Origin of the sequence: Portibacter marinus, from assembly GCF_021533195.1 — a bacterium.
GTDB lineage: Bacteria > Bacteroidota > Bacteroidia > Chitinophagales > Saprospiraceae > Portibacter > Portibacter marinus.
In genome coordinates this window covers 1-57,671 of record NZ_JAJNKB010000008.1, presented here as the reverse complement: position 1 = coordinate 57,671, position 57,671 = coordinate 1, and the positions used below count along the sequence as shown (strand labels likewise).

General features: G+C 38.2%; 48 protein-coding genes and 1 tRNA gene (1 of these 49 running past the window's edge). 25 read left to right on the top strand and 24 right to left on the bottom strand.

Annotated elements, in window-relative coordinates:
• From L2567_RS16360 to L2567_RS16350, 3 genes are all read right to left on the bottom strand, one after another.
• Window positions 1–2,233, bottom strand: partial view of a TonB-dependent receptor domain-containing protein gene (locus tag L2567_RS16360; RefSeq protein WP_235298885.1) — the 5' portion only. The gene continues 254 nt to the left of window position 1, outside the view; only the first 2,233 of its 2,487 coding nucleotides appear in the window; its start codon is at window positions 2,231–2,233; its stop codon lies off the left edge, out of view.
• 51 nt (window positions 2,234–2,284) lie between these two features.
• Entirely contained in the window at window positions 2,285–2,524 is a 240-nt protein-coding gene (locus L2567_RS16355; protein WP_235298884.1) for a hypothetical protein, read from the bottom strand.
• A 101-nt stretch (window positions 2,525–2,625) separates the two neighbouring features.
• Window positions 2,626–4,131 carry an ABC transporter ATP-binding protein gene (locus L2567_RS16350; RefSeq protein WP_235298883.1) on the bottom strand — a complete coding sequence of 502 codons (1,506 nt, stop codon included), beginning with the start codon at window positions 4,129–4,131 and terminating at the stop codon, window positions 2,626–2,628.
• Between the two features lie 72 nt (window positions 4,132–4,203).
• On the opposite strand from L2567_RS16350, the gene L2567_RS16345 reads away from it, so the two are divergent.
• A complete protein-coding gene (locus tag L2567_RS16345; protein WP_235298882.1) occupies window positions 4,204–5,097 on the top strand; it encodes an ABC transporter ATP-binding protein in 894 nt (297 codons plus the stop codon).
• Window positions 5,098–5,904, top strand: a complete 807-nt coding sequence (locus tag L2567_RS16340) for a histidine kinase (RefSeq protein WP_235298881.1) — start codon at window positions 5,098–5,100, stop codon at window positions 5,902–5,904.
• A 3-nt stretch (window positions 5,905–5,907) separates the two neighbouring features.
• Here L2567_RS16340 and L2567_RS16335 read toward each other — a convergent pair whose 3' ends face one another.
• Window positions 5,908–11,577, bottom strand: coding sequence for an alpha-2-macroglobulin family protein (locus tag L2567_RS16335; protein WP_235298880.1), 5,670 nt, complete (start codon window positions 11,575–11,577; stop codon window positions 5,908–5,910).
• Between the two features lie 177 nt (window positions 11,578–11,754).
• Here L2567_RS16335 and lgt point away from each other — a divergent pair, with 177 nt between their 5' ends.
• Complete coding sequence (lgt, locus tag L2567_RS16330; RefSeq protein ID WP_235298879.1) at window positions 11,755–12,567, top strand: prolipoprotein diacylglyceryl transferase; 813 nt, start codon at window positions 11,755–11,757, stop codon at window positions 12,565–12,567.
• Window positions 12,568–12,623: 56 nt separating this feature from the next.
• On the top strand, window positions 12,624–14,117 hold the full coding sequence (locus L2567_RS16325) for a TlpA disulfide reductase family protein (protein ID WP_235298878.1): 1,494 nt from the start codon (window positions 12,624–12,626) through the stop codon (window positions 14,115–14,117).
• A gap of 1 nt (window position 14,118) precedes the next feature.
• Here the strand turns inward: L2567_RS16325 and L2567_RS16320 are convergent, their stop codons facing one another.
• A complete protein-coding gene (locus L2567_RS16320) occupies window positions 14,119–15,846 on the bottom strand; it encodes an arylsulfatase (protein WP_235298877.1) in 1,728 nt (575 codons plus the stop codon).
• Window positions 15,830–16,060 carry a DUF3820 family protein gene (locus tag L2567_RS16315; RefSeq protein ID WP_235298876.1) on the bottom strand — a complete coding sequence of 77 codons (231 nt, stop codon included), beginning with the start codon at window positions 16,058–16,060 and terminating at the stop codon, window positions 15,830–15,832. Before L2567_RS16315 ends, L2567_RS16320 begins: the two co-directional genes overlap by 17 nt.
• Window positions 16,061–16,183: 123 nt before the next feature.
• On the opposite strand from L2567_RS16315, the gene L2567_RS16310 reads away from it, so the two are divergent.
• The 6 genes from L2567_RS16310 to L2567_RS16285 all read left to right on the top strand — a co-directional run bounded on the left by L2567_RS16310 (window position 16,184) and on the right by L2567_RS16285 (window position 21,067).
• Window positions 16,184–17,683 (top strand): CotH kinase family protein, encoded by a 1,500-nt coding sequence (locus tag L2567_RS16310; RefSeq protein ID WP_235298875.1) that lies wholly within the window; start codon window positions 16,184–16,186, stop codon window positions 17,681–17,683.
• A gap of 1 nt (window position 17,684) precedes the next feature.
• Window positions 17,685–17,939, top strand: a complete 255-nt coding sequence (locus L2567_RS16305) for a SemiSWEET transporter (protein WP_235298874.1) — start codon at window positions 17,685–17,687, stop codon at window positions 17,937–17,939.
• Window positions 17,939–18,364, top strand: a complete 426-nt coding sequence (locus L2567_RS16300) for a hypothetical protein (protein WP_235298873.1) — start codon at window positions 17,939–17,941, stop codon at window positions 18,362–18,364. Before L2567_RS16305 ends, L2567_RS16300 begins: the two co-directional genes overlap by 1 nt.
• 216 nt (window positions 18,365–18,580) lie before the next feature.
• Entirely contained in the window at window positions 18,581–18,979 is a 399-nt protein-coding gene (locus L2567_RS16295) for a hypothetical protein (protein ID WP_235298872.1), read from the top strand.
• A gap of 157 nt (window positions 18,980–19,136) precedes the next feature.
• The gene (locus L2567_RS16290; RefSeq protein WP_235298871.1) at window positions 19,137–19,916 is read left to right on the top strand and encodes an alpha/beta fold hydrolase; all 780 of its coding nucleotides are present in this window, start codon (window positions 19,137–19,139) and stop codon (window positions 19,914–19,916) included.
• Window positions 19,917–19,966: 50 nt separating this feature from the next.
• Complete coding sequence (locus tag L2567_RS16285; RefSeq protein WP_235298870.1) at window positions 19,967–21,067, top strand: pyridoxal phosphate-dependent aminotransferase; 1,101 nt, start codon at window positions 19,967–19,969, stop codon at window positions 21,065–21,067.
• Between the two features lie 16 nt (window positions 21,068–21,083).
• Here the strand turns inward: L2567_RS16285 and L2567_RS16280 are convergent, their stop codons facing one another.
• Together L2567_RS16280 and L2567_RS16275 are read right to left on the bottom strand one after the other, a co-directional pair.
• Complete coding sequence (locus L2567_RS16280) at window positions 21,084–21,785, bottom strand: SIMPL domain-containing protein (protein WP_235298869.1); 702 nt, start codon at window positions 21,783–21,785, stop codon at window positions 21,084–21,086.
• Window positions 21,786–21,791: 6 nt separating this feature from the next.
• The gene (locus tag L2567_RS16275) at window positions 21,792–22,958 is read right to left on the bottom strand and encodes a M50 family metallopeptidase (protein ID WP_235298868.1); all 1,167 of its coding nucleotides are present in this window, start codon (window positions 22,956–22,958) and stop codon (window positions 21,792–21,794) included.
• Between the two features lie 42 nt (window positions 22,959–23,000).
• On the opposite strand from L2567_RS16275, the gene purB reads away from it, so the two are divergent.
• Window positions 23,001–24,332 (top strand): adenylosuccinate lyase, encoded by a 1,332-nt coding sequence (gene purB, locus L2567_RS16270; RefSeq protein ID WP_235298867.1) that lies wholly within the window; start codon window positions 23,001–23,003, stop codon window positions 24,330–24,332.
• Between the two features lie 12 nt (window positions 24,333–24,344).
• Window positions 24,345–25,085 carry a hypothetical protein gene (locus tag L2567_RS16265; protein WP_235298866.1) on the top strand — a complete coding sequence of 247 codons (741 nt, stop codon included), beginning with the start codon at window positions 24,345–24,347 and terminating at the stop codon, window positions 25,083–25,085.
• A 9-nt stretch (window positions 25,086–25,094) separates the two neighbouring features.
• Here L2567_RS16265 and L2567_RS16260 read toward each other — a convergent pair whose 3' ends face one another.
• Window positions 25,095–26,267, bottom strand: a complete 1,173-nt coding sequence (locus L2567_RS16260; protein WP_235298865.1) for an AIR synthase related protein — start codon at window positions 26,265–26,267, stop codon at window positions 25,095–25,097.
• 143 nt (window positions 26,268–26,410) lie between these two features.
• Here L2567_RS16260 and L2567_RS16255 point away from each other — a divergent pair, with 143 nt between their 5' ends.
• Window positions 26,411–27,025, top strand: coding sequence for an SRPBCC family protein (locus tag L2567_RS16255; RefSeq protein WP_235298864.1), 615 nt, complete (start codon window positions 26,411–26,413; stop codon window positions 27,023–27,025).
• Window positions 27,026–27,037: 12 nt separating this feature from the next.
• On the opposite strand, the gene L2567_RS16250 is transcribed toward L2567_RS16255, so the two are convergent.
• Window positions 27,038–27,580 carry an NADPH-dependent FMN reductase gene (locus tag L2567_RS16250; RefSeq protein ID WP_235298863.1) on the bottom strand — a complete coding sequence of 181 codons (543 nt, stop codon included), beginning with the start codon at window positions 27,578–27,580 and terminating at the stop codon, window positions 27,038–27,040.
• Between the two features lie 121 nt (window positions 27,581–27,701).
• Here L2567_RS16250 and L2567_RS16245 point away from each other — a divergent pair, with 121 nt between their 5' ends.
• Genes L2567_RS16245 through L2567_RS16235 form a run of 3 tightly spaced genes read left to right on the top strand, consistent with a single transcriptional unit; the run spans window position 27,702 to window position 30,065 of the window.
• Window positions 27,702–28,529, top strand: coding sequence for a ParA family protein (locus tag L2567_RS16245; protein ID WP_235298862.1), 828 nt, complete (start codon window positions 27,702–27,704; stop codon window positions 28,527–28,529).
• Window positions 28,530–29,420, top strand: a complete 891-nt coding sequence (locus tag L2567_RS16240; protein ID WP_235298861.1) for a ParB/RepB/Spo0J family partition protein — start codon at window positions 28,530–28,532, stop codon at window positions 29,418–29,420.
• A 39-nt stretch (window positions 29,421–29,459) separates the two neighbouring features.
• Complete coding sequence (locus tag L2567_RS16235; RefSeq protein ID WP_235298860.1) at window positions 29,460–30,065, top strand: DUF5683 domain-containing protein; 606 nt, start codon at window positions 29,460–29,462, stop codon at window positions 30,063–30,065.
• Between the two features lie 4 nt (window positions 30,066–30,069).
• Here L2567_RS16235 and L2567_RS16230 read toward each other — a convergent pair whose 3' ends face one another.
• Window positions 30,070–30,741, bottom strand: coding sequence for an RluA family pseudouridine synthase (locus L2567_RS16230; RefSeq protein ID WP_235298859.1), 672 nt, complete (start codon window positions 30,739–30,741; stop codon window positions 30,070–30,072).
• A 550-nt stretch (window positions 30,742–31,291) separates the two neighbouring features.
• Between L2567_RS16230 and ald the strand changes: the two genes are divergently transcribed.
• Window positions 31,292–32,404 (top strand): alanine dehydrogenase, encoded by a 1,113-nt coding sequence (gene ald / locus L2567_RS16225; protein WP_235298858.1) that lies wholly within the window; start codon window positions 31,292–31,294, stop codon window positions 32,402–32,404.
• A 134-nt stretch (window positions 32,405–32,538) separates the two neighbouring features.
• Window positions 32,539–32,790 (top strand): DNA-binding protein, encoded by a 252-nt coding sequence (locus L2567_RS16220; protein WP_235298857.1) that lies wholly within the window; start codon window positions 32,539–32,541, stop codon window positions 32,788–32,790.
• Window positions 32,791–32,834: 44 nt separating this feature from the next.
• Here L2567_RS16220 and L2567_RS16215 read toward each other — a convergent pair whose 3' ends face one another.
• Window positions 32,835–34,199 (bottom strand): 3-keto-disaccharide hydrolase, encoded by a 1,365-nt coding sequence (locus tag L2567_RS16215; protein ID WP_235298856.1) that lies wholly within the window; start codon window positions 34,197–34,199, stop codon window positions 32,835–32,837.
• Window positions 34,200–34,301: 102 nt separating this feature from the next.
• On the opposite strand from L2567_RS16215, the gene L2567_RS16210 reads away from it, so the two are divergent.
• Complete coding sequence (locus tag L2567_RS16210; protein WP_235298855.1) at window positions 34,302–35,627, top strand: Gfo/Idh/MocA family oxidoreductase; 1,326 nt, start codon at window positions 34,302–34,304, stop codon at window positions 35,625–35,627.
• 58 nt (window positions 35,628–35,685) lie between these two features.
• Here L2567_RS16210 and L2567_RS16205 read toward each other — a convergent pair whose 3' ends face one another.
• Together L2567_RS16205 and L2567_RS16200 are read right to left on the bottom strand one after the other, a co-directional pair.
• Window positions 35,686–36,066: a hypothetical protein gene (locus L2567_RS16205; protein ID WP_235298854.1), complete on the bottom strand. Its 381-nt coding sequence runs from the start codon at window positions 36,064–36,066 to the stop codon at window positions 35,686–35,688.
• Window positions 36,067–37,659 carry a solute:sodium symporter family transporter gene (locus L2567_RS16200; protein ID WP_235298853.1) on the bottom strand — a complete coding sequence of 531 codons (1,593 nt, stop codon included), beginning with the start codon at window positions 37,657–37,659 and terminating at the stop codon, window positions 36,067–36,069.
• 116 nt (window positions 37,660–37,775) lie between these two features.
• Between L2567_RS16200 and L2567_RS16195 the strand changes: the two genes are divergently transcribed.
• The gene (locus tag L2567_RS16195) at window positions 37,776–38,633 is read left to right on the top strand and encodes a fumarylacetoacetate hydrolase family protein (RefSeq protein ID WP_235298852.1); all 858 of its coding nucleotides are present in this window, start codon (window positions 37,776–37,778) and stop codon (window positions 38,631–38,633) included.
• Between the two features lie 302 nt (window positions 38,634–38,935).
• Here L2567_RS16195 and L2567_RS16190 read toward each other — a convergent pair whose 3' ends face one another.
• The 9 genes from L2567_RS16190 to L2567_RS16150 all read right to left on the bottom strand — a co-directional run bounded on the left by L2567_RS16190 (window position 38,936) and on the right by L2567_RS16150 (window position 50,655).
• Window positions 38,936–40,690, bottom strand: coding sequence for an aromatic amino acid hydroxylase (locus tag L2567_RS16190; protein WP_235298851.1), 1,755 nt, complete (start codon window positions 40,688–40,690; stop codon window positions 38,936–38,938).
• 65 nt (window positions 40,691–40,755) lie between these two features.
• Window positions 40,756–42,408 (bottom strand): UxaA family hydrolase, encoded by a 1,653-nt coding sequence (locus L2567_RS16185; RefSeq protein ID WP_235298850.1) that lies wholly within the window; start codon window positions 42,406–42,408, stop codon window positions 40,756–40,758.
• Window positions 42,401–43,072, bottom strand: a complete 672-nt coding sequence (locus tag L2567_RS16180; protein WP_235298849.1) for a bifunctional 4-hydroxy-2-oxoglutarate aldolase/2-dehydro-3-deoxy-phosphogluconate aldolase — start codon at window positions 43,070–43,072, stop codon at window positions 42,401–42,403. Before L2567_RS16180 ends, L2567_RS16185 begins: the two co-directional genes overlap by 8 nt.
• A gap of 11 nt (window positions 43,073–43,083) precedes the next feature.
• A complete protein-coding gene (locus tag L2567_RS16175; protein ID WP_235298848.1) occupies window positions 43,084–44,121 on the bottom strand; it encodes a sugar kinase in 1,038 nt (345 codons plus the stop codon).
• Between the two features lie 155 nt (window positions 44,122–44,276).
• On the bottom strand, window positions 44,277–45,482 hold the full coding sequence (locus L2567_RS16170; protein WP_235298847.1) for a phosphoglycerate kinase: 1,206 nt from the start codon (window positions 45,480–45,482) through the stop codon (window positions 44,277–44,279).
• Window positions 45,483–45,556: 74 nt separating this feature from the next.
• A complete protein-coding gene (gap, locus tag L2567_RS16165) occupies window positions 45,557–46,546 on the bottom strand; it encodes a type I glyceraldehyde-3-phosphate dehydrogenase (protein WP_235298846.1) in 990 nt (329 codons plus the stop codon).
• A 252-nt stretch (window positions 46,547–46,798) separates the two neighbouring features.
• A tRNA-Glu gene (locus L2567_RS16160) sits at window positions 46,799–46,870 on the bottom strand.
• Window positions 46,871–47,027: 157 nt separating this feature from the next.
• Window positions 47,028–49,706, bottom strand: a complete 2,679-nt coding sequence (locus L2567_RS16155) for an SLBB domain-containing protein (RefSeq protein ID WP_235298845.1) — start codon at window positions 49,704–49,706, stop codon at window positions 47,028–47,030.
• 10 nt (window positions 49,707–49,716) lie between these two features.
• The gene (locus tag L2567_RS16150) at window positions 49,717–50,655 is read right to left on the bottom strand and encodes a UDP-glucuronic acid decarboxylase family protein (protein ID WP_235298844.1); all 939 of its coding nucleotides are present in this window, start codon (window positions 50,653–50,655) and stop codon (window positions 49,717–49,719) included.
• 64 nt (window positions 50,656–50,719) lie between these two features.
• Between L2567_RS16150 and L2567_RS16145 the strand changes: the two genes are divergently transcribed.
• Complete coding sequence (locus L2567_RS16145; RefSeq protein ID WP_235298843.1) at window positions 50,720–51,433, top strand: hypothetical protein; 714 nt, start codon at window positions 50,720–50,722, stop codon at window positions 51,431–51,433.
• Window positions 51,434–51,719: 286 nt separating this feature from the next.
• Complete coding sequence (locus L2567_RS16140) at window positions 51,720–52,694, top strand: GNAT family N-acetyltransferase (protein WP_235298842.1); 975 nt, start codon at window positions 51,720–51,722, stop codon at window positions 52,692–52,694.
• On the opposite strand, the gene lysA is transcribed toward L2567_RS16140, so the two are convergent.
• Window positions 52,689–53,921 carry a diaminopimelate decarboxylase gene (gene lysA, locus L2567_RS16135; RefSeq protein ID WP_235298841.1) on the bottom strand — a complete coding sequence of 411 codons (1,233 nt, stop codon included), beginning with the start codon at window positions 53,919–53,921 and terminating at the stop codon, window positions 52,689–52,691. The genes L2567_RS16140 and lysA overlap by 6 nt on opposite strands.
• Window positions 53,922–54,055: 134 nt before the next feature.
• Between lysA and L2567_RS16130 the strand changes: the two genes are divergently transcribed.
• From L2567_RS16130 to L2567_RS21160, 3 genes are all read left to right on the top strand, one after another.
• Complete coding sequence (locus tag L2567_RS16130; RefSeq protein WP_235298840.1) at window positions 54,056–54,604, top strand: RNA polymerase sigma factor; 549 nt, start codon at window positions 54,056–54,058, stop codon at window positions 54,602–54,604.
• Window positions 54,588–55,181 carry a hypothetical protein gene (locus tag L2567_RS16125; RefSeq protein WP_235298839.1) on the top strand — a complete coding sequence of 198 codons (594 nt, stop codon included), beginning with the start codon at window positions 54,588–54,590 and terminating at the stop codon, window positions 55,179–55,181. The genes L2567_RS16130 and L2567_RS16125 overlap by 17 nt, the downstream gene beginning before the upstream one ends.
• Before the next feature lie 384 nt (window positions 55,182–55,565).
• A partial coding sequence (locus tag L2567_RS21160) for a PKD domain-containing protein (protein WP_319942135.1) occupies window positions 55,566–57,671 on the top strand: 2,106 nt, incomplete at its 3' end.

Here is a 57,671-nt window from a genome sequence, read left to right as displayed (position 1 = left end):
GAAATTCTTTGCCAAAGCCTAAATCTATACTGGTGATACCCCTATTAAATCCTTGTGGTGTTCTTCTTGCACCTCTATGACCAACTCGTACCTGACTCTCAAAAGTCTTTGAAAACTTCAGTTTATTATTGAGTCTGGTAAACCACGTATATGCGTCTGCAGTAAAGTCATCTTGGATATTGGCACCATCGGTAATGGATCTGAAGGCATTTAAATTTCCACTCAGATCCCACCATTTTAAGATTTTATAATTTCCGGTAAATTCAAAACCAATGTCATCTTGCGTGAGCAGATTTTCAGGTCTCAGGATCGTTACCCCTTCATTGGTGACGGTCTGGACTCTATCAATTACATCTGTTGTATGACGATAATAAATAGAGGACGTCAGTGATCCTTTGCCAAAGTAATTAACGTACCCTAATTCATATGAATCTGTAAATTCAGGATTTAGATCTGGATTACCACTGAACTGATTTCTAGGATCACTGAAAGTAAAAAAGGGGTTTAAATCCCAAAACCTAGGTCTTCTGATTCTCCTGCTATAGCTAATTTGTAGTGAATTTTCTTCATTAACTTTATAGGATAGAAAAGCACTTGGAAAGAAATTAAAGTAATTCCTGGCGTTAGCGTCCTCATCTGAATCTAACAATTGGGTCTGAATGAAAGAGTATTCTGTTCGCAATCCTACCTGATAAGACCATCTTAGATATTCTTTTCCATAAATACCATAGGCTCCATTAATAAATTCATCATAATTGAAGTCATTCGATAAATTCGCTAATCTGACCCACTCATTCTCTATCTGCTCTTCGACTAAATAGCGATTAGAGATCAAGCGATAGGATGATTGTAATCCTACCTCAAACTTCCCATCATTCGGTAAAGGTCGGAGATAATCAGCTTTCAAATTTATTCTACGCTCAGTTTCATTGTTCGCAGATCGCTGAAAAAGATCATCATCACCACTGGGTTCCCCATTTGCATCAAAGAATTCCTGGACAAAATCTGAAGACTCAACTTCAGTATTATCCTGAAAGCGAAGATCGGCGATAAATTTATGATCTTTTCCGGCCAATTTCTTTTCATAAGTCAGCGCATATTCCGTATCATACTCATTTTCAGACTCATCATCACTTCTTTCAGAAATTCCTACAAGATTAGCTCTGGAATTCATAAAATCTTCATAGATCACACTGTTGTTGTTTCCTTCTCTTGATCTTCTGAAAGAAAAAGAGGAAGTAAGTATATTATTGGAATTAATAAAATAATCCATTCCGAGATTGAGGTTTCCTGAAATACCAGAACGGTTAATGGATCTGGTTGCATTGAATATTTCAGATGCTCGTCCATCATTATAAATTCTTTCCTGAAAGGTAAAACCACCCCCAGGACCAGTTCTGTATCTTGTTCCTAGAGAGGAAAACAGATTGATTTTATCTCTTCTGTAGTTTAAATTGAAAGCTGTACCTGCTGTGGCCGGATAGCCTCCGGTTACATCAATAGAACCGTTGAAACCCTTCTTCCTATCTTTTTTCAAGACGATATTAATGATTCCAGCCATACCCTCAGCTTCATATCTTGCGCTGGGGTTGGTGATGACCTCGATGGATTCAATCATGTTGGCTGGCAGGTTTCTAAGACCGTTACTATTGCCATCTCCCACCATCATACTAGGTTTTCCATCAACTAAAATTCTCACTCCACCACTACCTCGCAAAGATACATTGCCTTCAAGATCGACAGCAACCGACGGAACATTGTCCAGAATATCTTCAGCTGTTCCTCCTTTGTTGGTTAAATCTTTTCCCACATTGAAAACCTTTTTATCCAGGCTGAGTGAAACTTGTGAACGTTCTTCTGTGATGACAACTTCATCGAGTTGCTCGGAATCCAAACTGAGATTTATCGTGGGCACAATCACTACTTCCTCTGATGCAGAGACCTTAATGTCGTCCACGCGCCTTGGAGCGTAAGAGATAAATTCAATTTCTAAATAGTATTGGCCCGGAGGTGCTTCTATTTCAAATTTTCCATTAGAGTTGGTAATTGTACCTCCAGCTAATTCATCACTTTCTGCTTTGAAAAGGGAAAGTGTGGCAAATTCCAAAGGTATGTTGGATTCAGCATCGATAATCTTACCAGTAATTAATCCTGGTTCCTGAGTGCGACCACGTTGAGCATGAATGCTTAAACAAACAAAACTTAAAAGGAAAAATAATAAATATTTCTTCATTGGGTATATAGTATATGTCCATTAAGACACACCATACTCCAAATGGTTTAATTAAGTTCTTGCAAAAATTAATTCGACGATTCTCTGGAAACTATTTTCGAAGAAATGCAAGTCAGGTAAAACGATTTGTTCCAGTCTAAAATCTGCATAGCTAATATCCCCCATGTACTGTGAAATCATTATGGTGTTCTCTTCGCATAAGTTTAGATAGGTAAATGAGAAAACACTGATGATAGCAACTACTATAAACAGTACTGCTACACTTTTTCGCTTAAGTCTTCGTACAGGCATAATTAACGTTTCAATTGGGTTGTATTAATATAGATGCAAATTCTGTGAAAAGGTTGCACACTATAAGAACGGAGGTATGGAAAAAAAAGTTACACTTTTGATTACATATTTAAGAAATATTTAACGTTACCTGCGGAATTAATCAGGTCTATTGTGTAATCATTCCTACTTTTAGTGAAAATTTCCTCTGTTTTTCCTACTTCTACAATATTTCCTTCTTTCATGATGGCGATCCGGTGGCAGAAAAATTTAACCAATGATATGTCATGTGAAATGAAAATGACGGAGAACTGATGCAATGCCAAATCCATGAGTTTTATGAGGTCGTATTGGACCTGTAGATCAAGACCAGCAGTGACTTCGTCACAAATTAAAACTTTAGGTTGTTGCGCTAATCCACGGGCTAAATTGACCCTTTGTCTTTGCCCACCAGATAATTGTTGAATTTTTCGTTGCCCGATAGCTGCATCAAGCTTCACCATTTTTAAATAATCCAATGGCTCTTTATCTGAGTTTCTTAATCTAAGCACCTCATTTAGAATATCATCTACAGTAAGATCCGGGTCCATAGCATTGTAAGCATCCTGAAAAATATAAGCTATTTCAGATTTAGGAATATCAGTCCATTCCTTACCTGCTGTAAATGCTGAGATACCGGCTATACATCTACCTAAGGTAGACTTCCCACTACCCGACTCGCCTACGATACCTAATTTTTCCTTCCGGTGTAGAACTAAATCTACTGCATCGAAAGCCTTATTACCATTAGGAAATGACTTTGAGCCCTTATTTAATTCATAAATAATAGCATCCAATGTGTCACTTTTGAAGCGTTGTAAATGCCATGACCTTAAATGATCTATAAGCTTCCGAGAAATCGGATGCTCTGGTTCTTGAAAAAAAAACATTGTTTTCTGATCAGCCAGCTTTTCACCGCGATCTATGTGAATGATTCGATCCGCAATCTCAGAGACCATAATTAAATCATGCGAAATGATTAAAATGGTAATTCCTTCATTTAACTTGAGCTCTTGAAGTAACTTCACAAATTGGCTCTGTATCAGTTTATCAAGTGAGGCTGTGGGCTCATCTAAGATCAATAGTTTCGGTTCACAGCTTAAAGCCATGGCGATCATTACTCTTTGCAGTTCTCCACCTGACACTTCATGAGGATAGGAATTGTAAATTCTATTGGGGTCTGAAAGCTTAACCTTATCAAACAATGCCATGGTCTTTACTCTCGATGATTTCTTATTGACTGTAGTATTTCTAAGGATAACCCTTTCTACTTGTCTACCGCATTTTATGGTCGGATTTAAAGCCATCCCTGCATTCTGAAACACAATTGCAATATCGTTCGGAAATAAAGAATGAGTTATGCTGTTATTTTGATAAGAAGACTTGGTAACCGAAACAGTGGCTTTCTTAGGAGCCAGTCCAAGTGAAGCAAGCACAGTCAGTGTTTTGCCGCTACCCGTTTTGCCGATAATGGCCAAAGTCTCACCTTGTACGACATCAAAGCTTAAATTATTAATGACTTTCTTATTTTTGAAGTCAATTTTCAAACTTCCGATTTCCAAAACCTTACGTCCCTCTAAATCCTGCATTTATCTTAAATTAATACTAAAATTAAACAAACTACCTTATATTGATCGCTGCAAGACGAATGAACTAATTTTATGTCAGTATTAAAGATAACCGACCTCCATAAGAATTATGGGAAGATCGAAGCGTTGAAGGGATTAAACTTGGAGGTTGAAGCTGGGCAAGTCTACGGGATCTTAGGTCCTAATGGCAGTGGAAAGACGACGACTTTAGGGATCATCTTGGGAATATTAGAACAGACTTCAGGATCTTTTACCTGGTTTGCCGGTAAGTATGGAGATAATCCTAGAAGAAGGATAGGTGCCATCTTAGAAACACCAAATTTTTACCCTTATCTCGATGCTGTATCTAATCTAAAAATTGTCCAAAGAATTAAGAAGTCATGGGATGATGATCTGGACAGTCTGCTTCACAAGGTCAATCTTTTTGAGCGTAGACACAGCAGGTTTAGAACTTATTCCCTAGGCATGAAGCAAAGACTAGCCATTGCGGCCACCTTGATTGGCAACCCTGACGTGGTTATTTTTGATGAGCCTACTAACGGCCTTGATCCTCAAGGTATTGCAGAAGTTAGAATTACATTACAGGACATTGCTAACTCAGGAAAGACGGTCATCATGGCCAGCCATATTCTTGACGAAGTGGAAAAGATATGTACTCATGTAGCCATCATCAAACAAGGCAACCTGTTGGCTACGGGTTCTGTGGGCTCTATCTTAAGTTCCGATACTACTGTAGAGCTTGCGGTTAATGATATGAGCAAGTTAAAGGATATTCTTGCGCACATTCCTACCATTAAAAATATAGTCCAAAAAAATAATTTTGTTGAATGTACTGTAACAGATGAGAAAGATGTAGAAGGCATCATTCGGAAATGCATAGATAGTGGTTTACTTCCAACTCATATTGTGAAGCGTAAACGAAAATTGGAGGAAGAATTTCTTGAAATTACTAAAGAGACAGCTTAGATGTTAAACTATTTGAAACTGGAATACCAAAAGTTTGGGAAGAATACGGTGGTCACCATGTTATTATTTATGTATATGGCCTTTCTTCCTGCATTGATTTTTCTCGGCAAGACGGTACCAACCATTCCAGGTTTGATGGCTTCTAATAATCTATTCTTTGAATTTCCTACAGTCTGGCAATGGATGGGATATTCAGGAAATTGGTTGGTTTTCTTCTGCCTGGGATATGTTGCAGTTCATATTATCACTTCGGAGGTTTCTAACAAGACCTTTAGGCAAAGCATCATTAATGGCCAATCCAGAACTGAATTCTTTGTGGGAAAATGTGTAGCACTTCTTGCACTTTGCGTGGGAGCTACCATGTATTATGCCATCGTTACTAGCCTTATCGGACTTATTGCTACAGAGGCTCCGGATTTGCAAATGATTCTGGATGGAGGCCCTTATATATTACGGTTTTTTATAATGTGTCTAGGCTACTTAAGTTTTGCTATGCTTATAGGCTTGGTTATCAGAAGCTCGGGCATCGCCATTCTACTTTACTGGTCTTACGTACTATTTATCGAGCCTTTTATCAGATGGGTGGTGCATCGTGAAATAGCACTGGATGAATCGATCTTATACTATCCCATGAACATTGTAGAAGACCTTCTTCCGATGCCATTTTTTGAATTTGCCTCAGCAATACCAAGCGAGGTCAATTTTGATTTTTTAATTGACCCTAACCTCGCCATAGGACTAACCCTTGCACTCACAGCCATCTTTGTATCGCTGGCTTACTGGAACATGTTGGCCAAAGATATGTAGACCTTATTTAACTTTAATTTTAATGGACTTTGAGTAATCATTGAACTCAGGCGCATAATAGTTCTGAATTTCAGCAACTCCGCTATTATAGCTCCCTTTATTATTGATATACATATCATACTCGATCACATATCTTCCTTTTTGCACACTGTCCAAAAAGAAATGTGTCGCTAAATCTTTAACAGATTTATAATATCCAAGCCTGTTATCCCACATGTACCTGCTTTCACTTTCTATTGGTTCTGCTCCGGCTGGTCGTTCATCAGAAACATGTATAAACTGCATAGGTCTGTCTGTAGTAATAACCAATCGAACCCGAATGCGATCACCTAATTGCAAGTTATGATCTTCTATATTTTGTAATTCATTATTAATCCCCACTACGTAAATCTCCTTAGCTAGATCAAAGTATTCATTATCAGTGCTTTGAATGTCTTCATAATCCTGAAAAAACTGATAATGCACATTGGCCCAGGCTTTGTGATCATTTGAATTTTCAAACTCTATTTTGTGCATATCATTGATCAATGCAGGGTTTGAAAATTCTTTCTTCTGATAATTCAATCCGGCAATGGCGTTACTTTGCACTTTCTGACCATTGACCAACATGTCAATATTCTTGCCTTGCCCAAAAGAACTGCTGTTACCCAGTGTCAATGCGTAGATCGCTGAAGAAGTAGCAATACTGCTAGACCACGAATTGGTTCTCTTGTTAGAAATAAGCCAAAACTTCATTTCATCAATTTGCTTCTGATAAGTATCGTATTCATTAAACAATGCGATCATATGCGCCTGTAAACTGATATCCCATGAGCTGTAGACACCTCCCGGATTACTATTCCAAAATCTACCTAATTGTTCTTTGTAAAATGATTTCTCCAGCAAGGATGACACAATCTTTTTGCTCAGTGCTTTATCCTCCTTCAGGAATATCCTGGCGATAAAGTTTTGTGATTCCAGATCGTATTCGTACCAATCTTGCTTTAATTTGGATTTAGCTTGATTGACCAGTCGTACATAACTACCATCTACTTTCTCTGTCATTCTGGTGTTGATCCATATGTTTCTAATCAAGGATAGTGATATTCTATTACTAAGATCATCATGATCTTCAATAATAGCTGAAGCCAGATAACGAAACAATTTGGATTTGATGGATGGACTGAATCCTTGAATTCCCAAATCTTCTAATTTGATGATGCCTTCTAAAATATACTGGCTGATATAAAAATTAGGTCTTCCACCTTCGAACCATGGAAATGCACCGTTGCCAAGCTGCATGGCTTCCAATTTCCTAACGGCATTATTCAATTCATTGTTGATCAACTCACTGTCGAAAAGTTCTGCTAATTTTCGCAATGTCTCTTCTTCACTTATTGCCGATTGCAACCATGGTGTGGATGACAAGTCTACTTTTTTTAAGGCCGCATTTAAGCTCAATGAAGACAGCGTATCACCTGATGCTTTCCACTGTTTGTAAAATTGCTCAACTAATGGATTTTCTTTCAAAATTTTGAGTGCAAGTGCATTGGCAAAGTACCTATTAAAGATGGCTTCTGCGTTCTCTGACTCCTGTTCCATTAAGTAAGGCAATGATCTCATTGCGTACCAGGCTGGGCTACCAGTCGATTCTATCATCAACGAACTACTCCTATTGTTTCCTGATTTCATTTCAGTAAAATCAACTTCTCCATTTGATTTTGCATCTAGCAATATCGTTTTCGAATCGATTAAAAACTTTTCACCGGGCATGACTGGCACGATATGTTGTTCAGCATCCTCATGACGCTCTCCCACTACCGAATAGACCAGTTTGATTAAGCCAGGTCTGACAGGCACTTTCAAACTCCAGAAAACTTCCTTTTGCTGATCCGATTCTATTGATATTTGATATTTTTCTAAACCAAAATCAAGTACCTCTTGGCTTACTTCGTCATAAACTTTCAACGCTGCGATTACTTTTTGAGTGTTCTCGCTGAGGTTATTGATTTTCGCAGACAATTGTATTTGATCCCCTGATCTTAAAAATCTGGGTTGATTAGCCTGAATCATCAGTTCTTTGCGGGTCACAATCTCTTCAGATTGAAATCCGTACTTTAAATCTCTCGTAAAAGCAAAGTTTTGTAACTTCCACTTAGTCAGTGCCTCATTATTCACAAACTCTAACTTTACCTCGCCATCTGAATTACTTTGCAATGCTGGCTTAAAGAAAACCATTTCAGCAAGATTTGTTCGCACTTGAGAAACAGGCGGTGGTGGAGGTGGAGCGCTTGCTACCATGGCGCTATTTGCTGATTCTGTGCTTGCTTCATCCTCTACTACCGCTCCTTGCATTTTCATTATACTTCCACTCTCGGCCATTTCTCGATAAATGAAAGCATTGAATTGCTGTGGAATGTATTTAAAATCAGGCAATCTCAGCCAGGGAATCATTTGCTGGTTAACTTGATTCCATTGATAATTTCTGGTATACAAGAATTGGTTGCCATACCCGGAGTTTGAAAAGTACGGTGTACCTGTCCTACTGGGATATGGACTCCAACTCCATTCATGCTCAGCCAGTTGATCCAAAGAAGCATCATACATGGATGATAAAAATTGGGCCTGGACTGGATTACCATCAATGTCTGTTATTACAAACATCCAGCTTTCTTTACTCCCGGGCTCAGCAACATATCGAATAGACTTAGGTTTGATGTTTAATTTCTTATGACGGTAAGGAACCACTACGTCAACCACTTTTTCAAAGATCCTATTTTGATAATAAGCACGAACCTGGAAACTAAAGCCTCCATAATCCTTTGATGTGATCGGAATATCTTTTACATAGGTTTCACCGAGATTAACCCATTGCTCAAACTCTAAATTACTGTCTTGATACCTTAGAATTTGAACCTGGATATCCTTCTTACTCGATCCCACTTTCAATTCAAACTGATCACCTGGTTGATATTGATCTTCTGGATTGACAACGTAAATTAATTCTTCATCTGCGAATGCTCCCTCTTCAAAATCGATGATGTCTATATAATCTTCAATCTCCTGACTGCCTTTGGCATTTAAAACAAGTCTATAGTCTCCCGTTCCTAACCTCTCCCTTAGTTCGATCATCATACTATCCTTCACAGTAAGCGTTTCGCTCAGAATCCTTTCACTGTAGTACCTATCTTTTTCAAAAATCCTATAACCTAAAGATGCTATTTCATTTTCATCTATCGTATCTGGGAATTCCCAATATCGATCGATGAAAAATTGATCTGTATTTCTACTATAGACATCTATCCTTACATCAGCCGTAATCGGCTGATTGTCAGAATTGACAGTCTGTATGAGCAAAGCCCCTTCATCCTTTTTTTCATACTTAATAAAAATAGATTGCTCTGAAATATTGAAGTCTTTCATTGCAAATTGAGTTTCACCTGTGCCATCTGTCACTTCTATCTCCACGGTGTAGTTGTAGTTAGAGACTTCTTCCCGGTTCTCGGGTGTTTCTGCAGTAAAAGTAAAGTCAAATGAACCATCCAGCTCACTTTCAGTAGTACCTGACTCAATAAGAATGGGTTCACTTATTGGATATAATCTATTGTATCGCGAATAAAAATAAGGGATCCAGGATTTACGATATACCTTATATACCACCTTAGCATTAGATACGGGGACTCCAGTATATGAATTTATGGTACCCTTTACTTCCACTTTTTCTCCCAGTCTCAAAAGCTGGTCAACTTCATCAACTTCAACTAAAAACTTTGGCCTCTTGTATTCTTCTACTCTTACATTTTTGTAGGCGTTAACCCGCTGTCCGTTCTCAGCTAAACGAATGCTGAGGTTTCCACTTTGTATACTTTTTGGTATATCAAAAGAACCATGAAAAGCGCCAAACTCATCACTTTTAAGTTCTTGAGTCCCAATTTCATTTCCAAAAGTGTCGAAAAACCTAAGACTTAATCCTGCATTCTTTACAGGTTTAGGATCTACGGATTTTTTTGCATTTTCATAATAGAGCCCATGAAAATGTAGAGTTTGACCAGGACGATAGATGGCTCTATCAGTCAAAATATTGGCATTTCTATGTGAAGAATTTCTGTCTGGATTATGATAGACACCGTCTTTTTGCATATAAAAGTCACTCCCATACTCAACATAAGGAAGAAAGCTTTTATTAGGGTCGGGCTGATATGAAAATCTTGGATTCCCTACACCTTCAAATCGGGTCACAAACTTTGTTTGTCCACTTTTATAATCACGTTCCAAGACTTTAAAGTTGGCATTGCTGATTTGCTTTCCAGTTTGCCGATCTATCGCTTCTAAAATCATCATTCCCTTAGCATGATCATAAAAATGATTAATCGTTAAACTACTGACTAAAAAATTACCGGTGAATAAAGGCGCATTTTTGCTTTTTTCTTCGAAATCTGGGATGGTATTGACTGCTATTCCATAAAATCCAGCCTTTAATGGTGGCAATACGGTTTCAGAGGATAAATCTACATATGGGAATGGAGAAACAGGTAAAACCAATTCTGATTCATGTACTACAGGTTTGTTCTTAAATGGGAACTCCCTTTCTCTACCCTCTTCCAGATAGTCTTGTTGAGACAACTGATATATTTTGTAGTAAATCTTATCAACATTTCTTGTATTCAAGTACATTAATATAGCTTGTTCTGGAAGATTAACCTGTTCGGTTGAAATTCTAAGTTCAGGAGCCTTTAATCGTGCTATTTGTACTTGTGCGTTATTCATGTAAATGCTATCCCCTACCTGAGACACGGACTCTAGAAGTTCCATACTTCTCACCCTCAGAGATGAAATTCTCGTTCGGTCTTCCTGGTTTTTTCTAGCGTCAGTAATCAATTGAAGTGCTACATGATAATCAATGATGTATTCAAATTTTGCAGGATATTCAGATCTTAACTCCTGGACAGCATCTTCAAAATACATTCTTTTTTGTACCTCGGTTTCCAAAGCCAGCTTGTCTTGATCATTTCGCTTCAGTTTTGAAATCAGTTGATTGTACTCTTGATGAATAACCTGACTAATTTCCCTCTCACCCAGTAGTTGCTTATATACGTTGGACTGCAGCAATCTAATCTTCTCGGACATGTAAAAATCCCACAGACTAGTGGATTCATTATAGTTCTTATCTACAAAAAATTGATTGATATCGCGAGTCTTGATTTGCTTCGTCTTATCAATCAATGCGGCATCGAAGTGCTTTTTGATCAATTCACTGTAATCTTGAGCCGATTTCTCTTCATCACCGTTCATATCGTCGGGAATGATATCGCTATTAGAATTCCAATAATTATGATAGATTAAAGCCAGGGCATAGTGAAAAATGGATTGGGAAATGGGTTCTTGTGCAATCGATAGTTGATTTTGCAAATAATCCAGTTGATATTCCATAAAATCTTCCTGATCGAGGTTCTTCAAGTTGATTCTTTGCAAAACAGCTTGAGTTGCTACAATTTCGTCACCATTATCGCGAGCCATTTCAATAAGATCCTCTGTTTCTGAAATAGCTTTATCGGGAAATCCTTTCTCTATATGCTCATTGATAGCGTTCCATTGCGCTGAATAGTCTCTGGATGTCTGTATGTTCAATTCCTTTTGCGTTTTACATGAAAACATGCTTAAAAGCAGCATGCATATAATCCCTAATTTTCTCATTCGTATTTATATTAACTCTGGTTTTATCAAGCTTTAGACTCGACATAAATCCGGTTATTTAAATGTATTACTACAACACTGGGATGCATGTTTGGGATAAATTACATAATCAATCCTAATTTTAGCAATCAGATACTCCTTGAAAATTTTATTATACCTTTGCGCAAAATAGTATGTATGCTTAATCTTGCAATAACCTGGGGACCTGATCCGGTGATTTTCAATCTGTTTGGCGCCATGCCTATCCGGTATTACAGTTTACTTTTTGCAAGTGGATTGTTCATTGGTTACTTGATCGTTAAAAGAATGTATAAAAAAGAGGGCCTTCCTCTGGATAATCTGGATACCCTGGCTTTTTATATTTTTGTTGCAACCGTTCTTGGGGCTAGGTTAGGTCATTGCCTCTTCTACGAACCTGAATATTATTTAAAACATCCTTTAGAAATGCTTCTTCCCTTTACGATGTCTGGAGGAGAATTTCGTTATACAGGATTTCAAGGTCTGGCAAGCCACGGTGGAATCTTAGGTGTTTTTATTGCCATCTGGCTATACTGTCGCAAGACCAAAGAGCCTTTCTGGGGCGTTTTAGATAAGGTAGCTGTCGCTGGTTCCTTAACGGGTGCTTTTATTCGTCTTGGAAACTTTATGAATTCTGAAATTTTGGGTAAAGCTACGGGAAATGAGTATGGTGTTATTTTTACAAGAGTAGATAATGTGGTACGTCACCCGGCCCAACTATACGAATCAGTTGCTTACTTTGCGATCTTCATTACACTTTTTATACTATATAAGTCAAAGAAATTCAATCCGGGAAAGGGTTTTATTTTTGGACTTTTTTTTACACTCCTTTTCGCAGCCAGATTTTTAATTGAGTTCTTCAAAATCAACCAAGTGGCTTTTGAGGAAGGAATGGCGTTTAACATGGGGCAACTTTTAAGTATTCCCTTTATGATTGGTGGAATCATAGTGATGATCCTTAAGCGCAAATAACGTATTATAATTTCTGCTAATATTTTATTTATTTTGTTGAAAATTAATAGCAAAAGATGAGATTTATTTCAATACTTTTCACACTTATTGGTCTCTGGCTGATTAGCTGTGGCCCCAAAGGTACGTCGCAATCCGCTCAGAATGAGAATAGCTACTCCAGTATTGATTCTTACAATAGAATTGCACAGACTCCGGATCCAAATCGCAAACTGGAGAATCTCGATATTACCCTTACCATCGAAAACGCTCCCCAGGGTACATACTATCTCATGGGCATATTTGCCGAACAATATTTTCTAGTAGACTCACTAAAAATCAATGGTAACCAATTGACTTTTAAAAGAAATGAGCCATTAGAACCGGGACTTTACTACGGTGTCTATCCAAATCGTTCAACGGCCATACAAATGATCATCGATACTGATCAAACATTCGAAATGTCCACAGTGAATGGAGATATTGTAGGTTCCATGAAAGTTAAAGGAAGTCAAGAGAACGAGCTTTTGTACGAAACTTTATTACACGAGCAGAATATGGCTCCCGAGTTCAATCGCATCGCCAAGGCCTTTGAAGGCCTTGAAGTAGGTTCAGAAGCACATACGCAACTGGTCAACGAACATGACCAGTTGATGCAAGAAAAAATGGACTACCTGAGATCTATGTGGGAAAAGTTACCTCAATCTCTTTTCACTTCTTTCAAAGAAGCTGGTCAGAATCCTCACATCACCTACGAGTTTGACGCAAATGGCGGGCTTTCACAGGACTATCTCGCAAAATTGAGAACATTATACTGGCAGAATACCAACTTTGATGATAAGCGCTTGCTTCGTACGCCTGTGATTTCTAATAAGCTGGTCAAGTATTACGGAAATATCATGCCGCAGAATCCGGATACATTAATAAAATATACAGACATGTTGATCAATCAATGCATTGACAATGATCAATACTATAAATATTTCGTCAACTGGGTGACCCTAGAATATGAACCGACGAAGACTACATTGATGGATGCTGAAGCCGTATATGTGCATATGATTACCAACTACTTCACTAAAGAAAGGGCGTTTTGGCAAGATTCTGTCCAAACGTACGGTTTGCAATTAAGAGCTTATGAAATGGGAAATAGTCTGGTAGGTCAAACCGGTCCCAATGTCACCGCTCAAGGGCCAGATGGTAAAACTTATAGTATCAATGATATTAAATCGCCCTATGTCATTGTTTATATGTGGAATCCTGACTGTGAACATTGTGCAGAGCAGACTCCCAAATTAGTTCAATTATACAACCAGCAACAGAATAAAGAATTTGAAGTTTATAGCATTGCTGTCAATACTGAAGATGATAAGTGGCGTGAGGCCATCCGAAAGTATCAGATGCCATGGATTAACGTATTTGATCCAACGAACAAAGCAATTTATGCTAAGTATTACGTAGACAATACACCCGAAGTGTATGTATTGAATCCTGACCGAAAGATCATAGGTAAAAACCTGAAAGTTAACCAAATCATGACTATTGTAGACCGTGACAAGGCCAGCAGGGGGTAGATCAAAGTCTTTTAAGTATCAATAGTCGAAAGTCTACGGATGCATTGGGATGAACCGATTGCTTTTGAAGTGTAAGTCTTTGTTTGCCTTTTTTGAGGTCAATTTTTCCTAGGGATAAGATCTTAAAATCTTTAACATAGCCTTCTTCTCGAGGAACCACATCATATTGCATCCCATGAAGTGGAGGATCATGAACCACTTGAATCAATCCAGATGTGGCTTCCAGCGAATTGCCTAGAGTAACTTCGCTTCCCAATGCCTCCTCATTGGCGGTATGATAAATTTCGGCTTGATAAGTACCTGGCGTCAGAACCTCTACTTCCCAAAAAATCGAATCATGCGCTCCTGTCCAATTGGTCAAAAACGAGCAATTAGGCCATCGATTAGAGGACTGAATCTCACCTGTATACTTTGCATCGCGCGCGGGCATTTGAGTATTTGGATATTCCGAATGTCCAACTGGAAATGGTCTGGCAATTTTCGGATCTACTTCCGAAGCTACTTCTTCTAGCCACTTTTCTTTTAGCCTCAGTAAATCTTGATGCATCTCGGGAAACAGTTTACTGACATCCTTCTGCTGCTCAGGATCATTATTCATATCAAAAAGAAGGTCCTCGTGATCCAATCTAAATCTTTGTGTTCTCAGAGAAAGTCTATCATTCCAATAGCTGTAAATTACTTTGTGGTCCGTCGAATCGAACATATTGATGCCATCCAAGGGCTTTACAGCATTCCATTCAATCCCTGCAATGGCAGTAAGCGTTGGAAGTATATCCAATGAACTAGCTATTGCCTTGTGTCTTTTTCCCGCCTCAAGCTTACCCTTCCATTTGATGATAAAAGGAGATTTCACTCCCCCTTCATCAGTTGATCCTTTCCTGCCCTTCATTCGATTATTCCACCTCCAACTGTTGGGTCCATTGTCAGATAAGAAAATGATGATGGTATTGTTCTCAAGGTCTAAATCAGAAATTTTCTGACTAATACGTCCTACATTATCATCTATATTCTCTACCATGGCTAGAGCAGCTTTGGTGAACATGGTATCCTCCTTTTCTTGATCCTTATGAAATATTGTTAAAGGTTGCTTCAACTGCTTTTGCCAATAGGGTTCGGGTACTTGCATCGGACTATGTGGGGTATTATAGGGTAGGAAAACAAAAAATGGTTGAGATTGATGGTCTTCGATAAAGTTGAGTGCATGTGTGGTGAGGTCATCAGGTAAATATCCGCTACCCTTTACTATCTGGTTATTGTGATCCAACATCGGGCTAAAGTAACTACCCCAATGACCGGAAGTAAAGCCGTAAAATTCATCAAATCCACGACAAATGGGATGATAGGGAGGCTGAGTGCCATTATGCCATTTACCAAAAGCTGCCGTTACATATCCTGCATCTTTTAAAACATTGGCAATGGTAGTTTCGTCTGCATCTAATCTTTCTCCCCCTTCATGAACAGAATATACTCCTCCTCGAGTATAAAACCGACCTGTAAGAATTTCAGCTCTTGTTGGAGAACAAACTGGCGAGACAAAAAAGTTTTCAAAAAAAACCCCTTCAGCTGCTAGTTGGTCAATATTCGGTGTAGAAATATTCTCATTGCCGGTAAAGCTGAGATCCCCCCATCCTTGATCATCAGTAAGAATGATAATGATATTGGGCTTCTGCTGACCGAAACAGATCGCCGTAAAGAAAATGAAGACAATCGTTTTAATGATGTATGACATGTTTGATTTCTTTTAAAAGTGGTTCCATACCGTTGATCTTGATCTCATAAACATTTCTCATCAGGATACCCAATTTGCCTACTGGCCACTCTTTGTTCTGGAACCATTGCAGATAAAAAATCGGCAAATCACAAAGTAGTCGATTTTTATACTTACCAAAAGGCATCTTAATGGTCACTATATCAATGAGTACTTGACGATCTGGTCCTTCCATTCGCTAAAATTATATAATTTCGCAAGCAAGAAAAATTTAAGCTTGTATTTTAAGACATTCATTCTCTTTTGCTTACTCTATGCATTTCAGTTGCAATCACAAACTATATTCAATGATAGTGTTTTGCACAGAATAAACATAAAGACGAACGTTGAAAATTACGATGAAGTCTTGAACGATCTGGTGATAAGTGACAGGAAACAAGGTGCAAATATCTATTTGCCAGTCAGCATTGAAATAGATGGTCAATTACTAGACTCTGTGGGGATTCGATATAAAGGAGCAAGTTCTTATCAACCCCAAATGTCAAAGAAGTCTCTGAAAATTGATTTTAATGAGTTTCAAAAAGGACAAAAATTTCAGGGGCTTAAGAAACTAAATCTTCACAACAGTTTCGCAGATGCAAGTTTCATTCGTGATCCCATGAGTTATAAGTTGTTTAGAGAAATGGGGGTACTTGCACCAAGAACATCCTTTGCGCAAGTTTACATTGACAATAATTATGCTGGAGTGTACCAGATTGTAGAACAAATAGATAATGTGTATACCGATGGTGCCCTATTTAAGAATATGAAATGGGCAAATTTTAAATACAGAGGTCGTGATCCAAATAACTACCGAGGACAAATTGATCTTAAAGGCAATGCTTCTGAAGAAGATTGGCAAGATTTGACCGCATTCCTAAAATTTATTGATGATGAGGCAGGAACTGATTTTAGTGATTCTATTCAGTACAAACTTGATGTTAAAAATTTCATCAAGGTTTTAGTAGTGTTGACAGCAACTAATAATTATGACTCGATCATTAAGACAGGCAGAAATTGGTATCTCAATCAACCGGAAGACAGCAGCAGATTTAAAATCATTCCATGGGACGGAAATATGGCTTTTAGCGCCGTTTTCCCAAGCCAGTATGAAAACTGCGAAATCACCCCGCAATTCTTCTTTCTGAAAGAAGATAAAAAGTCATATCGCTTTTATGATGACTCAGAGTACTATACAGACTTGATTTATAGGTGGGAATTTGGCGACGGCAATACCAGTAACCTTCCCAATCCAATTCACACCTACAAACGACATGGAAATTACGAAGTCTGCCTAAATCTTAGTATTCTTGATTACTGCGAGAAAAGCATCTGCTTAACCATAAATACCAGAAAAGACCAACAAACTTGCATGTCAGACCCAAATTCCAAAAACAATTATAAATTTTATAAGGTTATCTCACAAAAACCTGGATGTTGTGAAGAATGGAATGACGAGTGCGATAAATTATATCAGAATATCACGGAACAGCAATTCTATTCTTTTGGTTTTTTCCCACAGGTAGATGAGCAATCCTTAGCTGGAAAAGTACTATCGATACCCAGATTTAGGAGGATGTATCAAAAAGAGATGTGCACCCTTTTAAAGAATTATTATACCTCATCATATGTAAACGATTACATTAATCAGATGACTACATTAATCAAACCAGCATTGGCTGATGATCAAAATGCTCTTCAACCTTACCAAGAATTTTTATTTGTTACAGAAATTAACAAAAGTCGTCGTAATATTAGAAATATTATTAATGAAAGGATAGCTGAACTGAAAAGCTATAATCTTTGCAACACTCAATGACATGCATTACATTACAGCTATTGGATTAATTGCCGCTCTTCTGACTACTCTTTCATTTTTCCCACAAGCCATCAAGATTTTAAAATCTAAAAATACGAGGGATATCAGTCTTCCTATGTATATCATGTTTACCACTGGTTTAGCATTGTGGTTTCTATATGGAATTTTAACCCATGACCTCCCGGTTATTGTTTCAAACGCTATAACTGTTATATTAGCAGCATCAATCCTAATAATGAAAATTAAATATAAGTAATGGATAACGTGGCTATTATTGTTTTGCTCTCACTGGTCCCATTGTGGTTTCTAAGTCTTTTTTTATTTTCCAGGGCATCCTGGAGCAAGTTGGCCAAATTATACAAATCCACAGAGGTTTTTTATGGAACGGACTACGGTAGGTTTGATGCCCGTGTGAATGACCTTAATTATAGCTCCAGGCTTTATCTCAAATATAATGATGAAGGCATCTATTTGAGTGTGGTAAAGCGTTACAGACCGTTTCACCCTCCCGTTTTTATACCCTGGAATGAGTTAGTGGATATTCGTAAGACAGATGAGCATGTCATCATAGAATTTGGTAATGGTTCAGATCTCAATCAACTCCAGGTGAGTCATAAGACTTACGAAAAACTCGAAAAAACTTTGATTCAATATAAAGAGCAGGTTAAAGCCTCTTTGTGATTAATCAATCATTAAAATCGCTTTGGTATTAGTTTACTTTGCTTCCAACTTGTTATCCTCCTGCAGCTACACCTTTGCTGCATATACTGGCAGTGTAAAAATTTCATGTGCGTTCATCAACTGGTTTTCACTAAAAAGTAAGTTTATTTACTTAAGCATGCTTTTAGCAACGAACATTTTTATTCCATAGAAGCTATGTAAGAAAAAATACTAATTATGAACAAGTTTACATTTACGTTTTTATTGGCAGCGGTAATGTTCTTTCTAGGCTTACCACAAACTTATGCAACTGATCCCATTTCTCCTGAAGCAGCCAGCCTGATCATTGATTTTAATGAAGGTGATGTGGCAAAAGAAGGAAACATCTTTCAAAAGTTCTTCAAGCGAACAAAGACTAAGTTTAAAGCAGTTGTTGCTAAGGTTAAATCTGCTTATTACAAAGTAGCAGCTTCGGCAAGAAGTAACTTCGTTTTATTTTTGGTTTTAGGCCTTGCAGGTATTTTGATGTCTATTCTTGCAGGCAGTAGTGGAATCACTTTTTTAAGTTATGCCGCAATTGCAGCATATATTGCTTCTGCTATTTTCTTTGTGATGTGGATCATTGCACTGGTTTAGAAGCTATAGAAAAATTTTAAAGAATTAATGGTCTGTTAGCACTAACTAACAGGCCATTTTTCTTTTATGGTAATACAAAACAGCTTTTTAGTTAACAAACATGTAAAGCCTATCAAAACCTCAACAAAATAAATGTACCTTACGTTGTCGTTACAAGATGCTGTACTATTCCACACATATTCACTCGAAAGATTCAGAATGGGTCACCTTTGTTCATGGCGCAGGTGGTTCAAGTTCTATTTGGTATAAGCAAATCAGAGACTTTAAGCAACATTATAATGTTTTACTCGTAGACTTAAGAGGTCACGGTAAATCCAAAAGTCCTATTTACCAAAAAATCAAACGCTATTCTTTCGATGTTTTGGGAGACGAAATCATAGAGGTTTTGGATCATCTAAAGATTCAAAAGACACACTTTATTGGCATTTCATTGGGAACCATTCTCATCAGAGAAATTACGGAAAGATATCCCGAAAGAACCATCAGTATGGTCATGGGTGGAGCAGTCATGAAATTAAACCTCAGAGGGCAAGTGCTCATGAAGACAGGGGTGTTACTTAAATCTGTGATTCCATATTTACTATTATATCGTCTTTTCGCATTCATCATCATGCCTAAAAAATCTCACAAGGAATCGAGATTGTTATTCGTCAACGAAGCTAAGAAACTATACCAAAAAGAATTTATCAGATGGTTTACTTTAGCTTCTAAAGTCAATCCATTATTGAAATTTTTCAGAATAAAAGACTCTGGCATACCTACTTTATATATTATGGGTGCTCAGGATCATATGTTTTTGCCTTCCATCACCAAACTTGTCAAGGACCATCGGTCCTCTATTCTTGAAGTTATACCGGACTGTGGGCACGTTGTCAATGTGGAACAGCCAAAAATCTTCAATCAAAAAGTGATTTCATTTATGAAGTCTGTCGTTTAGATCTTCTAGAATTGCAATGAAAAAGTTGTAACTTTAGGAAAACGATAAAAATGGATAGACGAAACTGGTTCAGAATAGCTTCTGCTGCTTCAGGTGCATTGGTTTTAAACCCCTTTTGGAAATGGGACATGACCCACCCTTTAGATAATGGAAGTCCAGATCTGGTCAGACTTTGTTACAATGAAAACCCTTATGGGCCTTCAGAAAAAGCCAGACAGGCTATTATCAATAGTTTTGACATTGCACATCAGTATCCATTTGCTTATGTGGAAGAACTTGCAGCCAAACTGGCTTCCAAACATGGTGTATCGCGCGAACATATTGTAGTTACGGGAGGATCACGTGAAGGCCTCGCAGCCACAGGACTTACTTTCGCTGAAGAAGGTGGCAATATTGTTGCTCCTTCCCCCACATATCAAGCCATGTTGAGATATGCCCGGCAGTTTGGAATGCATATCTACGATGTCCCAGTAAACAGAGAGCTAGGCCATGATCTCGATGGAATGCACAAAAGGATAACCAACCGCACCAATTTGGTATTCATTTGCAATCCCAACAATCCTACTGGTACCATAATTCCTACTCCAGAAATCAGGTCTTTTAGTAAATCCATTTCCGGCAGAACCATTGCCTTTGTGGATGAAGCATACAATGACTACGTGACGGAAGAAGGTTTTGAAGATATGACTCAATTGGTCAAAGAAGACCTGAATGTTATTGTATCCAGAACTTTTTCAAAAGTATACGGACTGGCTGGGATCCGAATTGGATACTTAATCGCAAGACCGGATATTGCTGACCGAATCAGAACGAATTTAATGGCTTCGACCAATATTCCTGCAATTATGGCAGCATCTGCTGCCCTGGATGATGCTCAATTTTATGAGTTTAGTAAATCTAAAAATTCTGAAGGCAAAGAAATGATTTACAGTGCGCTTGATCTTCTTGGGCTTGAGTACAAAAAATCACATACCAACTTCGTATTTTTTAAGTCCGGAATGGATATCGTAAAACTGAACGAAAAGATGAGATCAAAAGGTGTTCTGGTAGGAAGACCATTTCCTCCTTTCACAGATTGGTGCAGAATCAGCACGGGCAAAACTGAGGATGTGGAGCAGTTTTGTTCTACCATCAAAAATGTACTGGCTTAAATAAGGCCGTAATATTTTAATCAAGATAAAAGTCTAAAGTGGAAACGACGCGGATGATTTTCTCCTTGTAAAATTCATCTCCTTCATTGGATCGGTCACCCGGCAGAAATTGGAAAATGCCCTGATTAGCTCTTCTGATATCTCCCACTGATGCTCCAGAATTTGTCGCAAATTCTTCTGCTGCTTTTTTGGCCTCATGAGTTGCTTCAGCAATCATTTCTGTCTTGATGTCCGTAAACTTGGTATAGTAATATTTCGGTCCATTCTGCCATTTATCACCAGAAATTAAGATTCCCTGGGCAATCAAACTGGATTTATCCTGCGATGCTTGTTCTATGGCATCGACGTTAGAAGAAGATACAGTGACCCTTAAATTAGCTTGATATCTGTAAGTGGCGTTATTGTAGTCATTGGTGAAAATATTAATGTTATCTGTTGTTATTTCTTCTGCACCAAAACCTTTGCTTTTTAGATAGTCAATAATTTCATTTTCATGACTCCTCATCTGTGCCTTTATATCCTCAAGTGAATTGGAACTGAACTGAGTATTTACTGCCATCCACCCCCGATCAGCAATTACCTCCCTTTCAGATAATCCCTTAACGGTTACAAAGCTTTCTTTACCTCTGGCTTGTTTCCAATAGACTCCCAGCACAGCTGAACCTAAAATAAATCCAATCGATAATATAATAGAGGGCAAAATGTAGTTTCTAGACATACGTCATTATTTTTCTATTCTAGATATATTAAACGATAAGGCGTGATGTTTATATTTCAAAGCCAATGATTTTTTATAGAACTCCAAAGCTTTTTGTTCATCCGAATCTTCGAAGATGACACCAGCCAAAAAATAAATCTCTCCCATATGGCTTTGACCATGCTCTACAGCTTCAATTACGTCTTCGCGAGCCTCCTCCTTGTAACCCAGTCTAAACTGGCAATAAGCCCTGTTGGCCAAAGCTCGTGGATCTTCTACTTCCCCTAGTGTCAAGGCATGGAAGTCCCTCATGGCATCATGGTATTCGCTAAGTTCCACCAATGCTTTACCCCTGTAGTAATGCAGAACGTAAGAAGACTTTCCTTCATATATCAATGTCGTAAGTTTTTTTACGACATCATCATAATCATGCAATTTGATCTTATACTCTGCCCATTGACCTACATAAGCAAAAGCCGGATCAAATGCTGACTCATATTGATCATATGTTTGCAAAAATGCCTTTATATCGCCACTCATATACTGCAGGTCCAATATTTCTTCCCAGTACACTCTTTTCTTAGGGTACTTACTGGTAAGGTTTTGCATCAATTCGATGGCCTCAGCATTTTTCCCTTCTTTCTTCAATTCAAGTGCTGCATGATAGCTGGGAACCAGATTCCGCTTTTGATAAAGAAAAACCAATTGCATACCATCATTAAAGATTTTATCGCCACTTCGTAAAATCCTCGGTCTTTTTCTAGGGATGATATTGATTAAAAAATCAGATATTGATGAAATCATTAAAATCGATAAAACAAAGATCCAACCATCAGTAAGGTCAGCATTTACGAGAAAAAATAGTATCATACTACCGGACAATAGACTTAGAAATGGACCACCCAAAACGATCATTAAGTCTTTAGCTATAGATGGTGTGCTTTGGTATTGGCACAATCCTATGTCCAGATCCCACATCATAAAAGAGAGTAAGATGGTCAGTCGTCCTACTTGAATTTTAATGGATTTAGCATCGTCCCCATCACTACCTACATACATGGTGACTTTCCCCGGTGATAGTAGTAAAGCAGGAATGGCATGGCCTAGTTCATGGATAAATGTCGTGATGATTCTGCTGAAAACAATTCCGAATATAGCTGCGATTCCTATCAACACCCCTAAAATTACTTGCATTGTTTTTATACATTTACATCCTCTAACTATAAAATAAAATCCATGCTATCTGCACTTTCACCGCTCGACGGTCGCTATGAATCCAAAATAAACGAACTCAAGAATTTCTTTTCCGAAGAAGCGCTAATCAAATATAGAGTAATTGTAGAAATTAAGTATTTTTTGAAATTATGTGACACCCTTCCTCAACTCAATAACGTTTCCTCGTCCGATAAGGAAGGAATAAAGGCCATCATGTCGGAATTTTCAACTGAAGACGCTGAAGTGATTAAAGAAACCGAAAAAACCACAAATCACGATGTAAAGGCGGTCGAGTATTTCATCAAAGATAGATTTAGAGAACTGGGACTGCAGGAAAATGTAGAATTTATACATTTCGGACTGACTTCACAAGATGTGAATAACACGGCATTTCCATTGATGATCAAAGGAGCGCTGGAAGAGGTTATCATGCCGGCTCTCGGTGCTGTGGCTGAGAAGTTACATGACCTTTCGGAGGAATGGAAGGGAGTTCCTATTCTGGCCAGGACACATGGTCAGCCAGCTTCCCCGACCACTATGGGTAAGGAAATATTAGTTTTTATAGAAAGATTGGATGAGCAAATTCATCAGATGGAAGAAATCAATATTAAGGCTAAGTTTGGAGGTGCTACAGGTAATTTAAATGCTCATAAAGTATCTTTTCCCGATATTGATTGGCGTGCATTTGCAAATGAGTTCGTTGAAGAGGACCTTTCACTTAGCAGGTCACAATATACTACTCAGATCGCCCACTATGACCAACTTGCAGCCCTTTTCGATGCCTTATCGAGGATCAACACCATTTTAATAGATCTCGCACGAGACTTCTGGACTTACATTTCCATGGATTATTTCAAGCAAAAGGTTGTCGAGGGTGAGGTAGGGTCATCTGCTATGCCTCACAAGGTAAATCCTATTGACTTTGAAAATGCGGAGGGTAATTTTGGCGTTTCAAATGCTGTTTTTAGACATTTAAGCGGTAAGTTACCGATATCAAGGTTACAACGGGATTTGACAGATTCCACTGTGCTGCGAAATGTAGGCGTACCTTTCGGTCATACTTTGATTGCTTACAAATCGCTCTTGAAGGGCCTGAATAAAGTAGTAATTAATCAAAGTAAAATGAAAGAGGATCTTGAAGCGAATTGGGCGGTGGTCAGCGAAGCCATTCAAAATATATTACGACGTGAAGGATATGAAAAACCTTATGAAGCGCTAAAAGCACTTACAAGAGGAAATAATCAGATAACAAAAGAAAGTATCGCGAACTTTATTTCTGAATTAAAAGTTGAAAATAATATTAAAGAGGAGATGCTTGCCATTACACCTCAAAATTATGTGGGATATTACTAAAAACAACGAATTATGAACTTTTTCAAAAAACTATTCAGAAAATCAAAAGATAAGGTAGAAGACATTGTAGAGAGTGAAGCTTTTAAAGAAACAAAGGAGAATCTTAAGGAGTTCGGAGAAAAAACACAAGATGCTGTGGAAGACCTAGCTGAAAAAGCAAAGGGTTTTGCAGATAAGGCCATGAAGAACGAGCAGGTTAAAGACTTTGTGTCGAAGACGAAAGAGGCGGGTGAATATATTAAAGACAAAGTAGAAGATATGGCCGATAAAGCGATGGAGAATGAGAACGTTAAGAATGTAGTAAACAAAGCTAAGGCTGCTGGAGAAAAGGTGGTCGATAAAACGCAGGAATTTACATCCAAAGCCTCACATGAAATCAAGTCAAGGTTCAACAAGGGTGCTGAAGAAGCCACCGAAAAAGCTGAAGACTTGAAAGAAAAATCACAGGATGCAGCTGAATCGTTTGCTGATCAAACAGAAAAAGTAGTAAGTGATGTATCCGAGACTTTAGCAACGAAGACCGAAAAGGCTGCGGACCAGGTATCAGAGACTGCCCAGGATGTAAAAGATAAAATTGAGGATACTGCTGAGGAAGCGACTGAAAAGGCTCGTGAACTTAAAGATGAATCTCAGGAGGCAGCCAAAGACTTTGCTGAGGAGACAAATGAGACGGTAGAAGAAGTCTCAGAGCAATTGGAATCCAAAACATCTGAAGCGGCCCAAGTGATTAAAGACGCTACCGAAGAAGAATAGGTCTTTTAATTATTGGTAATTGAAGGTGCCATATGGACTTTCAATTTCTACTTCATTTTCTTTAGAAGAAAGGACATGCCCAATGATTTGGGCATCGATCTTCATTTTTTGAGAGATTTCAATCATTTCGTTTGCAGTCCTTTTATCGGTATAGATCTCAAGCCGGTGTCCCATATTAAATACTTGATACATCTCTTTCCAGGAAGTACCCGACTCTTTTTGTATCATTTCAAATAATGGGGGCGTTTCAAACAAGTTGTTTTTAACAATTTTACAGTTCTTAATGAACTTTAGCACTTTAGTCTGAGCTCCACCGGTACAATGAATCATACCGTGTATGTTATTCTTGTAGGGTATTAGCTTCTTAATTAGTGGAATATAAGTTCGGGTAGGCGACAAAATTAATTTTCCAATAGTGATTTCTTGCGTCCCAATGGTTATTTTCTCATCCAAAAGCTTTGATCCGGCATAAATGAGTGATTCTGGAACATTAGGATCATAACTTTCTTTGTACTTGATTCGGTACGATTTATCCAAAACATCATGACGTGCAGAAGTTAGCCCATTGCTTCCCATACCGCCATTATATTCCTGCTCATAAGCACATTGACCTGAGGAAGAAAATCCGACAATGACATCACCTGGCTGGATATCATTGATAATCAGGTCCTGTCTTTTCATCCTCCCAAAAGCTGTGAAACCTACGTCTGCAGTTCTGACAATATCACCGACATCAGCGGTTTCTCCACCAGCATGTTGAATATTAATTCCCATCTCGGCAAATTCTTCTAACAACTCCTTTGTTCCCTGGATTATGGCAGTGATGACTTCACCTGGAACTAAATTTTTATTTCTTCCAATGGTTGATGAAATGATGATGTTGTCCACACAACCCACGCAAGCCATATCATCCAGGTTCATGACCAGAGCATCTTGAGCAATTCCTTTCCAAACAGATAAATCACCTGTTTCTTTCCAATATATATAGGCAAGACTTGGTTTGGTACCAGCAGTATCAGCATGCATTATATTGCAAAATTCAGGGTCGCCTCCAGCAAAATCAGGTAATATTTTACAGAATGCCAAATCAAACAAACCTTTGTCCAGTCCTTTAATGGCCTGATGAACCTCATCTTTAGAAGCAGAGACTCCTCTCAGACCATATTTTAAATCATCGCTCATGACACAAATCTAAAATTTATTATTCATATAATAATAATGGCACATAAATAGCTGTTTAGTCTTCTTACATACTATTCGCTTAAAAATGTGATAAAGTGGGATTCTTTTTGGGTTTTTAAACGTCTTATGTGAAAAATAAATACATGATAAAATCTTTCATTTTAAGTATTGTTTTTTTGATTACAGCAACCATTATCCCAGGCGAAGAAAGTTCCGCTCAAGAATGGAAATTGGTCAAAGAAGAAAATGGTATTAAACTATACAATAGACATATCGAAGGTTTTGAGTTTAAAGAAGTAAAAGCCATTCTGCACTTAAATGCAGATCTTAAGAAGGCATCTACCTTTCTGATGAATCCAAAAAACATTGAGAAATGGATGAGTGGATGTAGTATGAGTGTGGAAAAGAAATCTGGCAGTAATGTGAAAGACTATTATGCTATTTTTGATGCACCTTGGCCTATCAGTGACAGGGACGATTATGGCAGAATAGAGTTAAGGCATTTAAGTGATAAAAGATTACATATTGATTTTAGAAGCATACCGGATGGAACACCTAAGGTCTCCAGTATGGTCAGAGTTCCATATTCAAGGGGTAAATTGATCATAGATATCGATGCAAATGGCAAAAAAGTATTGACCTACCAATTTTTAGTTGATAGAGGTGGAAGCTTACCAGATTATCTCAGAGAATATTTAGAAAATACATCACCGGTCAATACAGTGGAAAAATTAAAGTACACTTTAGAGAAACTCTGATCAAGACCTGATTTAGAATAGAAGAAAGCCTTCTGCGTGCTTTTGCAGCTCTAATTTTATGAGTTCGTTGGTAAATTGACCTTTCTTGTCCATTACCTTTTCGATTAAGGCAATGGGAAGCCTGTTGGGGTAAATATTCATTTTTAAATAATTTAAACTGGTGGTGAGGTGATCCATCCCTCTGAGATTACCTCCCCTACCCGATGCCACTCCAATCAATGCCACCTTTTTGCCCTGGAAATTTTCTTTGTAATTTCTAATAGATATGGCGTCTATGAACATTTTAAATATACCAGGAAAACTTCCATTGTATTCAGGAACAACAAATACGAGTTTATGCGCGGGCGTGAAGTACTCATCTTGCTTTTCAGCAATATCTTTATTCTGATTGTCTTCTTCATACATCATTGAGTGTATAAAGTTTTCAGACAAGTCCTCTAAAGCCAGAAATTTACATTCTTCATCTGTCATTGAACTGATTAATTCAAAATATCTTTCAGCCACTTGCTTTGTTCTACTCCCTTGTCTATTCGTCCCCGCTATTACTGTAATCATTTACTCGCTTTTATATCAGAACATTTTTTAATTCCAAAAGTTGATCCATATCTTTGTACCTTTGCAAATATAAATTTTCATCCAGTTCTCAGTGCCACATTGGCATCATTAATACAAATACATGGGAAAGATAATAGCGATTGCTAATCAAAAAGGAGGGGTAGGAAAAACGACGACAGCTATTAATCTGGCCGCAGCACTAGCTATCCTTAATAAGAAAGTACTCTTAGTAGATTCTGATCCTCAAGCCAATGCAAGTTCGGGTGTGGGCATTCATGATGATCAGGTAGAATACTCCATATACGATTGCATTATGGACGATGTGCATCCTCGGAAAGCTATTTTAGAGACATCGACACCCAACTTATATTTGCTTCCTTCCGACATCAATCTAGTCGGCGCAGAAGTAGAACTGGTGGGTGTTCGCAGAAGAGAGTTTGTGGTTAAAAATATGCTCGCTCAAATTAAGAATGAATACGATTACATTTTTATTGATTGTCTCCCATCTCTTGGCTTGATTACGGTCAACGCATTGGTAGCTGCTGACTCTGTGATCGTACCTGTACAATGCGAAATCTTTTCATTAGAAGGATTAGGTAAATTAAAGAATACCATCAATTTAGTCAAGAACAACCTGAATGCCGGTCTTGAAATAGAAGGCATAGTACTGTCTATGTACGATAGAAGGCTGCGAATGGCCAACCTGGTCGTTGAGGAGGTAAATGCTATTATCAAAGATCATATTTTTGATACCATTATCCACAGAAATTCTAAGATTGGAGAAGCGCCAAGTGCCGGGCAACCCGTCATCTTGTATGATGCAAGTTCAAAGGGAACCAGTAATTTTCTCAATCTAGCTCATGAGTTTTTGGAAAGGAATACTGACTCCATTTATGATCAGGAAACCATGGAAAGGTTTAACATTAAATTGAAGAAGTCCAAAATATAGATGGGTAAGAAGAAAGAATTAGGAAAAGGGATCCGAGCCCTACTAAGTAATATTGAAGAGAGCGATGACCGTCGCAGTGAAGTTGTCCGGCAATTAAGCAGTCATATCGAATACATTCCTTTAGAAAATATTGAAATCAATCCATATCAGCCCAGGAGAAGTTTTGAAAAGCAACAACTTGAAGAGTTGGCTGAATCGATTAAAACTTATGGCATCATTCAGGCGATAACGGTCCGTGATATGAAGGATGGCAATTTTCAATTGATTTCGGGAGAAAGAAGATACAAAGCATCAAAGATGGCGGGTCTTACCGAAATTCCGGCCTTCATTAGGATAGCTGACGATGCATTGATGCTAGAGATGGCCCTGGTTGAAAATATACAACGTGAAAACTTAAATGCTCTTGAAGTGGCCATCAGCTATAATCGATTGTTAGGTGAATTCGATTTTACGCATGAACAGCTTTCAGAGCGTGTAGGTAAAAAGAGAGCTACAATAACTAATTATGTTCGGTTGCTCAAGCTGCCCCCTGAAATTCAAACTGCCCTTAAAGAAGAAAAAATCTCAATGGGGCATGCAAGAGCTTTGCTTGGTATAGAAGACCTTAGTCTCCAGTTGAAGCTCTTTCGTCAGGCTCGTGATCAAGAAATATCTGTCAGGTCACTCGAAAAACAAATCAAAGCGCATAAGGAAGGTAAGCTTACGGGTAAAAAGAAAGCTACTGAAGAAAAAAAGCATCCGGAAGTGATGAAGATGGAAAGAAGACTTGCCGATAAGATTGGGTATAAGTCAAGCATCAACCGTTCTACTACAGGCAAGGGTGAGATTAAAATAGGCTTTAAGAACGATGATGAGTTAAATGCAATTATGGATGCGCTACTGGATGATTAATCAGCAACATTATCTGAAATCAAGACGTTTTACACCTTAATGAAACAGCTCATCATTTTCATAATTCTTTTGGCAGTATTAGGGTTGAACGCACAATCACCCCTGAGCAATGAACTCAGCGAAGATTTTAATGAGGAATATATTGATGCTGATTCAGTAGACTATGATGCTTATACTCAAAAAACATCCAGCTTCAAGGCACTTTTTAATGGAAAACCCGGAAGAGCCATATTGTATGGCATGCTTATCCCGGGTGGGGGGCAGATCTATAATAAGGATTATTGGAAAGTTCCTCTAGCCTTGGCTGCAGAAGGGGCAGGAATTGCAACCTTCATCTATTTCAGAAGTCAATTCAATGGTTTTGATAACGCATACAGAGAGACTGTAGAGGGTGATAGCAGTGCCAGTTTTCGCGGTGTCTCTGGAGTAAGTTCATTGTATAATTTTCGAAACAGGTTTCAGAAGACCAGCGAGCAAGCTGGAGTGGCGATGATTGTAATCCACATTTTGGTAGCAGTAGAATCCTACATTGATCGTCATCTTTCAGTTTTCGACATCGATGAAGATCTTAGTATAAATTATTCTGCCCCTGGCATCAACTACACGGGTACGGTCAATGGAGTCAGTTTATCCTATCGATTTTAGTGAATTAGCCCACATCTCTCCATTCCGGAATATCCGGGACCTTTGCTCGAATAAGTAACAATTCCTTCTTTACAGGATGAGTAAAGCTCAGTTCACTACAGTGCAAACAAATGGACTTATCTGAGTTCGCTTTTTGATGACCATATTTTAAGTCTCCTATGATCGGACAACCAATAGCCGCCAATTGACATCTTATTTGGTGATGGCGACCTGTCAATAAGTTTACACTTAATACAAACGCCCCATTCACTTCACTTAAAACCTCATATTCCAATTCAGCTTTTTTAGCATTAGTATTTTTGCTGTGGGTTACAAATGACTTATTCTTTATGTGATTTTTTTCAAGGTAGTGCTCCAATTTTGCTTTGATCTCAGGTGGTTTTCGATTAACCAAAGCAAGGTATTTTTTTGTCAGATTTCGCTTTTTAAAGATATCGTTCATTCTTGTTAAAGCTTTAGATGTCCTGGCATAAATAATGACCCCTGAGGTTGGTCGGTCTAAACGATGAATTGAACCCAGGTAAACTTCACCAGGTTTATTGTATTTGATCTTCAGGTAAGCTTTCACTTTCTCGATTAAAGAGTCATCATTCGTTTTGTCTTTTTGGGACAATTCACCACCTCTTTTGTTTACGGCAATCAAATGGTTGTCCTCATATATGATGATAGGTTTCATAAATTAATATTTGGCTTAAAACTAAAAAACATGTGATGCAATTTAATAAAGGAAGCCTTTTAAGGGCTGATATTTTCAAAAAAATGAAGTTGAAGGGGAAAAAATTGAGCAGAATTTACCTTTCGAGCCGCCTCAATACCAACACATAACATATTCAAAATATTAAATATTTATAGATTGCTGTTTTTTATTTCAATACATATATGAATTATTGATAATATGTATTATATTTGAATTGTGTAAGTTTTGGTTATTAATTGTAAAATTCGTTTATGCTCGTGGAAAGCCACGAGCTTTTTTTTTGCCTTTTCCTTTCTGTTATGTTCGTAATCATCACCTAAAATATACGTCAACCATTTTCAGCCTTGTACATATTAGCTATTTCTATCATATATTGGCACAGTCCTTGCAATTCATATTGATATCGAATGACAATAGTTTTGTCTCGAAATGAGTTTACAGAAAAATTGAGTTATACCCGTGTCTAGTCACCACGGGTTTTTTTATTTCCGATGCAACTTTTTCCTATCTTCGCCGAAAATTTAAGCAAATGATTATAGGAGTACCTAAGGAGATTAAAAATAATGAAAATCGAGTTTCTTTGACACCAGGTGGAGCACTGGAATTAGTTAACAGAGGACATAAAGTGATTGTTCAGCATGATGCCGGTTTGAATAGTGGGCTACCTGATGCAATATATGAGCAGCAAGGATGTGAGATCGTTCCTACTATCGAAGATGTGTACGCGGTTGCTGAAATGATTATTAAAGTAAAGGAACCCATAGAAAAAGAGTACGATCTCATCAGGAAAGATCAACTGATCTTTACTTATTTTCATTTCGCTTCGCATGAACCCTTGACCACTGCAATGATTGAGTCAGGGAGCGTTTGTTTGGCTTATGAAACGGTGAAAGATCGAACTGGTGCTTTGCCTCTACTTGTTCCCATGTCTGAGGTGGCAGGAAGAATGTCAGTTCAGGCAGGTGCCTCCTACCTGGAAATGCCTCATAAAGGCCGTGGAATATTACTAGGTGGAGTGCCAGGAGTTCAACCGGCGCATGTTTTGATTTTGGGTGGAGGTGTTGTAGGTACACAAGCTGCAAAAATGGCCTCTGGCTTAGGAGCCAAAGTTACCATTTTAGACATAAATTTGGACAGATTAAGATATCTCGCAGATATTTTGCCAGCAAATGTGACCACACTTTATTCAAATGAGTACAATATCAGACATTTGGTTAAAAGCCATGATTTAATCATCGGAGCGGTTTTAATACCAGGTGCCAAAGCACCAAATCTCATTACACGAGACATGTTGAAAGATATGAAACCTGGTGCAGTACTGGTAGATGTAGCAGTTGATCAAGGAGGCTGTATTGAAACCTGTAGGCCTACTACACATGCTGATCCGACATTTGTCATAGATGATATTGTCCACTATTGTGTAGCCAATATGCCTGGTGCAGTTCCCTATACTTCTACTGTAGCCTTAACCAATGCCACGCTGCCATTTGCCATTCAATTAGCAGATAAAGGGTGGAAAAAAGCTTGCAATGAACACGAGGGTCTAAAAGAAGGACTTAATGTGGTAAATGGAAAAGTGGTATACAAGGCGGTAGCTGAAGCTTTTGATATGTCCTACACTCCGGTTGATGAAGTTTTGTAAATAGGGTCTTCTGCAAATAATTATTTGGTCTTAGAAATAATTTAAGATTTTTTCGATACGTAACTATGTGGAATTGCAGTTAATTACTTAAATTTAAGTGTTAACTTTTTTCATTAACCAAAAGCTTAGAGGCTATGCACATAACGTTCGAAGAATTACGAAGAATTAAACACAATTTACCTACAGGAAGCATTCACAAAATTGCTTCTGAATTAAATGTAGAGGAACAGACCGTTAGAAATTACTTTGGAGCTAAGAAATATCAGGACGATACTAATATTGCTGGAAAGCATATTCAGCCAGGTCCCAATGGTGGATTTGTAGTGCTACAAGACACAAAAATTCTTGATCTTGCACGAACCATGATTAAAAGAGGAGAAAGTTAAGTTTAAATAATAAAAAAGGCCCGAACGTTTCGGGCCTTTTTTATTCAGAATTCTCTGACTTTTATATTCTTAAAACTTACTTCATCTCCATGATCTTGTAGGAGTAGATGTCCACTAGGGATTCTGCCAAAGTTTTCCCAGTTTTCGTATTTACTCTTTTCTACCAATGCCTTGAACAGTTGTGAATGCCTATCGAAGGACACGACTTTGATACCATTTAACCAATGTTCCACTTGGCCATCTTTGACCAATATTCTTGCTCTATTCCATTGATCTCCGCCGTTAAATCGTTTTGATCCTCGATTGGCTTCCGAATAATTATCTGCTCTAATCAAATCATACAATGAACCTACCGTTCTATTACCATTCTTGCCCTCTTTAGCGTCCGGATGATTCTCATCATCCAGTATCTGAAACTCCAGGCCTATGGCTGATCCTTCTCCTTTATTGAGTTCAGGATCTACAAAGTACTTAATGCCACTATTGGCACCTTTTGAAATTTTGAAATCCAATTCAAGCTCGAAGTCACTATATTCTTTAATTGTAACGATATCTCCACCGTTAGCTGACTCTGCACCTCCGGAAGAAAGTACCGTCAAAATCCCATCTTCCATTTTCCAACCCTTTTCAGGAAATTCATCTAATTTTGCTCCACGCCAACCTTCTGTTGTTTCACCATCCCACAATAACCTCCAGCCATGATTTATTTCATATGGCGTTAATTCGTTATGCAGGTAACTTATCTGAGCTATAGAAGGATCTGGTTTCATAAGGTGCTCTTCAAGATCTTCAGTCAGAATTCTAATATTTTTCCATCGAACCTTTTTTCCAGCATGTTTTGCGTCTCCAATGCTATGTACTTGAAAGGCAATAAATCCTTTAGGAGTCATATTATCTACTAGTCGTGCACATTGAATACCATTAACCCAGGTTTGGATATAGGGTCCGACGGCCTCCAAACGGATATGATTCCATTCACCTGGACGAAATGCATCAGCTGACTTATCTGATCTGGTTAATGGATACAGCCATCCTCGCCGTGCTTCATCAAAAATACCTCCAGCCCATTTACGCAATGATGTCTCTATTTCTACCTGATAACCATGAACCCTTCCATCAAAGTATTCATCTTTACTGAGACTGCGAAACTGTACCCCTGAGTTCATACCATTATCAATCAACACATCAAATTCTAAGATAAAATCACTGAATTCATTCTTTGTCGCCATAAAAGTGTTAGGCGTACCGGCTTTAGCAATACCGATTAATACACCATCCTCATACTCATATTCCGCAGTACCATTAAGCTTTTCCATATTAGAGAGATTGTCCTCAAGAAGATTTTTCCATTCCTGAGCGGATAATAGAAAGACCAAAAGACAGAAAACAATGACAAAACCGTTTCGCATAGATTCAATTAATTTCAGACAATTAAAAATTGGGTTACAGAACGCCAATGTATTAATTATTCCTTATTATTAGGCGCTATTTAAGAATATAAATAAGAAGAAATGATCAAAAGAAGAAATTTCATAAAGGCCTCAGCATTGGCAGGAGCAGGTGTAAGTTTAGGTTTGCCTGCGAAGTCTTATTCCAATATTATGGGAGCAAATGAAAAGTCAAATGTTGCAATCATTGGATGTTATAGACGTTTCGGTGGACTGCAGGGTCCATTGTCTAGAATGAAGGATGTCCATATTAAATATGTGTGTGATGTGGATTCTAGGAGACAAGCTGATGGAATGGCGAAGGTGCTAAAGGATGCCGGTTATCCTACTAAGGGTGAAAAGGACATCAGAAAGATCTTGGATGATCAGGAGATCGATGCTGTATTTTTAGCTATACCAGACCACTGGCATGCACCCGGAACCTGGATGGCGCTTGATGCCGGTAAAAACGTTTATGTTGAGAAACCAGCCAGTCACAATCCACATGAAAGTGAATTGCTCATTCAACTTCAAAAGAAATACGGAAAAGTGGTTCAAATGGGAAACCAGCAAAGGTCAGCACCTGAAACAATTGAAATCATTAAAGAAATACACAATGGTGCCATTGGTAAGGCATATAAGGCTGTTGCCTTTTATTCTAACACCAGGGGCCGAGTGCCAGATGCCTCAGTGGTTCCTGTTCCAGACTATCTTGATTGGGATTTGTTTCAAGGTCCCGCACCACGTCAAGAATTTATCAATATCGTGGGAGACTACAATTGGCATTGGTACTGGACATATGGCACAGGGGAAACCGGCAATAATGCCACGCATGAATTGGACATTGCCAGGTGGGCATTAGATGTGACATATCCCAAGCTTGCATATGTAGACGCAGCAAAACAACACTACAAGGATGATCCCTGGACGATGTATGATACCATGTATGCCACCTTTGAATTTGAGGACGATAAGGTCATTAACTGGGATGGAAAGTCCAGAAATGGATACAATACCTATGGAGGTGGTAGAGGAACCATCATTTATGGAACAGAGGGAACTGTAATGGTTGATAGAGGCAAATACGAAATGTATGATCGAGGCGGAAAGCTCGTCAAAGAGAGAAAAGGTGGTGAAGAAGGAGGGGTGGCTCTTGGTGGTGGAGGTGACACTACGGATTTACATGTCCGGAACTTCCTGGATGCGGTAAAAGGGACGGCCAAGCAGAATTCCAATATTGAAGAAGGAGCAATTAGTACGAACCTGTGTCATTATGCTAATATTTCCTATAAGTTGCAAAATAGAGCCATTGATATAGATCAGACAACGGGCCATTTCAAAGATCCAAGAGTCATGGATGAACACTGGTCGAGAACGTATGAAAAAGGATGGGAACCACCTAAAGTATAATCAAACACTGACAAGCTGATAGAAATAGGAGGTGCTTCTACGTTTAAATAGCAAAGTGCTAAAGCTGTGACAAAATACGTTCTCTTATCATCGAGATCATCCTTTTGTTTACAGCTTTTGTATTTAAAAGATAGTATTTGTGCTCTTCTACAGTCATCATTCCGATAATCATTCCTATCAGCTGATTTTTAAGTCTTTGTTCCTTTGACATGATATTTCGGACTTTTTTCTCAAGTTGTTTACTGTCCAGCTGTCCAAGATTAATCATTTTCTTCAAGCAATGATCAATAAATATACTCATTATCAACGCATTTTGTAGTTTCAAGATAGGTCGTAGTACTTCATTTTGAAAAACTAAAGCTACGGACGCCGAAACAGGATCATATTCAATATCCAGATCAGGGCGTATAAGTCTGATTTTATCTATTCTATCTTCCATCTACTTTGCAAAAATTATATAAATCACTACAACTAAAGCACATATGGCAATGCCCACCGGTACAGCATACTTCCAAGTTTTTATATCCACCTGACCTGTATACTCGATAGCATAGGGTATTTTTCTGGGTCGAAGCTTTCCAATCAGTAGCATGAGCAAGACATTGAACACAAACAACATAGCAAGTACATGGATGAAATGCGGGTAAGTCCCCCCGTTTTCCAATACCATAGGCTTGACCACAAATGTTAATATCGCATAAACCACTGATCCTAAGATGATCCCAATCTTGGCAGCAATTGCCGGAACACGCTTGGTCATATAACCCACTACAATAATTGTAAAAATGGGGATGGTATAGATCCCATTGGCTTCCTGTAAATAATCAAAAAGCGATGAACCCGCCCCAGCGATAGACGGCGCAATAAACATGGCAAGCAAAGCCAGTACAACACCGAAAAGCTTACCTGCCTTCACCACCTGCCTCTCAGACGCTTCTTTATTAAAGTGTTCTTTATAAATATCGATCCCGAACAACGTTACAGAACTATTAAGAGCACTGTTAAAAGAAGACAAGATTGCTCCAAAAATAACAGCGGCGAAGAATCCTACTAACGGCTTCGGTAATACTTCGCTAACTAATCGACCATACGCACTATCTGGGGTTTCGAGATCACCTCCGAAAATTTGGAATGCTATGATCCCGGGAAGTACAACGATTATTGGTCCTAAAATTTTAATAAATGCTGCAAGCATCAAGCCTTTCTGACCTTCTACCAAATTCTTAGCACCTAAAGCCCTTTGAATGATGGCCTGATTAGTTCCCCAGTAAAATAGATTGATTAACATCATTCCTGTAAATAAAGTACTGAACGGCACAAATGAATCTTCACTTCCTGTACTATCAAACTTAGCAGGATTTTCAGCTACAAGCTCATTGAGACCAGCGAGCATACTTCCATCACCAATATACATTAAACCAAATACCGGAATCATCAATCCACCTATCAGTAGTCCAATGGCGTTGATGGTGTCTGAAACCGCAACGGCCTTCAATCCTCCAAAAATTGCATACACGGAGCCTACTATTCCTATTCCCCATACGCAAATCCAAATAGAGGCAGTTTCTGATACTCCCAAAAGAGTAGGTAGTTCAAACATTGCCGTGAAGGCAACCGCGCCAGAGTATAATACAATGGGAAGTAATACAACCACGTAACCGGATAGAAAAAGACCGGAAGTGATGGTCTTGGTCACGGTGTCAAACCTTTTTTCTAAAAATTGGGGAACAGTGGTTAATCCCTGTTTCAAATATCGCGGAAGAAGGTATAGCGCTGTTATCACAATGGCAATGGCTGCCATGGTTTCCCAGGCCATGACCAGAATACCTTGTTGATAAGCCTGACCATTCAAACCTACCAATTGCTCAGTTGACAAATTGGTCAATAATAAAGATCCGGCAATCACACCAGCTGTCAAACTTCTACCACCTAAAAAATAACCATCTGAAGTATGCTCATCGGTACTTCTTGTTGAAAAATACGCAACACCAGCTACCAATAAAGTAAACGCTAGAAAGGAAATTAAACCCATTTTCTCATTCAAATTTAAATCGTTGCATAATAGTGATATTTCTAGAATTACCAGATTATTGTTGATCTTAATCATTAAATTTCAGAGGATACTTTTATTTTACTATTAAAAATTTTATGAAACTACTACGATTTGGGGAAGTGGGTTTTGAGAAACCTGGTATTGAGGACGAAGGTGGAATTCGCTATGATGTTAGTGGATTTGGTGAAGATTACGACGAAAATTTTTTTGAAAGTGAAGGAGTCAACAGACTAAAGAGTTGGTTTGCAATTCATAAAAATTCGTGCCCTAGAGTCATGTCTTCTCTGAGATTAGGTCCACCATTGAAGCGTCCAAGCAAAATTATTTGCGTGGGATTGAATTACAGGGAACATGCTATAGAAAGTGGGATGAAAATACCTAAAGAACCCATCCTTTTTTACAAAGCAACTTCTGCGATTTGCGGACCCAATGATCCTCTCGAATTGCCAAAAGCTTCTGTAAAGACAGATTGGGAAGTAGAGCTGGCAGTGGTCATTGCTAAGAAAACAAAGTACGCGACTCCTCTGAATGCGATGCAAAATGTAGCAGGCTATTTACTACATAATGACTATAGTGAGAGGGCTTTTCAGTTAGAACATGGCGGTCAGTGGCTTAAAGGTAAGAGCTCAGATAGTTTTGCACCATCAGGTCCATTCCTCGTGACAAAAGACGAAATTACAGATCCACATAATCTGAAAATGTGGCTGGATGTGAATGGCAAAAGAATGCAGGAATCTTCCACCTCTGATCTTATTTTCAACATTCCCTATTTGATAGCATACATAAGTAAATATATGTCCCTGCTTCCAGGGGATATCATCTCGACAGGAACTCCAGCCGGAGTGGGAATGGGCTTAAAGCCACCTCGCTATTTAAAATCAGGAGATGTAGTCGAGTTAGGAATAAATGGATTAGGTTCTTCAAAGCAAAAGGTCATAGCTTATAGCGATTGAGCCCTTTTACTTACAAATAATGAAGTATAGGTTTTACTATGATAACTATTATTGTAGAATTTTAAAACTTACACCAAAAAAGTACAGAAATACTCGAAAAGACATAATTAATCCTCGTAAAAAGTTTTTATATGTCATTTAGGCGCTGTTTATTTTGTGAATGAAATAAAATTATTAAGTACATTTGCATCAAACACCTTTAAGGTTATATAGTCAGTTTAACTATATGGGATCAAGCGTATATTAAAACACCTTGGTTAACTAAAGATAAACCTTATAACCTAAAATTTAGAGTATCTCGTTTAGTGTGCGGGATGCTCTTTTTTCATTTCAACCATCTCTATTCCGCTTTGTATCAAATGCTTTATAGATGGCTTTCGAATAGATAGGGATTGTAACTTTTCCTTGGTTAATATCACTCTCGTAGCATCTTTATTCATGAGCAACAATTCCAAAATTTCTAACAATAACAACCACTCTGAGTCATATTCCTGAAGGTAGTCATCGATGAGATCACTTTTGACGCTTCCATTTTGCCGAAAGTCTCTAACAGATTGATAAGCTTCTTCCTTTAACCTGACAACTGACGACTTATTCTTTGATTTCGTAGATGGTGAAAGTTGATGATCCAGCAGGCTAAATGACTGATGGTCCGCCGGTCCTGCAAAAGCAGAAATAATCTTCTTACCTATAGCCATATGAAAAATATCATCTTGGAAGGTGTACAGTTGTTTACCATTTAGAGTCAGATTCCCATTCTCAAGGGTGATCAATAAGATCTTGCCTTGCAAATTTCTGGTACCTGTAATTACTCTACCCTTGACTACAATACCGCCTTCATACTCTAAGCTCACAACTTTCCCCTCGTATATTCCATAGGCTTCCAAATCTACAGGCGACATGTCCTCGATGGCTAGATTAATACTCTTTAATTTGCCAATAGGTGAAATAAAACCTTCGGTGTAGTGCAGAGTTGAATGACCAATAAGCTCTTTCTCCCTATAAGCTAGTGCAGTTGGACCCATAGTTTTAATTAAGGCAACCTGGCCTTCGTATTCCTCATAGTTGGTGAAAACGCCTGAAACTTGCAGTCCGGTACTTAGTTCAATGGTACCCAGACTTTCAGATTCAACAAGCTTCTTCAAACCAGCAAGTCCGCCCTTGCGTAGTGATAACTTATTGGCAAACTCTTCAAGCACTTTGCTTAAATGTGAAAAATTTGGTGTAACAAAGAGCTGAGGCTGTGGACGTGTAATATCAAATTCCTGATCAGCTGCATCGATGGTGTATGGAATCTTTTTCACCTCAGGCTTCAAACACCACTCACTTTCACCTATTGAAGAAAGTAAGCCTGCTCCGTATATCTTATACTTTTCAGTAGTTCCGATCAAACCATATTCCACTGTCCACCATTGGAGATTTCTAATTTTAGACATCTCAGAGGGAGGTACGCGTAGAGCCTGCAATCTATCTACTTCTTCCTGGGCCGCTTTTATAGCCTCCATGTCCGGTTCTTCTACCTCCTTTAGTTGACTGAGCTTTCTAACCGCATGATAAACTTCCCAGTCATGCTTCGAAGAAATGGCCTTACTTCCAATCTCTCCCAGACGACGAAGGTATTCTGCATACTCAGGATTTGCAATTATCGGTGCATGACCTGCTGCTTCGTGAATAATATCAGGCGCATGTGTGTATTCTATATTTTCTAATGTGCGTATATCTACAGCGATGACCAGCACATTATAGGCCTGAAATTCCATGAAGGCAGATGGTGGAATGAATCCATCGACCGCTGCTGCTGCCCAGCCAATATCTTTTAATATTCTATTCATTCCATACATATCAGGAATTTCCTCTATGGATACTCCTGTCTTTTTCAGACCATCTACATAGGTGTGGTGAGCAACTTTACTTAAAAAAGTAATGTTCTTTCTCATCACATATCTCCATACTGCCTGATTTATAGATGTATATTCTGAATAGTTTTGCGGAATAATATATTGCTTAAGATGGGCAGGAAGTCTATCTAAAATAGGATTAGAGGGTATTGATTCCATGATTGTTCTTTATATAATAACAAATATAGAACATATGAGATAAAAATACCACATTTTCAAAACAATTACAGACTCACTCCCCTTTTCCAGGGAATAAAGTCATTCTGCCCCAGCCTAATACTGTGCGTTTCCTTTTTTCCACTTGCAACTTCAATAACTAAATCTAAAAGTTCACTGGCCATTGATTCAATACAAATGTTCCCATTAATAATAGGTCCGGCGTTGAAATCAATGATGTCAGACATGCGTTTTGCTAATTCATTATGAGATGAAATCTTGATGACTGGAGTGATCGGATTTCCAGTAGGTGTTCCTAATCCTGTTGTAAATAGAATAATATTAGCTCCGGCACCTGCTAATCCTGTTGTACTTTCGACATCATTTCCAGGAGTCCTAAGTAAATGAAGTCCGTTTCTGACTGTTGCTTCTCCATAATCCAATACACCCTCGATCGGTGATGTACCCCCCTTTCTCGCTGCACCTGCAGATTTCATTGCATCAGTTATAAGACCATCTTTGATATTTCCCGGAGAGGGGTTATGTTTAAATGAAGATCCAACAGATTCAGCTTTTATTTTATATTCCTCCATCAAAGCTGAAAATTTTCTAGCCAATGTTATATCTCTGCATCTGTTTATCAGTTGTTGTTCTACTCCGTTTAATTCTGGAAATTCAGCTAAAATCGCTGTTCCACCTAAGGCTACAATCATATCAGAGAGATGACCGAGTGTGGGATTAGCCGAAATACCAGAAAATCCATCTGATCCACCACATTCTAAGCCGATATTTAAGTGTTCTAATCCGAAAGGCTTTCGATGGTGCTGATTGGCCTCCATTAAACCCACAAAAGTATACTTTACAGCATCTTCGATAAATGAAATTTCACTCGAACTACCTTGTTGCTCCAAGAAATAGACTGGTTTATTATCAGCAGAACCTGAACTTTCAAGGTGACTTTTTAATAGAGATATTTGTGCATTTTGACAACCCAGGCTCATAACAGTAGCACCCGCTACATTTGGATGTTCGATATACCTGGCAAGTAATTGACAAAGCAGGTCTGCATCTTCTCTGGTTCCACCACATCCACCTTCATGCTTTAAAAATCTAATGCCATCTACATTTGAAAAGATCTGATTTTTTTGATGACTATCAATTGGGGTGTAAATCGATTTATTTAGAATTTCTTCGGAGGTGGCACCGGAGCGATAAGCTACGATCAGTTGGTCGATATCATACGTGGAAGTCGTCGGATTAGAGTACCCCAACTTTTCGGATAGAATAGCCTCTATGTGATCAACGTTTCTATTTTCGCAAAATACCAGTGGGACGATCAGCCAAAAATTTCTGGTACCCACTTTTCCATTTGCTCTTTCATAACCTTGAAACTTTATATCGGTATACTTTCTGATATCTGGCTTTTCCCAATTGAAATCAGATCGATTCAAATCAACCTCCGCTGTTGCATGTTCAGTATTTTCAATCTTTATCCTGCCACCTTTAGGAATGAACATGGTTGCTTTACCAACAATCACGCCATACATATACACATAATCTCCAGGTCTGATATGTTTAATAGCGAACTTATGCTTTGCTGGAACAAACTCGAAAATTTCAATTTCTAAATCATCGAAGGTGACTTTCTCTCCTTTTTTCAAGTCACGAATAGCAACCAGTACATTATCGCTGTCATGAATTTGGAGAACAATTTTACTCATTTTGAATGGTCTTGATTAAAGACAACGTTTCCTTTACCTTTATCCTTAATCCCTCAAAATCCTTGGTTTCTAGCACCTTGGAACTAATTAATTTTGAGCCCATTCCAACGCATGTTACCCCTGCATCAAACCAGCCACGTAGATTTTCTTCGTCCGGGGATACACCTCCAGTTGGCATCACTGAAGTCCAAGGTTGAGGTCCTTTAATCGCCTTCACGAATTCTGGTCCGTAGGTGGACCCAGGAAATAGTTTAACGATTTCGCAACCTAATTCTTCTGCCCTGCAAATTTCTGATAGGCTTCCACAACCGGGAGACCAGAGCACTTTCTTTCGATTACAGGCATATGCAATATCTTCTCTCAAAACAGGGGTAACAACGAAATTGGCCCCCAGTTGCATATACAAAGAAGCAGCACCAGCATCTGTAATGGAACCTACACCCATAACCATATCCGGCAAATGCTCTTCGCAGTATTTATTTAGAGCTCCAAAAACTTCATGAGCAAAATCACCACGATTGGTAAACTCTATTAAACGGGCACCACCTTCATATAGAGCTTTAAGTATGCCCTTACCTAATTCAACATCAGGGTGATAATATAGTGGTACCATTCCCTGATCTTCCATCATCGCCACTACCTGTAATCTTGTAAATCTAGCCATATCTATTTTATTTATCTTGCTACCCTACCTGAAGCATCCCCACCCATTAATTTTTCGACCTCATCTACGGTTACAAGATTTGCATCTCCATAAATGGTATGCTTGAGGCATGAAGCCGCTACAGCAAAATCCAGAGCCTTTTGGTCGTCATTTCTATAATTTAAAAGACCGTAAATCAGGCCACCCATAAAACTATCTCCTCCTCCTACTCTATCAACTATATGCGTGACTTGATAAGTATTTGTCTCTAAGAGTTCTTCACCATTGTAGAGTACACCAGACCAGGAGTTATGGGATGCACTGATCGAGCCTCTTAATGTGACGATCACTTTCTTACATCTGGGAAACTTTTCCATGAGCTGCCTACAGACTGATATATATGCCTTAGCATCTACAGTGTCGCCATGAGTCACATCTACTCCTTCTGGATGTATATCAAAATGTTTTTCAGCATCTTCTTCGTTTCCAAGGATAACATCGCAACCTTCTACAAGATCTGGCATCACTTGATCAGGGGCTTTACCGTAGTTCCACAAATTCTTTCTGTAATTCAGGTCAGTGGATACCATCACACCCATTTTGTTAGCCATCCTAATGGCTTCGAGGCAGGCCTCAGCAGCTCCTTGTGAGATAGCTGGTGTGATTCCAGTCCAATGGAACCAAGATGCATCTCGAAAAACCTTTTCCCAGTTTACCATACCTGGCTCAATAGATGACATCGCAGAGTGCGCTCTATCGTATACCACCTTACTGCCTCTGCTAACTGCTCCCATTTCTAGAAAATAAATCCCCAATCTTTCTCCTCCTCTCAAAACATGATCGGTACCCACTCCTCTCTTTCGCATTTCCATTAGAGCACAATCGCCGATGTCATTATTAGGTAATCTGGTTACAAATTGAGTGGGAATGCCATAATTAGCTAATGAAACAGCAACGTTACTTTCACCGCCACCATACACTACATCAAACTCGGATGCTTGTGAAAATCTTTTCCATCCAGGTGGTGTAAGTCTGAGCATGATTTCTCCAAATGTCACTACATTTTTCATCTGATATCTTTTCGTTTAGTGATCACAATATAAATCTTCAATTAGATTTTGGTCATGTCAACTTAATCAAAAGTCCATATTTATTAAACATTTGACTATAAAATCAGACTATCGTACTACCGTTCTTGTATTTTATTCTACCTGCAGTGGATTACTTAGTCTCGAATGGCTTTAATACCTGGAAGTTCTTTACCTTCTAAAAATTCCAGCATGGCTCCCCCACCAGTAGAAATAAAGCTCACCTTTTCGGACAGTCCAGATTTGTTAATGGCTGATACTGAGTCTCCACCTCCTATCAATGAAAATGCACCTTCACTTGTCGAATCGGCTACGGCCTGGGCAATTGCAAATGTTCCTTTACTAAAATTTTCCATTTCAAAAACTCCAACCGGACCGTTCCAAAGTATCGTTTTGGATTCCAAAATTATCTTCCTATAATCATCTATTGCATCTGGGCCTATATCCAATCCCATCCAGTCATGCGGAATATTCATACTATCGACAGTCTTAGTATTCGCATCATTGCTGAAATCATTAGCTATTTTAGAATCTCTAGGAAGCATTAGATTGACATTCTTTTCTTGGCACTTCTCCAATAGCTCACTTGCCAAATCGATGTAATCTTCTTCAAATAAAGACTTTCCTATAGATCCACCCTTAGCTTTTAAAAAAGTATAACTCATACCACCTCCGATCAATATGTGGTCGGCAAATTCAGTGATTTTTTCTATCAACTGAATTTTATCAGACACTTTTGCTCCACCAATTATGGCTGTGACCGGATGATCAGGATTTTGCAACAATTTAGTTGCATTTTCAATCTCTGAATTCATAAGAAACCCGAAGCCCTTGTGTTCTTTATCAAAAAATTGCGCAACAGTAGTGGTTGAAGCATGTGCTCTGTGAGCTGTGCCAAAGGCGTCATTGATAAATATGTCTGCAAGGGATGACAATTTCCTGGCAAAATCTTCATCACCTTTTTCTTCTTCCGGCTGAAACCTGGTATTTTCTATCAACAATACTTCACCTGGTTCCAAATTCTTGGCCTTTTGCGAAGCTTCACTTCCTACCGTATCTTTTGCGAAGTGTACATGAACACCTAATGACTCTTCCAGATGAGTCAATAAATGCTTTAATGTGAATTTATCAACGTCGATGCTTCCGTCTTCTTTCTTAGACTTTAGTGGTCGACCTAAATGACTCATGAGAATCAGTGCTCCTCCATGATCCAAAATATATTTAAGGGTGGGAAGGGATTTTTGTATTCTGGTATCATCAGTGATTTGATTTTTATCATTTAACGGAACATTAAAATCAACTCTAACCAGCACTTTCTGCTTACTGAAGTCTAAAGCTAACATCTGTTATTATTTTGTGATTAGATATAAAAAGACCTGAAAAGGATTGATCCAGTTCAGGTCTTTAGTATTTTATCTTATACTTTTGCAGTGATATCTGCTAACCTTGCAGAATACCCAGCTTCGTTATCATACCAACTAACGATTTTAACCATTTTACCTTGAACGTCAGTTAAACCTGAGTCAAAAATAGAAGAATGCGTATTCCTAACGATGTCAGATGAAACTATAGGATCTTCACAATATTCTAATATACCTTTCATCGGTCCTTCTGCTTGTGCTTTAAAGACTGAATTCACTTCTTCTATTGAAGTTTCTTTTTCTGCAATAAAGTTAAGCTCAATTAAAGACCCTGTTACAACCGGGACCCTCAAGGCCATTGCAAACATTTTCCCTTGTACTTGTGGAACGACTTTACCTACTGCAGAAGCCGCACCGGTTGAAGTTGGGACGATGTTAAAAGCCGCTGCCCTGGCTCTTCTCAGATCACTATGTGGCGCATCCTGTATATTTTGATCAGAAGTATAGGCATGGGTTGTGGTTAATGAACCTTGCACAAAGCCCCAATTATCTACGACAATTTTAGCAACTGGTGCTAAACAATTGGTGGTACATGAAGCATTGGAAATCAATTTATCGTCGTCGGTCAATTCATGATCATTTACACCCAGGACGATCGACTTAAAGCCGGGTCCTTTAGCAGGGGCAGAAATTACAACTTTTCCAGCTCCAGCATCCAGGTGTAATCCAGCCTTTTCTTTTGTTCTGAATATCCCTGTGCATTCTAAGACCACATCAACTTCTAGTTCCTTCCAGGGTAGCTCGGCTGGATTTCTTTCTGCCATGGCTTTAATTTCTTTACAATTGACAATAAGGGCATCATCTGTCGCTTCAACAGTTCCCTCAAATGGACCTTGAGCACTATCATATTTTAACAAATGTGCTAGTGTATGATTATCTGTAAGGTCGTTTATTGCAACGACTTCAATATTTTCATTTTTCAATAAGTTTCTGAAAGTAAGCCTTCCTATTCTACCGAAACCATTGATCGCAACCTTTTTACTCATAATATTTAATTAAATGTCAAGAATTAATTGATAAGATGACAAATTTAATTTTTTATAATTAAAAGAAAGACCATATAATCTTAATTTTATACGGCAGGATAATATCGAAATTAATATATCAGCAGGTCATTAAATGAAGAATATTAGCAGGTGTTTCACGAATTGTACGAATGGAGATTTTATAATAGAATACCAGCGGTGCTAAATTAAAAAGGGTTACACACCAGCGGTCTGTAACCCAATCTTCTAAAGTAGCCCCTAGGGGAATCGAACCCCTCTTTCCAGGATGAAAACCTGGCGTCCTAACCGATAGACGAAGGGGCCAAAAATCTATACTATTAAGTAAAGATTTTCAGCTGCCCGGTAAGTCATCAGATGAACAATTTCAAGGCTTTTCTTCAAAAGCAGTGCAAATATATAATCTTTCTAAAAATAAAAAAATGAATTATATTTTTTTGTTATACTTTTTTTAGAAACCAACTCAAATCCTTTCTATCAGTAGGATTAAGCTTAAAATAGAAACCGCCTGACCCACTGAATCAGCCAGAACTCTTGACCAATCCACATCTTCCCTATCTTTTTCTTCTTGCGTTTTAACAGGTTTGTTTCCCACAACAATTTTTGATCCCATCTCAACATCAGGGTAATTCTTATAAATCAGATAGTTCTTAGTTCTGGTAATCTCTCCGTTAGCATCCTCAACATAGATTTCATTTGGACTTCCACTATCTGAAATGCCACCCGCATAGTTTTCAATATAAAATCTGGCATCTTTTCCTTTATGATATGGTACATTGAGTTGATTCTGACCACCCAAAATTTCTTTGTTATAAAGTTTAGATGCATTTGTTGCCCCCACTATACTAACAAATTCCTTAGACTTCGGAATTTCAATACGATCGCCATCTCTTAACTTAAAATTAAATCTTGAAGATCCCATTTCTAATACATCGTCTAGTTTAATAACGACCACACCAGTATTATTTTCGGTTCTGAATAATTTGGCTCCCGTAGGAAACGCCTCTGAAGTTATTCCCCCTGCCCTAATGATCAATTCTCGTACAGTTTCATTGTCTTTTATCAAACTATATTCTCCCGGAAATCGCACTTCACCTTCTAAAGTAACGATTTTCTGCAATTCGAAATCGGGAACAAATCTGACCATAATTTCATCGTAAGGCATTAATTCAAATGCTAAATTTTCATCACCTTCTTCCAGATCCCTATTAATTGTTAAATTAGCAACAAGAGTTTTTGTAGGCTCATTGTTTTCTATCACAAGTCTGGAAATTTCTACATGATTGGTAGCCGCTCCTAGCATAAATCCTCCGGACATAGTCAGGACATCTGCCAGTGTCATTCCAACGCCATATTGAAATTCGCCTGGGTTATTTACTGCACCACTAATGTTAACACTGGACCTTTCACTAAATAGTGATTCAGAAAAAATTTCTAAAGAATCTAACGCTGTCAAAAAATTAGTTGATTCATCTGCTAAGATATCGTTCAGGTCAATCCTGGTATAGTGTTTTAATTTTGGATTAAGGGGATCTTTAGTATGGATTATCCCAACTGTCGAGGCATCTCTTCTTAGTCCACCAGCCAATTCGATTGCATCTGCAATTGTAATAGACTGTCCCAGTGCTAAATTGAATGATCCAGGATTTCTAACTGCACCACTTACTTGAAATTGCTGATTGTCATTGAAAGTAGATTCACTAAATACAGTCACTGCATCTCTGTTCTGCAATGGAATTTGTAAATCCGATTGGCCCTCTTGCAGGTTAACTTTGAGGTAAATGATTCTTCCATTGTCCTCTGTTCTCCTGATAAACGCTACATCTTTTCTGGCTCCCGGTTGTAAAATTGCGATATTAATTAAATCACCAAGTAGTAAATCATCAGTTCTTTCATATTCCCCAACATTAATCACAGCCCCTTTTATTTCTACATAGTTATCAAGTTCGTTTTCAACCTTTCTTATGGTAACCACATCGCCATCCTGCAATTCATAACCAGCAATTTGTTGACCCCGTATGTCTAGTAATCGCCTACCGTTTTCAACTGATCTGGAAACTTGTATCAATTGTCTGTTGGCATTGCTGGTATAGCCACCCGCTAAAACCAGCAAATCTGAGAAGTTCTCATTTTCCTTTAATTCATAACGCATTGGTCTTCTCACACCTCCTCTTATTTGCACTATTTTTCGAGCGACAGGCACGACAATGACATCACCTTGCTCCAATGATGAATCGGTGATATTATTAGGGTTTTGCAGATAGGAATAGAAATCTAAATTAATGATAGCACCGCCCTTTTTTATCAGAAGTACATCTCTTAAACTCCCGATTTCAGTCGGTCCTCCTGCAGCAACCAATCCGTTAAACACATTATTTATAGCAGAAAGTGTATATCCCCCGGGATTCATCACTTCTCCTTGAATATTAATATTGATGGTTCTCGAATAACTTATAGATACATCGAACTCTCCCTCGCCAAACCTATAAAATCGAGAAAGTGTCTCATACAATTTTCTCTTAGCGGCTCCTAATGTCAATCCTTTGAGAAAAATTCTCCGATTATTAACAACAATGTAACCATCACTATCGATTTCATGAGCAAATTCTGCCCTACTAATTCCAAAAATGGAGATTACTATTTTATCACCTGCTCCAAGTATATAGTTTTCAGGAGCTTTAACTTCGGTGGAGGTTTCAAAAACACTGAGATCTCTATTCTTAAAAAAAGCATGACCATAGATATTTGGTATCTTCTCAGTAGAATCCACTTTATTTTCTACGACTCGCTTAACCTCCTCATTCATGCCTTCAGCGTCTCTTTGGGTCGGAGCTTCTAGAAACTCCTCTTTATTGATCATCTCGTCTGAACCTTCAAGAGTCTGATTAGGAGTGTCAGCAGAGTTCGCTCTTTGAGCTTCAAGTTCATTCACAATTTGCTCAATTTCGACAATTTGAGCTGGTGTGAGATTTTCGAAGTCTTGGATATCTATACCTCTTGCATTTAATTCGTCCAACAGATCTTGCTCTGCAATTCCTCTTCTTTGTAACTCAGCTCTGACCTCAGATTGAGTCACCGGTACATTCTGACCATAAATCATATTGACAAATAAAAAAAGAAGCAAAATATAATATAGTCTCATTTTCTAAATTTTAACTCAGCACTTCTTTAAAGTAATCAAACGTAATGCCTAACCCTTGTCTACGATCAACAACTGGACTCCATCCTAGTATTTTCTGGGCTTTCGTTATATCTGGTCGACGCATTTTAGGGTCATCTTTTGGAAGTGCTACATGAATTATTTTTGAAGTGCTCTCAGGGACAAATCTTAATACCTCTTCAGCAATTTCTTTAATGGTGATTTCAACAGGATTTCCAATATTCACTGGCAAATGGTAATCACTTAAAAGCAATTTGTAGATACCATCTACTAAATCCGAAACATAACAAAAAGATCTGGTTTGTTCCCCGTCGCCAAAGACGGTGATATCTTCATTTCTCAGTGCCTGAGAAAAAAATGCTGGCAACGCCCTGCCATCATCTACCCTCATTCTTGGACCGTACGTATTAAAAATCCTGACAATACGAGTCTCCAATCCATGAAAGTTATGATAGGCCATGGTTATTGCTTCCTGAAAGCGCTTCGCTTCATCATAGACTCCCCGTGGCCCTATGGGATTTACATTACCCCAATATTCTTCAGTTTGCGGATGCTCCAGTGGATCCCCATAAACTTCAGAGGTGGAAGCCACCAATATTCTGGCATTTTTAGCTTTTGCTAAACCTAATAGATTATGAGTACCTAAAGACCCGACTTTAAGAGTCTGTATTGGCATTTTTAAATAATCAATCGGACTGGCTGGAGAAGCAAAGTGTAAAATATAATCAAGTTCCCCTGAAACATGTACAAATTTAGATACATCATGATGGTAATATTCGAAATGCTTCTTTGGAAAGAGATGCTCGATGTTTTTCATGGATCCTGTTAGTAAATTATCCATCCCGATCACGTGATAGCCTTCTTCTAAAAATTTGTCACAAAGATGTGAGCCAAGAAATCCGGCGGCTCCGGTTATTAAAACTTTTTTCATTGAAGGCTTCAAATTTTAAATCGCAAATATAAAATATTATCGGCAATGTCTACATTTGCTCTTAATGTACAAAAGACTTCTTTATTTATTTACGATACTCATTGTCTCTTCGGTTGTTCACGGACAAGAAAGCCAAGGCTCTTTGCTTAATTTACAATCTTCATATTTGTTGGAAAAACCAGGTGCAGACCTGGCTCAAAGATTTGGGTTAAATTCTAAGTTTGAATTTAAAATTGAATACTTATGGCACTATCAATACGCTTTTTATGCAAAAGGTGGAATAAGGATTAATCAAAATGTTAAAGAAGACGTATTTTCCAGTATTAGAACCAATGAGGGATTTGTTTTGGGTGCCAATGGCTTTTATGCTGATGTGTTTGGAAGAAAGCGAGGCTTCGATATAGGTGTTGGATTTGATTATCTAATAACGGCCTTTAAGCAAAATGTGAGGCTTGGAATCGGAAGTAGCTACATCACACATTGGATTAAGATTGTAGATGACTCGCAATCGGTTCCGCAAGTAGTCAGCACTTCAGGACAATTTTACGATCGATTCGTAAGTGGTGTGGGTATTGAAGAAAATGTTCAATTCCAGTATAATATTGAAAGAGCAGCTTTTCTTATCGGAATACAGTTCGGTCAATTTTTCACTAAGGAGCATCGATTTATGTTAAATCTGCAAAACTCACAAAGGCGTTTAGATTTGTATTATGGCATAAAACTTACTTACCTCCTTCCTCTTATCAAGTTTGGAACCACAGAAACAATATATTATTAACTTAAAGAAAAGGTCTTCCAAATCCTTTAATTTTAAGTTTTCGTAGCAATTGTGTGGAGTCCTCCTCCCATATCATATTGATTTGACTTCATTTTTTAATGGAGAGCTTTTTCAGCTAGGAATCAAAAATTAATATATGAATGAAAAGGCTTGAAGATCTTCAGTTATTAGTATGAATTTTAGGGATGATTTTTTTACAGCTTTATGCTTTCGAATCCTCCATTCTAAAAGTAATCTATATGATGACTAATAGAATCATTAAATTTATATTAAATACCGCTTAAAAATGATCGAAGCCCTCACAAAGCACGATTTTGAAAATCATCGTACTGCCATCCAAGAAATACTTATGGAGATTCAATACGTGGACACAGCTAAAGCGGTAAGAATAATGAACAGAATAGATTCAAATTTTTCCGATTATAAAGATTTCTCCTTATTTCATTTTACCGAAAAAAGACTTTCAGGGGCCATTTTTGCACAGCGAACAAATAAATTTACTGAGGTAGGCAGATCTATAAAGATTAGTTACATGGCTGTCAGAAAAGAACATAGAGGGATGGGCATTGCAAAGGAGCTCTTGGAATACTTTCTGAGCAATATCAAGCATAGCTTTGAAAACGTCGTATTAACAAGTTATGAGCAAAATGAAAGAGGGATAAAGTTTTACACCAAATTTGGCTTTGTTCCATATGTAATCAATAGGTCCATTCAGTACGTGATAAAGGATCAAGGCACTTCATTCGAGCATAGAGATATAGTTTTTATCAGGAGGTTTCCACTGAAGAACATTACTATAAGACCTTTGAGAACTTCTAATATTGAGTTTTTAAGAGAAATGATCGTTAGGTCTTTTAGCATCTCAAATGAACTATTTACAAGCAGCAAAATCGACGAAAATGATGTCGTGCGGTATTATGAAAATTGGGATAGCAAGAAGGAAATTGGATATATTGCTAGGTATGAGGACAAAGATATCGGTGCAATCTGGTGTCGTAAACTACCCTATTATAATCAGGGCTTTGGTTATGTAGAAGATCATATTCCTGAGATGGGGATAGGTGTCTATTACGAATACAGAGGCAGAGGAATAGGTCAGATGCTGATGGATCATCTCTTTACCAGACTCAAACACATGGGTGAATACGCTATATCCGTTTTCGTAGTTAACGATAGTCCAGCCAAAAGAGCTTACTTAAAAAACGGATTTAACCCTATACGACGAGATGACAACCGTATAGTTATGCTAAAAAAACTATAAATTTAACTCCACTTGACCTCTTAAAAGATCTTTCATTTTTTCTCTTTTTCTAATTAAGTGTGCCTTACCATCATGAACTAAAACTTCAGCTGGTCGAAATCTTGAATTGTAATTTGAAGACATCATGTAGCAGTAGGCACCAGCATTATGGAAACAAAGTACATCTCCTTCACTAATTTCACTCATTTTTCTATTGACGCCAAAAGTATCTGTCTCACAAATGTAACCTACGACCGTATATATTCTTTTCCGTCCTTCAGTATTGGACAAGTTTGTAATCTTGTGATAAGCATTATAAAACATTGGTCGAATGAGATGATTCAAGCCTGAATCAACGCCTGCAAAAACATTTGATGTGGTCTGCTTAACCACATTGACCCTGGTCAAAAAATAACCCGCTTCAGAAACGATAAACTTACCGGGTTCAAAAACCAGGGTCAGGTCTTTACCGTATGCAGCACAAAAGGAGGTGAATTTCTGACTTAGCTGAATTCCCAAATCTTCCATATCTGTTTCTATGCCATCATTCTTGTACGAAACTTTAAATCCAGAACCGAAATCAATAAAATCAAGATCTTTAAATTCTTCAGCAGTGTTGAGTAAAATATCAGCTACCTTCAAGTAAACCTCTGTATCCAGAATTTCACTACCAGTATGCATATGTAATCCATTAATTTTCAGACCATAAGTTTCAACAATCCTATGTATATGAGGAAGTTGGTGAATCGAGATTCCAAACTTTGAATCAATATGACCCGTACTTATTTTAGAATTACCTCCAGCCATGACATGCGGGTTCAATCTTATGCATACCGGATATTCAGGATAATGATCTCCGAATTGTTCCAAAATAGAAAGATTATCGATATTGATTTTAACCCCAAGTTTAACCGCTTCCGAAAGCTCCAGCAAACCCACACAGTTTGGAGTGTAAAGTATATCCTTCGCTTTAAAGCCGGCATGAAGACCTAATCGTACTTCCTGTATAGAGACCGCATCCAGACCCATCCCCCATTTTTTCATCAACTTTAAAATATTGATATTGGTCAATGCCTTACATGCATAATTCAATTTCATTTTCTTAACGGAAAAAGCGTTGTTGAATCGATCTATTTGACGTTTAATAATTGCCGAGTCATAGATATATAAAGGCAGACCGTAATTTTCAGCGAGTTCCAATGGGTCGACGTCACCACTAAGCAAATACTTTCCTTTCTTCAGTTCCATAATCTGATTTTTCGTAAGTTGACAAATGTATTGAATTTAATAAGCTTAGTTCCAACAATCATTAAAATATAACAGACATACACCATTTATGTGAAATTTTGCATCTTTAGTAAGTACAGGGGAAAATAGTCATTTTGAATTTAGACGAGAACATAAGACTTTGTAAGAAAGGAAACAGGGAAGCTCAAAAAGAGCTTTATAATCATTATGCCCCTTTACTTTTTGGCATTTGTCGAAGATACCTTAAAAATGATTCTGATGCCGAAGATGTCTTTCTATCAGGGATGTTTAAAATATTCGATAACATCAAAAAATTTAAGGGAGAAGGCAGTTTTGAAGGATGGATGAAGCGAATTATGGTAAATGAGTGCCTCATGCATATTCGCAAATTCAAGAAGTTGAATATGGTAGTGGAATGGAGCCAGATAGACAATGCTGAAGATCCAATCGTTTTTGGCAAATTGGCTGAGGAGGAAATAAAGAGTTTGATTCTTGATCTACCGGAGGGCTATAGAACTGTATTCAATCTGTATGTTGTCGAAGGCTATAAGCATAGAGAGATTGCTGAATTGTTGGGAATAAGTATCAATACTTCAAAATCTCAATTGATCCTTGCGAGAAAAAAATTAAGAGAATTTATCAAAAAAAAAGATTTAGGTAGTCGTTATGAAGGATTTGTATAATTTGTTTGATGAGCATCCTGATCGTAGAATTTGGGATAGATTAGAAGAAAAACTAGATAAAAAAGCTAGTATGCGAAAGCTTAGGTTTTATCGTGTTGCATCTTTTGCCGCGATGATTACCGCCTTGGTTGCTGCAGTGAGTTATTTTGATCATATGCTCGATGACCACAACCCGCATTTGTTTGCCTCCAATGAAAAATTCACATCGTTCGTATTGGAAGAAATTGAATACAATGAAAATGGACTGTTTAACATGGCCTTCTTTTCTGAAATACGAAATGCTTATGCAGTGTCGAAGGAAGATGAAACTTTGGAATTAAGTGGAGAATATATGGCAGTAGATGGGGAAATAGGTTTTAATATTTTTTTAGCAAAATATACTTATTTTTTAGAATTCGATTATGCCGGCTTTCCTGTAATGAAACTTATTTCTGTCGAAGGTCAGACTTTATATTTTACAGCTGAGGGTGGCGAAACATTAAAAATGAATGTTGAACCCTATGGTTTGAAATTGATTGAATCTAGCTTCTTACCTGAGTACCATCACTACAGTTTTAGCAAGTTGGAGGCCATTTGAGGGCTTTTGCCAATGTAAGAAATTTGACAATACTCAAGATAGAAAATTTAAATACACTTAGTAATCAACATATAATAGTTAACATATATTTCATATATGTTAATTAATAATTTCTTCCTTGCCTATTAGCAAAATTTAATAGTATATTTGGAGTAGCCTAAATAAATTTTAAACACTAATTACCTAAAACTAAACCTAAACAACCTTATGACCTGTTACCTACTACCTAAAACATCTTAACCCCTGATTATCTTTTACAAATAATTTCATTTCGTACAGATCGTCAATGTTATACTAAGAGCATAGTTAATTACTATGTGTTCTTGAATGTAATGTTGTAGTTGGCATTAAGTCATAACGTGTTTTGGCCTAAAACACATGACAATGAACGTCTTATTACCCTTTAAGAGTCTAATCCTCAATTGTATTCTATTCTGTTGTTTTTCCTTCTTAATAATTCAACCCACATTTAGCCAAGCAATTGAACATCCTTGTTATGACAAGCCCAATTGTACTTCCAATGATTTTACATTGGAAAGTGCTTTTTTAGCGAAGGATATCAATGGTACCATGCTAACAAGTTCGGACTGTGATAACAGACCGGTGGAAACCTTTATCTGCGTCAATATCCAAAACAGTACAAGTAGCGCAAGAACGGGAATCTACGTCGCAGGAACTTTCGAGTCCGGAGGTTTTACGGAAAATATCGAGCATTGTTTTCCAAACAATATGCCGGCCAATTCTCTAATCACTTTATGTGCTCCATCACCTGATACCTACACCTGGCAATGTGACGATGAAGTGCTCCTGAGTGACTACCTCACGGCATGGTCGGTAGGTAATGATTCTGTTTGCGTAGCAGATCTTGCAACTACAGATCCAAATGACTTTATCATTGCATGTGGCGCAACTACAAAAGCAAAGTGCCAAAATGAACCTACTGAGCCTATCGTTGTGACCATTCCTATAGTAGCCAATTTCAGTTTTGCTTGTACCGATGGTGTAAGTTTAGGAGTAAGTTTTATGGATGAAACGGTGGGCGGTTCGATGAACTACACTTCATACTTGTGGGCTTTTGACGATGGAAATACATCGAATCTACCAGATCCCATGCACACTTACACTTCAGCAGGAATTTATGACGTAACTTTAACCGTAACGGATGATGAAGGAGACTCAGATGACATTGTTATAGAGGTCAATGCCGGAGCATGTTGTGCGCTAAGTGTCAACAATACCACTCTTAATCAATGTGCAGATAATAATGGAACAGCAACCTTTAATTTGACACTCGCCGAACCTAGCATTAGCAATGCACAAGGGGTTTCATTTGCATATTATAGTAATTCACAACTTTCAAGCTTAATAGCTAATCCAGGCTCTTATTCTATCACTTCAAGTTCTACCATCTATGTAGAAGTAACAGATGCGTCCGAATGTACTGCTGTTGCAGAAGTGCTGTTAAATATTACCGGATCTTGCTGCCTGCCACCAGTCATTTCATGTCCACCTGATAAAACTATAGAATGTGATGAATCTACAAATCCTTCAAATACCGGTGAAGCAACTTTTATTGAAGGTTGTGGAGAAGTTACCATAACTTTTATCGACAGTGAAACCGAAGGAAGTTGTCCAAGTGAAAAAACCATAACAAGAACCTGGAAAGCCGAAGACCAGGATGGAAATATTGATTTGTGTGATCAGATTATTTCTGTTGAAGATAATATGGTACCTGTTCTTGCTTCTGCTCCTGCCAACATTACCGTAGAATGCGCAGATGACGTTCCTCCGATGACAAGCTTGGGATGGACAGATAACTGTGATGGCTCTGGCACAGTTCTAGGAATTGACGGACCTCAAAGTGGAGGAAACTGTGGGGGCACCATCACCAGAACCTGGAATTATACTGATATGTGTGGAAATGCAGCAATGACGAGAACTCAAGTTATTACTATTGATGATATGATTTTCCCAGTGCTGGATCAAGCACCTTCCAATATTACAGTGCAGTGTGCAGATGACGTTCCATCACCTAGCGATCTAGGATGGACGGACAATTGCGATGGGTCAGGAACTGTAACAAGCGTTGACAGTCCCCAAAGTGGAGGAGATTGTGGAGGCACAATTACGAGAAGCTGGAATTATACTGATATGTGTGGTAATGATGCAGTAGAGAGAATTCAAATCATTACCATTAACGATACGACTGACCCTGAGTTCGAAGCAGCGCCTGGTCCTGTCTCTTATCAGTGTCAGGACGATGTCCCTGCTCCCGGTAATCTTACCTGGACCGATAACTGTGATGGAACTGGTTCTGTAACTGGTGTTGACGGTCCTTTGGTGGGTGGCCCTTGTGGAGGTACCATCACCAGAACCTGGACTTATACCGATGCTTGTCTAAATATTGGCACCGCTACTCAAATCATTACCATTAACGATACGACTGACCCTGAGTTCGAAGCAGCGCCTGGTCCTGTCTCTTATCAGTGT

What these genes read in the sequence shown, in the direction of transcription:
- L2567_RS16180 (WP_235298849.1), bottom strand. Translation starts at nt 43,072, where the DNA reads ATGGCTAGATTTACAAGATTACAGGTAGTGGCGATGATGGAAGATCAG.
- L2567_RS16315 (WP_235298876.1), bottom strand. Translation starts at nt 16,060, where the DNA reads ATGGAAGGACCAGATCGTCAAGTACTCATTGATATAGTGACCATTAAG.
- L2567_RS16200 (WP_235298853.1), bottom strand. Translation starts at nt 37,659, where the DNA reads ATGGGTTTAATTTCCTTTCTAGCGTTTACTTTATTGGTAGCTGGTGTT.
- L2567_RS16215 (WP_235298856.1), bottom strand. Translation starts at nt 34,199, where the DNA reads ATGCGAAACGGTTTTGTCATTGTTTTCTGTCTTTTGGTCTTTCTATTA.
- L2567_RS16320 (WP_235298877.1), bottom strand. Translation starts at nt 15,846, where the DNA reads ATGTCATACATCATTAAAACGATTGTCTTCATTTTCTTTACGGCGATC.
- L2567_RS16185 (WP_235298850.1), bottom strand. Translation starts at nt 42,408, where the DNA reads ATGAGTAAAATTGTTCTCCAAATTCATGACAGCGATAATGTACTGGTT.
- L2567_RS16230 (WP_235298859.1), bottom strand. Translation starts at nt 30,741, where the DNA reads ATGAAACCTATCATCATATATGAGGACAACCATTTGATTGCCGTAAAC.
- L2567_RS16140 (WP_235298842.1), top strand. Translation starts at nt 51,720, where the DNA reads ATGATCGAAGCCCTCACAAAGCACGATTTTGAAAATCATCGTACTGCC.
- L2567_RS16125 (WP_235298839.1), top strand. Translation starts at nt 54,588, where the DNA reads ATGAAGGATTTGTATAATTTGTTTGATGAGCATCCTGATCGTAGAATT.
- L2567_RS16220 (WP_235298857.1), top strand. Translation starts at nt 32,539, where the DNA reads ATGCACATAACGTTCGAAGAATTACGAAGAATTAAACACAATTTACCT.
- L2567_RS16235 (WP_235298860.1), top strand. Translation starts at nt 29,460, where the DNA reads ATGAAACAGCTCATCATTTTCATAATTCTTTTGGCAGTATTAGGGTTG.
- gap (WP_235298846.1), bottom strand. Translation starts at nt 46,546, where the DNA reads ATGAGTAAAAAGGTTGCGATCAATGGTTTCGGTAGAATAGGAAGGCTT.
- L2567_RS16340 (WP_235298881.1), top strand. Translation starts at nt 5,098, where the DNA reads ATGTTAAACTATTTGAAACTGGAATACCAAAAGTTTGGGAAGAATACG.
- L2567_RS16345 (WP_235298882.1), top strand. Translation starts at nt 4,204, where the DNA reads ATGTCAGTATTAAAGATAACCGACCTCCATAAGAATTATGGGAAGATC.
- L2567_RS16255 (WP_235298864.1), top strand. Translation starts at nt 26,411, where the DNA reads ATGATAAAATCTTTCATTTTAAGTATTGTTTTTTTGATTACAGCAACC.
- L2567_RS16245 (WP_235298862.1), top strand. Translation starts at nt 27,702, where the DNA reads ATGGGAAAGATAATAGCGATTGCTAATCAAAAAGGAGGGGTAGGAAAA.
- L2567_RS16275 (WP_235298868.1), bottom strand. Translation starts at nt 22,958, where the DNA reads ATGCAAGTAATTTTAGGGGTGTTGATAGGAATCGCAGCTATATTCGGA.
- L2567_RS16290 (WP_235298871.1), top strand. Translation starts at nt 19,137, where the DNA reads ATGCTGTACTATTCCACACATATTCACTCGAAAGATTCAGAATGGGTC.
- L2567_RS16260 (WP_235298865.1), bottom strand. Translation starts at nt 26,267, where the DNA reads ATGAGCGATGATTTAAAATATGGTCTGAGAGGAGTCTCTGCTTCTAAA.
- L2567_RS16210 (WP_235298855.1), top strand. Translation starts at nt 34,302, where the DNA reads ATGATCAAAAGAAGAAATTTCATAAAGGCCTCAGCATTGGCAGGAGCA.
- L2567_RS16170 (WP_235298847.1), bottom strand. Translation starts at nt 45,482, where the DNA reads ATGTTAGCTTTAGACTTCAGTAAGCAGAAAGTGCTGGTTAGAGTTGAT.
- L2567_RS16305 (WP_235298874.1), top strand. Translation starts at nt 17,685, where the DNA reads ATGCATTACATTACAGCTATTGGATTAATTGCCGCTCTTCTGACTACT.
- L2567_RS16195 (WP_235298852.1), top strand. Translation starts at nt 37,776, where the DNA reads ATGAAACTACTACGATTTGGGGAAGTGGGTTTTGAGAAACCTGGTATT.
- L2567_RS16175 (WP_235298848.1), bottom strand. Translation starts at nt 44,121, where the DNA reads ATGAAAAATGTAGTGACATTTGGAGAAATCATGCTCAGACTTACACCA.
- L2567_RS16285 (WP_235298870.1), top strand. Translation starts at nt 19,967, where the DNA reads ATGGATAGACGAAACTGGTTCAGAATAGCTTCTGCTGCTTCAGGTGCA.
- lgt (WP_235298879.1), top strand. Translation starts at nt 11,755, where the DNA reads ATGCTTAATCTTGCAATAACCTGGGGACCTGATCCGGTGATTTTCAAT.
- L2567_RS16145 (WP_235298843.1), top strand. Translation starts at nt 50,720, where the DNA reads ATGTACAAAAGACTTCTTTATTTATTTACGATACTCATTGTCTCTTCG.
- L2567_RS16280 (WP_235298869.1), bottom strand. Translation starts at nt 21,785, where the DNA reads ATGTCTAGAAACTACATTTTGCCCTCTATTATATTATCGATTGGATTT.
- lysA (WP_235298841.1), bottom strand. Translation starts at nt 53,921, where the DNA reads ATGGAACTGAAGAAAGGAAAGTATTTGCTTAGTGGTGACGTCGACCCA.
- L2567_RS16240 (WP_235298861.1), top strand. Translation starts at nt 28,530, where the DNA reads ATGGGTAAGAAGAAAGAATTAGGAAAAGGGATCCGAGCCCTACTAAGT.
- purB (WP_235298867.1), top strand. Translation starts at nt 23,001, where the DNA reads ATGCTATCTGCACTTTCACCGCTCGACGGTCGCTATGAATCCAAAATA.
- L2567_RS16325 (WP_235298878.1), top strand. Translation starts at nt 12,624, where the DNA reads ATGAGATTTATTTCAATACTTTTCACACTTATTGGTCTCTGGCTGATT.
- L2567_RS16335 (WP_235298880.1), bottom strand. Translation starts at nt 11,577, where the DNA reads ATGAGAAAATTAGGGATTATATGCATGCTGCTTTTAAGCATGTTTTCA.
- L2567_RS16350 (WP_235298883.1), bottom strand. Translation starts at nt 4,131, where the DNA reads ATGCAGGATTTAGAGGGACGTAAGGTTTTGGAAATCGGAAGTTTGAAA.
- L2567_RS16155 (WP_235298845.1), bottom strand. Translation starts at nt 49,706, where the DNA reads ATGAGACTATATTATATTTTGCTTCTTTTTTTATTTGTCAATATGATT.
- L2567_RS16355 (WP_235298884.1), bottom strand. Translation starts at nt 2,524, where the DNA reads ATGCCTGTACGAAGACTTAAGCGAAAAAGTGTAGCAGTACTGTTTATA.
- L2567_RS16190 (WP_235298851.1), bottom strand. Translation starts at nt 40,690, where the DNA reads ATGGAATCAATACCCTCTAATCCTATTTTAGATAGACTTCCTGCCCAT.
- L2567_RS16295 (WP_235298872.1), top strand. Translation starts at nt 18,581, where the DNA reads ATGAACAAGTTTACATTTACGTTTTTATTGGCAGCGGTAATGTTCTTT.
- L2567_RS16205 (WP_235298854.1), bottom strand. Translation starts at nt 36,066, where the DNA reads ATGGAAGATAGAATAGATAAAATCAGACTTATACGCCCTGATCTGGAT.
- L2567_RS16250 (WP_235298863.1), bottom strand. Translation starts at nt 27,580, where the DNA reads ATGATTACAGTAATAGCGGGGACGAATAGACAAGGGAGTAGAACAAAG.
- L2567_RS16150 (WP_235298844.1), bottom strand. Translation starts at nt 50,655, where the DNA reads ATGAAAAAAGTTTTAATAACCGGAGCCGCCGGATTTCTTGGCTCACAT.
- ald (WP_235298858.1), top strand. Translation starts at nt 31,292, where the DNA reads ATGATTATAGGAGTACCTAAGGAGATTAAAAATAATGAAAATCGAGTT.
- L2567_RS16300 (WP_235298873.1), top strand. Translation starts at nt 17,939, where the DNA reads ATGGATAACGTGGCTATTATTGTTTTGCTCTCACTGGTCCCATTGTGG.
- L2567_RS16265 (WP_235298866.1), top strand. Translation starts at nt 24,345, where the DNA reads ATGAACTTTTTCAAAAAACTATTCAGAAAATCAAAAGATAAGGTAGAA.